At 74.3% G+C, this 56,356-nt stretch carries 52 protein-coding genes and 3 tRNA genes (2 of these 55 only partly in view); 36 read left to right on the top strand and 19 right to left on the bottom strand.

What is annotated here, in order from left to right; translation table 11 throughout:
• On the bottom strand, positions 1 to 430 hold the 5' portion of the coding sequence (locus BJP25_RS25485) for a PaaI family thioesterase (RefSeq protein WP_075977491.1). The gene continues 155 nt to the left of window position 1, outside the view; the window shows 430 of its 585 coding nt (coding positions 1–430); it begins with the start codon at positions 428 to 430; its stop codon lies off the left edge, out of view.
• A gap of 114 nt (positions 431 to 544) precedes the next feature.
• On the opposite strand from BJP25_RS25485, the gene BJP25_RS34365 reads away from it, so the two are divergent.
• From BJP25_RS34365 to BJP25_RS25455, 6 genes are all read left to right on the top strand, one after another.
• Positions 545 to 709: a hypothetical protein gene (locus BJP25_RS34365; RefSeq protein WP_158075717.1), complete on the top strand. Its 165-nt coding sequence runs from the start codon at positions 545 to 547 to the stop codon at positions 707 to 709.
• Between the two features lie 187 nt (positions 710 to 896).
• A complete protein-coding gene (locus BJP25_RS25475; protein WP_075977489.1) occupies positions 897 to 1,379 on the top strand; it encodes a hypothetical protein in 483 nt (160 codons plus the stop codon).
• Entirely contained in the window at positions 1,379 to 2,665 is a 1,287-nt protein-coding gene (locus BJP25_RS25470) for a PPE domain-containing protein (RefSeq protein ID WP_075977488.1), read from the top strand. Before BJP25_RS25475 ends, BJP25_RS25470 begins: the two co-directional genes overlap by 1 nt.
• Positions 2,662 to 2,949 (top strand): hypothetical protein, encoded by a 288-nt coding sequence (locus BJP25_RS25465; protein ID WP_075977487.1) that lies wholly within the window; start codon positions 2,662 to 2,664, stop codon positions 2,947 to 2,949. Before BJP25_RS25470 ends, BJP25_RS25465 begins: the two co-directional genes overlap by 4 nt.
• A gap of 67 nt (positions 2,950 to 3,016) precedes the next feature.
• Entirely contained in the window at positions 3,017 to 3,784 is a 768-nt protein-coding gene (locus BJP25_RS25460; protein ID WP_075977486.1) for a hypothetical protein, read from the top strand.
• Positions 3,781 to 4,311 carry a hypothetical protein gene (locus BJP25_RS25455; RefSeq protein WP_075977485.1) on the top strand — a complete coding sequence of 177 codons (531 nt, stop codon included), beginning with the start codon at positions 3,781 to 3,783 and terminating at the stop codon, positions 4,309 to 4,311. The genes BJP25_RS25460 and BJP25_RS25455 overlap by 4 nt, the downstream gene beginning before the upstream one ends.
• A 10-nt stretch (positions 4,312 to 4,321) precedes the next feature.
• Here BJP25_RS25455 and BJP25_RS25450 read toward each other — a convergent pair whose 3' ends face one another.
• A complete protein-coding gene (locus tag BJP25_RS25450; protein WP_233158249.1) occupies positions 4,322 to 5,173 on the bottom strand; it encodes a helix-turn-helix transcriptional regulator in 852 nt (283 codons plus the stop codon).
• Positions 5,174 to 5,555: 382 nt separating this feature from the next.
• Positions 5,556 to 6,749: a L,D-transpeptidase gene (locus BJP25_RS25445; protein WP_075977484.1), complete on the bottom strand. Its 1,194-nt coding sequence runs from the start codon at positions 6,747 to 6,749 to the stop codon at positions 5,556 to 5,558.
• Between the two features lie 430 nt (positions 6,750 to 7,179).
• Between BJP25_RS25445 and BJP25_RS25440 the strand changes: the two genes are divergently transcribed.
• Positions 7,180 to 7,386: a cold-shock protein gene (locus BJP25_RS25440; RefSeq protein ID WP_075977483.1), complete on the top strand. Its 207-nt coding sequence runs from the start codon at positions 7,180 to 7,182 to the stop codon at positions 7,384 to 7,386.
• Between the two features lie 85 nt (positions 7,387 to 7,471).
• Here BJP25_RS25440 and BJP25_RS25435 read toward each other — a convergent pair whose 3' ends face one another.
• The 4 genes from BJP25_RS25435 to BJP25_RS25420 all read right to left on the bottom strand — a co-directional run bounded on the left by BJP25_RS25435 (position 7,472) and on the right by BJP25_RS25420 (position 10,955).
• A complete protein-coding gene (locus BJP25_RS25435) occupies positions 7,472 to 7,816 on the bottom strand; it encodes a hypothetical protein (RefSeq protein WP_075977482.1) in 345 nt (114 codons plus the stop codon).
• Between the two features lie 262 nt (positions 7,817 to 8,078).
• Positions 8,079 to 10,301 carry a heavy metal translocating P-type ATPase gene (locus BJP25_RS25430; RefSeq protein WP_269844584.1) on the bottom strand — a complete coding sequence of 741 codons (2,223 nt, stop codon included), beginning with the start codon at positions 10,299 to 10,301 and terminating at the stop codon, positions 8,079 to 8,081.
• Between the two features lie 82 nt (positions 10,302 to 10,383).
• Positions 10,384 to 10,593 (bottom strand): heavy-metal-associated domain-containing protein, encoded by a 210-nt coding sequence (locus BJP25_RS25425; protein WP_075977481.1) that lies wholly within the window; start codon positions 10,591 to 10,593, stop codon positions 10,384 to 10,386.
• 65 nt (positions 10,594 to 10,658) lie between these two features.
• Complete coding sequence (locus BJP25_RS25420; RefSeq protein WP_075977480.1) at positions 10,659 to 10,955, bottom strand: metal-sensitive transcriptional regulator; 297 nt, start codon at positions 10,953 to 10,955, stop codon at positions 10,659 to 10,661.
• A 218-nt stretch (positions 10,956 to 11,173) separates the two neighbouring features.
• Between BJP25_RS25420 and BJP25_RS25415 the strand changes: the two genes are divergently transcribed.
• The 16 genes from BJP25_RS25415 to BJP25_RS25340 all read left to right on the top strand — a co-directional run bounded on the left by BJP25_RS25415 (position 11,174) and on the right by BJP25_RS25340 (position 29,580).
• Complete coding sequence (locus BJP25_RS25415) at positions 11,174 to 11,416, top strand: hypothetical protein (RefSeq protein WP_075977479.1); 243 nt, start codon at positions 11,174 to 11,176, stop codon at positions 11,414 to 11,416.
• 218 nt (positions 11,417 to 11,634) lie between these two features.
• Positions 11,635 to 12,363, top strand: coding sequence for a helix-turn-helix domain-containing protein (locus BJP25_RS25410; protein ID WP_075977478.1), 729 nt, complete (start codon positions 11,635 to 11,637; stop codon positions 12,361 to 12,363).
• Positions 12,364 to 12,471: 108 nt separating this feature from the next.
• Positions 12,472 to 12,544: transfer RNA gene (locus BJP25_RS25405), tRNA-Glu, on the top strand.
• A 52-nt stretch (positions 12,545 to 12,596) separates the two neighbouring features.
• A tRNA-Asp gene (locus BJP25_RS25400) sits at positions 12,597 to 12,670 on the top strand.
• Between the two features lie 168 nt (positions 12,671 to 12,838).
• Positions 12,839 to 12,912, top strand: a tRNA-Phe gene (locus BJP25_RS25395).
• Between the two features lie 896 nt (positions 12,913 to 13,808).
• Positions 13,809 to 15,329 carry a sugar transferase gene (locus BJP25_RS25390; RefSeq protein WP_084794494.1) on the top strand — a complete coding sequence of 507 codons (1,521 nt, stop codon included), beginning with the start codon at positions 13,809 to 13,811 and terminating at the stop codon, positions 15,327 to 15,329.
• A 13-nt stretch (positions 15,330 to 15,342) separates the two neighbouring features.
• Entirely contained in the window at positions 15,343 to 16,449 is a 1,107-nt protein-coding gene (locus tag BJP25_RS25385) for a Gfo/Idh/MocA family protein (protein WP_075977477.1), read from the top strand.
• The gene (locus BJP25_RS25380) at positions 16,446 to 17,591 is read left to right on the top strand and encodes an acyltransferase family protein (RefSeq protein WP_084794492.1); all 1,146 of its coding nucleotides are present in this window, start codon (positions 16,446 to 16,448) and stop codon (positions 17,589 to 17,591) included. Before BJP25_RS25385 ends, BJP25_RS25380 begins: the two co-directional genes overlap by 4 nt.
• A 33-nt stretch (positions 17,592 to 17,624) precedes the next feature.
• Positions 17,625 to 18,623 (top strand): SDR family NAD(P)-dependent oxidoreductase, encoded by a 999-nt coding sequence (locus BJP25_RS25375; protein WP_075977476.1) that lies wholly within the window; start codon positions 17,625 to 17,627, stop codon positions 18,621 to 18,623.
• Between the two features lie 204 nt (positions 18,624 to 18,827).
• Complete coding sequence (locus tag BJP25_RS25370; protein WP_233158248.1) at positions 18,828 to 22,856, top strand: DUF4082 domain-containing protein; 4,029 nt, start codon at positions 18,828 to 18,830, stop codon at positions 22,854 to 22,856.
• Between the two features lie 19 nt (positions 22,857 to 22,875).
• Positions 22,876 to 24,042, top strand: a complete 1,167-nt coding sequence (locus BJP25_RS25365) for a glycosyltransferase (protein ID WP_075977475.1) — start codon at positions 22,876 to 22,878, stop codon at positions 24,040 to 24,042.
• An 820-nt stretch (positions 24,043 to 24,862) separates the two neighbouring features.
• Positions 24,863 to 25,969 carry a DegT/DnrJ/EryC1/StrS family aminotransferase gene (locus BJP25_RS25360; RefSeq protein WP_075977474.1) on the top strand — a complete coding sequence of 369 codons (1,107 nt, stop codon included), beginning with the start codon at positions 24,863 to 24,865 and terminating at the stop codon, positions 25,967 to 25,969.
• Positions 25,966 to 26,601, top strand: coding sequence for a NeuD/PglB/VioB family sugar acetyltransferase (locus tag BJP25_RS25355; RefSeq protein ID WP_075977473.1), 636 nt, complete (start codon positions 25,966 to 25,968; stop codon positions 26,599 to 26,601). Before BJP25_RS25360 ends, BJP25_RS25355 begins: the two co-directional genes overlap by 4 nt.
• Positions 26,598 to 27,851 carry a glycosyltransferase family 4 protein gene (locus BJP25_RS25350; protein WP_075977472.1) on the top strand — a complete coding sequence of 418 codons (1,254 nt, stop codon included), beginning with the start codon at positions 26,598 to 26,600 and terminating at the stop codon, positions 27,849 to 27,851. Before BJP25_RS25355 ends, BJP25_RS25350 begins: the two co-directional genes overlap by 4 nt.
• 83 nt (positions 27,852 to 27,934) lie before the next feature.
• A complete protein-coding gene (locus tag BJP25_RS25345; RefSeq protein WP_332888643.1) occupies positions 27,935 to 29,026 on the top strand; it encodes a DegT/DnrJ/EryC1/StrS family aminotransferase in 1,092 nt (363 codons plus the stop codon).
• Positions 29,023 to 29,580 carry an acyltransferase gene (locus BJP25_RS25340; protein ID WP_075977471.1) on the top strand — a complete coding sequence of 186 codons (558 nt, stop codon included), beginning with the start codon at positions 29,023 to 29,025 and terminating at the stop codon, positions 29,578 to 29,580. Before BJP25_RS25345 ends, BJP25_RS25340 begins: the two co-directional genes overlap by 4 nt.
• A gap of 3 nt (positions 29,581 to 29,583) precedes the next feature.
• On the opposite strand, the gene BJP25_RS25335 is transcribed toward BJP25_RS25340, so the two are convergent.
• Positions 29,584 to 31,032 carry an oligosaccharide flippase family protein gene (locus tag BJP25_RS25335; RefSeq protein WP_075977470.1) on the bottom strand — a complete coding sequence of 483 codons (1,449 nt, stop codon included), beginning with the start codon at positions 31,030 to 31,032 and terminating at the stop codon, positions 29,584 to 29,586.
• A gap of 137 nt (positions 31,033 to 31,169) precedes the next feature.
• On the opposite strand from BJP25_RS25335, the gene BJP25_RS25330 reads away from it, so the two are divergent.
• Positions 31,170 to 32,189: a right-handed parallel beta-helix repeat-containing protein gene (locus BJP25_RS25330; RefSeq protein WP_084794488.1), complete on the top strand. Its 1,020-nt coding sequence runs from the start codon at positions 31,170 to 31,172 to the stop codon at positions 32,187 to 32,189.
• 8 nt (positions 32,190 to 32,197) lie between these two features.
• Here the strand turns inward: BJP25_RS25330 and BJP25_RS25325 are convergent, their stop codons facing one another.
• Together BJP25_RS25325 and BJP25_RS25320 are read right to left on the bottom strand one after the other, a co-directional pair.
• Positions 32,198 to 33,619: an O-antigen ligase family protein gene (locus BJP25_RS25325; RefSeq protein WP_075977468.1), complete on the bottom strand. Its 1,422-nt coding sequence runs from the start codon at positions 33,617 to 33,619 to the stop codon at positions 32,198 to 32,200.
• A gap of 14 nt (positions 33,620 to 33,633) precedes the next feature.
• On the bottom strand, positions 33,634 to 34,707 hold the full coding sequence (locus tag BJP25_RS25320) for a hypothetical protein (protein WP_075977467.1): 1,074 nt from the start codon (positions 34,705 to 34,707) through the stop codon (positions 33,634 to 33,636).
• 142 nt (positions 34,708 to 34,849) lie between these two features.
• On the opposite strand from BJP25_RS25320, the gene BJP25_RS25315 reads away from it, so the two are divergent.
• The 3 genes from BJP25_RS25315 to BJP25_RS25305 are packed head-to-tail and all read left to right on the top strand — an operon-like array spanning position 34,850 to position 38,269.
• On the top strand, positions 34,850 to 35,986 hold the full coding sequence (locus BJP25_RS25315; protein WP_075977466.1) for a glycosyltransferase family 4 protein: 1,137 nt from the start codon (positions 34,850 to 34,852) through the stop codon (positions 35,984 to 35,986).
• A 37-nt stretch (positions 35,987 to 36,023) separates the two neighbouring features.
• Positions 36,024 to 37,295 carry an MFS transporter gene (locus tag BJP25_RS25310; RefSeq protein ID WP_075977465.1) on the top strand — a complete coding sequence of 424 codons (1,272 nt, stop codon included), beginning with the start codon at positions 36,024 to 36,026 and terminating at the stop codon, positions 37,293 to 37,295.
• Positions 37,292 to 38,269, top strand: coding sequence for a TolB family protein (locus tag BJP25_RS25305; RefSeq protein ID WP_075977464.1), 978 nt, complete (start codon positions 37,292 to 37,294; stop codon positions 38,267 to 38,269). Before BJP25_RS25310 ends, BJP25_RS25305 begins: the two co-directional genes overlap by 4 nt.
• Positions 38,270 to 38,277: 8 nt before the next feature.
• On the opposite strand, the gene BJP25_RS25300 is transcribed toward BJP25_RS25305, so the two are convergent.
• A complete protein-coding gene (locus tag BJP25_RS25300) occupies positions 38,278 to 38,994 on the bottom strand; it encodes a polysaccharide deacetylase family protein (RefSeq protein WP_075977463.1) in 717 nt (238 codons plus the stop codon).
• Positions 38,995 to 39,116: 122 nt separating this feature from the next.
• On the opposite strand from BJP25_RS25300, the gene BJP25_RS25295 reads away from it, so the two are divergent.
• The 4 genes from BJP25_RS25295 (at position 39,117) to BJP25_RS25280 (ending at position 43,803) form a co-directional block, all read left to right on the top strand.
• A complete protein-coding gene (locus tag BJP25_RS25295; RefSeq protein WP_143219293.1) occupies positions 39,117 to 40,097 on the top strand; it encodes a glycosyltransferase family 2 protein in 981 nt (326 codons plus the stop codon).
• On the top strand, positions 40,094 to 40,951 hold the full coding sequence (locus tag BJP25_RS25290; RefSeq protein WP_075977462.1) for a glycosyltransferase: 858 nt from the start codon (positions 40,094 to 40,096) through the stop codon (positions 40,949 to 40,951). Before BJP25_RS25295 ends, BJP25_RS25290 begins: the two co-directional genes overlap by 4 nt.
• 112 nt (positions 40,952 to 41,063) lie before the next feature.
• Positions 41,064 to 42,458, top strand: coding sequence for a glycosyltransferase family 4 protein (locus tag BJP25_RS25285; protein WP_233158247.1), 1,395 nt, complete (start codon positions 41,064 to 41,066; stop codon positions 42,456 to 42,458).
• 19 nt (positions 42,459 to 42,477) lie between these two features.
• Entirely contained in the window at positions 42,478 to 43,803 is a 1,326-nt protein-coding gene (locus BJP25_RS25280) for a UDP-glucose dehydrogenase family protein (protein ID WP_075977460.1), read from the top strand.
• Between the two features lie 51 nt (positions 43,804 to 43,854).
• On the opposite strand, the gene BJP25_RS25275 is transcribed toward BJP25_RS25280, so the two are convergent.
• On the bottom strand, positions 43,855 to 44,616 hold the full coding sequence (locus BJP25_RS25275; protein WP_075977459.1) for a protein phosphatase 2C domain-containing protein: 762 nt from the start codon (positions 44,614 to 44,616) through the stop codon (positions 43,855 to 43,857).
• Positions 44,617 to 44,690: 74 nt separating this feature from the next.
• Here BJP25_RS25275 and BJP25_RS25270 point away from each other — a divergent pair, with 74 nt between their 5' ends.
• Positions 44,691 to 44,900, top strand: coding sequence for an RNA polymerase sigma factor sigma-70 region 4 domain-containing protein (locus BJP25_RS25270; protein ID WP_075977458.1), 210 nt, complete (start codon positions 44,691 to 44,693; stop codon positions 44,898 to 44,900).
• Between the two features lies 1 nt (position 44,901).
• Positions 44,902 to 45,426: a Clp protease N-terminal domain-containing protein gene (locus BJP25_RS25265; RefSeq protein WP_075977457.1), complete on the top strand. Its 525-nt coding sequence runs from the start codon at positions 44,902 to 44,904 to the stop codon at positions 45,424 to 45,426.
• On the opposite strand, the gene BJP25_RS25260 is transcribed toward BJP25_RS25265, so the two are convergent.
• Together BJP25_RS25260 and yczE are read right to left on the bottom strand one after the other, a co-directional pair.
• Positions 45,416 to 46,441, bottom strand: a complete 1,026-nt coding sequence (locus BJP25_RS25260; RefSeq protein ID WP_233158246.1) for a calcium:proton antiporter — start codon at positions 46,439 to 46,441, stop codon at positions 45,416 to 45,418. The genes BJP25_RS25265 and BJP25_RS25260 overlap by 11 nt on opposite strands.
• A gap of 163 nt (positions 46,442 to 46,604) precedes the next feature.
• Positions 46,605 to 47,246 carry a membrane protein YczE gene (gene yczE, locus BJP25_RS33715; RefSeq protein ID WP_075977455.1) on the bottom strand — a complete coding sequence of 214 codons (642 nt, stop codon included), beginning with the start codon at positions 47,244 to 47,246 and terminating at the stop codon, positions 46,605 to 46,607.
• 61 nt (positions 47,247 to 47,307) lie between these two features.
• On the opposite strand from yczE, the gene BJP25_RS25250 reads away from it, so the two are divergent.
• The gene (locus BJP25_RS25250; RefSeq protein WP_075977454.1) at positions 47,308 to 48,312 is read left to right on the top strand and encodes an aminotransferase-like domain-containing protein; all 1,005 of its coding nucleotides are present in this window, start codon (positions 47,308 to 47,310) and stop codon (positions 48,310 to 48,312) included.
• A 481-nt stretch (positions 48,313 to 48,793) separates the two neighbouring features.
• On the opposite strand, the gene BJP25_RS25245 is transcribed toward BJP25_RS25250, so the two are convergent.
• Complete coding sequence (locus tag BJP25_RS25245) at positions 48,794 to 49,675, bottom strand: hypothetical protein (RefSeq protein WP_143219292.1); 882 nt, start codon at positions 49,673 to 49,675, stop codon at positions 48,794 to 48,796.
• 183 nt (positions 49,676 to 49,858) lie between these two features.
• Between BJP25_RS25245 and BJP25_RS36350 the strand changes: the two genes are divergently transcribed.
• A complete protein-coding gene (locus BJP25_RS36350; protein WP_143219291.1) occupies positions 49,859 to 50,935 on the top strand; it encodes a S8 family peptidase in 1,077 nt (358 codons plus the stop codon).
• A 571-nt stretch (positions 50,936 to 51,506) separates the two neighbouring features.
• Here BJP25_RS36350 and BJP25_RS36345 read toward each other — a convergent pair.
• The 4 genes from BJP25_RS36345 to BJP25_RS25220 all read right to left on the bottom strand — a co-directional run bounded on the left by BJP25_RS36345 (position 51,507) and on the right by BJP25_RS25220 (position 55,655).
• Positions 51,507 to 52,982, bottom strand: coding sequence for a tetratricopeptide repeat protein (locus BJP25_RS36345; protein ID WP_075977451.1), 1,476 nt, complete (start codon positions 52,980 to 52,982; stop codon positions 51,507 to 51,509).
• Complete coding sequence (locus BJP25_RS25230; protein ID WP_075977450.1) at positions 52,973 to 53,368, bottom strand: hypothetical protein; 396 nt, start codon at positions 53,366 to 53,368, stop codon at positions 52,973 to 52,975. Before BJP25_RS25230 ends, BJP25_RS36345 begins: the two co-directional genes overlap by 10 nt.
• Before the next feature lie 97 nt (positions 53,369 to 53,465).
• Positions 53,466 to 54,026, bottom strand: coding sequence for an RNA polymerase sigma factor (locus BJP25_RS25225; RefSeq protein WP_075977449.1), 561 nt, complete (start codon positions 54,024 to 54,026; stop codon positions 53,466 to 53,468).
• A gap of 426 nt (positions 54,027 to 54,452) precedes the next feature.
• The gene (locus tag BJP25_RS25220) at positions 54,453 to 55,655 is read right to left on the bottom strand and encodes a DUF445 domain-containing protein (RefSeq protein ID WP_084794578.1); all 1,203 of its coding nucleotides are present in this window, start codon (positions 55,653 to 55,655) and stop codon (positions 54,453 to 54,455) included.
• A gap of 86 nt (positions 55,656 to 55,741) precedes the next feature.
• On the opposite strand from BJP25_RS25220, the gene BJP25_RS25215 reads away from it, so the two are divergent.
• Positions 55,742 to 56,356: the 5' portion of a pyridoxal phosphate-dependent aminotransferase gene (locus tag BJP25_RS25215; protein ID WP_269844580.1), read on the top strand. It continues 552 nt past the right edge of the window; 615 of the gene's 1,167 nt are visible here — the first part of the coding sequence; it begins with the start codon at positions 55,742 to 55,744; its stop codon lies off the right edge, out of view.

Raw genomic sequence — 56,356 nt, 5'->3', positions numbered from 1 at the left:
CGAGCCTGCCCTCGGCCGAGACGTAGACCTTGCGGCCCGCGACGCCGTCGAGGTGGGCGTCGATGTGCAGGGTCGTGCCGACCGGCACCGGGCGGACGAACTCGGTCTCCAGCTTGGCCGTCACCGCGGGCCTGCGCAGCAGGTTGGCCACCGCCGCGCCCAGCGCCTCGTCGAACGCGCAGGCCAGCAGCCCGCCGTGGGCGAGGCCGGGCGCGCCCTGGTGGGCGGCGGTGACGGTGAAGGTGGAGCGGATCGCGACGCCCTCGCAGGCCGTGGTGCGCAGGTGCAGGCCCTGCTCGATGCGCTCGCCGCAGCCGAAGCAGTGCGCGTAGTGCGAGGGCAGGTCGGTGCCCGCGGCGGGCGCGTCGGCGTGGCGCTCGGGTGCCTCGGTGGGCAGCGGCGGCCAGGGCTGCTCGGTCGTCCGGGTCATTACTGGAGGGTAACTTAGTCCGGGCGGTCGGCGGACCCCCACGGCGTGCACCGGCCTTGCGCGTGCGTGCACCAGGGCTCGCGCGCCCACCCCCGCACCCCGCACCGTCGGGGTGTGGACGAAGACGCGGTCGCCGCGCTGGAGCGCTGCTCGGAGCTGGCCGAGCGGCTGGCCGGGCTGGTGCTCGGCCACCCGGGGCAGGTCCCGGGGCCGGGGGTCCGGGGCGGGCGGGCCGACCCGCCGTCCCCGCAGGCGGGCGGACCGGCGCCGCCGTGGTGAGGGCCGCTGCCACCAGGGAGAACGCGGCACGAGCTGGGTGGGCGCGGTTGTTGCCGGTTTGTGCGTGGTACGTGCTCACCTGTGCACTACCGGCGGGTGGGGGTGGAACCACGCGGCGGGGCAGGCCAGTCTGTTACCGGGCAGGAGTGGGGCCGGACAACTCCCCACCGGCGGCGTTGGAGGGCTGATGACGCGGGTCCGCACGGAGCAGGGCTTGGAGCGGCTGGCGCGCGAGCGCGGCGGCGACGGCAACTGGGTGGCGGCCGTGCCCGAGCGGGTGCGCGAGACCGCCAGGGGCGACCACTCCGTCCAGGGCGAGAACATGGACGGGGTCCAGCTCAGCCCCGCCGAGCTCCAGGCCACCGAGGCCGAGCTGGGCGCGTTGCAGTCCCAGCTGGAGGCGCAGCTCGCGCTGGCCCGCTCGCTCACCGAGCCGCTGCACGACGGCACCGGCCCGGTCGCCGCGCCGATGCGCCGCGAGTTCCTGCACCGCGCCGACGCCGAGGGCGGCGTGGAGGCCGCGCTGCACGAGTACATCGCGGAGGTCGCGCAGGTGCGCACCTGGATCGGGGAGGCGCTGGCCGCCTACACCGCCACCGACGCCGAGCGCGCGCAGGCCTTCACCCAGATCGCCGACGGCATGACCACCGTGCACAGGGGGACCCTCTGATGGCCGAGGAACGCAGGCACCCGATCCGCGGCGGCTACTACTCCGAGCTGCACGGGCGCAGCGACAAGCAGGAGCGCCAGGACGCGCGGCGCGCCAAGGTGAAGAAGCGCAACCGGTCCGTCGAGGACTTCGCCAGCATCCGGTGGGACGCCTACACCCACCCCGAGCTGTACAACATGGTCATGAAGGCCCGCCCGGACAACGTGGGGGCGCAGGCGCAGAGCTGGGCGGAGCTGTCGTCGTCCATCAACGACACCACCGCGGGCGTGCACCGGGTGATGGGCAGGCTGCTGGAGACCTGGCGCGGCCCGGCGGCGGTGCGCGCGGCCGAGTCGAACACCCAGCTCACCCAGTGGGCCGACACCGCGGGGCACACCGCCTCGCAGATCGGCGCTGGCCTGTCGGAGTACGGGCGGGCGATCGCGCGGGCGCAGACGGCCATGCCCGAGCCGGTGTACTACTACGCCGAGACCAACTTCATGAACGGCTACGACGTCAAGGTCGGCAACGACCCGGCCAGCGCCGCGATGCTCGCCCAGATGACCGACGACCAGCGGCCCAAGCTGGAGGAGCGCAACGCGGCCAAGGCCGAGGCGGTCCGGGTCATGGAGGCCTACGCGGGCCGCAGCCAGGACGTGCACGACCGGCTGCCGGTGTTCGAGCCCAAGCAGGACGCGCCGCTGTCCCCGGTGGACGTCAAGGAGCACCCGGTCACCCCGCTGCCCCAGCCCCCGCGCGGCCCCGGTGGGCCGGGCGACCAGGGCGGCCCCGGTGACCAGGGCGGCACCGACCCGAGCGGCCCGCCGCTCGACGGCGGCACCAGCCCCAGCTGGGCGGGGACCTCGCCCGGCGGCACCTCCCCCGGCGGTCCGGGCGGGGCGGGCGGCGGCTACGGCCCGGGGTACGCGGGCGGCTTCGGCCCCGGTGGCGCGGGCGGTTCGGACTACACCCGCGGCACCGGCGGGGTCGGCGTGGGCGCCTTCGGGCCCGGCGGCTACGGGGCAGGCGGGTACGGCGCTGGAGGCGGCGCGGCCGCGGAGGCCGGTGCCGGGGCTGGTGGCCGCGGCGCGGGTGCCGGGGCGGGCGCAGGCCTGCCGCGGGGTGCCGCCGTGGCCGCCGAAGCCGCGACCGGTGGCCGCGGGGGCTCCGGGATGATGCCCGGCATGGCCCCCGGTGGCGCGGGCGCGCAGGGCGAAGAGGACGGCGAGCACAAGAACAAGTACGAGGAGGGCATGGACTTCTTCGACGACCTGCCCCCGGCCTACCCGCCCGTCTTCGGCGCGTGAGCGGCTACCGGGCGGACCCCGCCGAGCTGGCCGTCGCGGAGCGCCACCTGCGCCACACCGCCGACGCTCTCGCCGAGGCGGCGCTGGACCGGGCGCTGCCCGCCCACGCGGGGCCGCCCCGGCTGGCTGCGGCCCTGACCGCGTTCACCGAGGACGCGGCGGCGGCCCTGGACGGGACGCGCTCGGCGCTGTCCGCCGCCGCCGCGGCGCTGGCGGGCACCGGCTCCGCCTACGTCGAGGCCGAAGAGGACGCGGCGGACACCCTGCGCGGGCTGCGCCCCTGACGGCCGTGCGGGTGATCGACCGGGCACGGGCGGGCCGTGCCGGGGCAGCGCGTGGGAGGGTGGGCCGGTGAGCCATCCAGGGCTGGGGTTCGACCCGGCGCCGGGCGACCCGGGGGCGGTCGCCGCCGCGGCCGCCGAGCAGGTCGCCGCCGCCGACGCGCTGCGCCAGGTGCCGCCCGCCGTCCAGCGCGCGACGGCCGCGGCCGAGGGCTGGGGCGGTGCCGCCGCCGACGCCTTCGCCGCCCGCGCCGCCGCCGTCCCGACCGACGTCGACGCCGTGGCCACCCGGCTGCGCGCGGCCGCCCGCCTGCTCGACGAGTGGGCCCAGGTGCTCGCTGACAACCGCCGGGTCGCCTCGGACCTCGACGCCCGCGCCCGGCGGCTGCGCGCCGGGATCACCGACGCCGAGGACGACGCCCACACCGCCCGCAACGCGCTCGACCTGGCCGCCACGCCCACCGCGGCCGCCGCCGCGGGCGTGCACCACGCCGCGGCGGAGGCGGCCGTCACCGACCTGCGCGCCCAGCTGGACGAGGTGCTGCGCACGGCCCGCACGCTGGCGGCCGGGCACGACGAGGCCGCGGCCCGCACCGCCGACGCCCTCGACGCGCTGCGCGGCGCCCCCGGCGAGCAGCCCCGGCCGCACCCGGTCGGCCCCGTCCTCGCAGGCGCCTCCGCGACCGCCGCCGCCCTGGCCCGGCTGGTCTCCACCCCCGGCAGCCCGGTGCGACCGCCGCGCGGGGCCGGTGCCGCGCTCGCCGCCGCGCTCATCCCGGCGCAGACCAGCCGGGAACCGATCGTCGTCGTCGAACCGCGCGGACCGGGACGCCGGTGAGGCTCGCGTCCGTCGCTGGGGTGACCCCGGTGTCGCTGGCCTCCCCCGAGCGCACCGCCGACGAGCTGGCCGCGCTGATGGTGCGCGCCCGCGGCCCCGAGGCCGCCCACGACCCGGGGGTCCGCCAGTCCGCCGAGGAGGCCGCCGAGCTGGCCCACGCCCACGGCGCCGGGCTCGTGGCCGTCGTCGAGCACGCCGCGGCCGACCCGGCGGTGCTGGTGGCGCTGGTGGTGGTGTCCGACGCCCCGCACGGGCCGGACGCGGCGGCGGAGCTGCGCCGGTACCTGGAGGGCGCGGCCGGGCCGGACATCCAGGACGTCACCGAGTCGTGCACCGAGCAGGGCTACCCGGTGGTCATCGCGGACCGCATCCCGGCGGTCGAGGCGGGCTGCCAGCTGCAAGCGGTGGTGGTGGAACCGGGCGGGCGGCGGATGGCGGTGTTCACCCTGCACTCCACCACCGGCCGGGGCTGGCTGGAGCTGGCGGGCGTGCTGGGGCGGCTGGTGTCCTCGGTGGCCTTCGGCTGACCGCCCGCGGCTACGGACCTCCGAGCACCTGGTCCCGGTAGTCGCGCGGGGTCTGGCCCACGGCTTTGCGGAACGTGCGGGAGAAGTGCGCGGCGTTGGCGAACCCGCACTGGCGGCTGATCTCCCCGATCGCCCGGACGCCCAGGGCCGGGTCGGCCAGCAGCTCCTTGGCCCGCTCGACGCGCAGCGCGCGGATGCGGCCGGACACGCCCTCGCCGTCGTCGAACAGCTGGTAGAGGCGGCGGCGGGAGATGAAGAGGGCGTCGGCGATCCGCTCCGCGGTGAGGGCGGGGTCGGAGAGGTGGTCGCGGATGTACTCCGTCGCCGCGCGCCTGCGGGTGGCCAGGGCGTCCGCCCGGTCCAGCTCCGAGCGCAGCGCCGTGCGCAGGACCAGGTCGGCCAGGCCCAGCAGGTAGGACTTCGCGCCGTGCGGGTCGAGGGTCTCCGCCACCGAGAGCAGGTGGGCCGCGGACGTGGTGAACAGCGCCTGCAGCCCGCGGTCGATCGGCACCTGGCGGAACAGCAGCGGGCGCAGCTCGCTGAAGTCGATGGAGAGCTTGTGGGTGGCCGCGGTCAGCAGGAGCATCCCCTGGCGCTCCCCCGGCTGGGCGTGCAGCGCGCAGTCGCCGAAGGTGGTCGTGGTGCCCTGCGGCGGCAGGTGGCGGGGCAGGGTGGCGCGCATCAGCAGCTGCACCCGCTCCGGGTCGGCCTTCGACCGAGCGCCGCGGGCGGCGTCGAGGGCCTGGCGGGCGGCGCTGGCCCCGGAGGCGCGCACGACCAGCGTCCCGGTCGCCACCTCGTCGTCCTCGGGGGCGCTCGGTGGCTGGCCCAGCACCTGGCCCAGGGCGGCGAAGCGGCTCACGGGGGCAACCGTAGCCGGGGTGGTGGGGGTGTGGGCGCTCGTCGGGTTTTCGTTGTGGGTCGGTTGGGTGGGCGCTTGGCGTCGCGGGAGGTTCGGGGGCTGGGGTGGTGGGCCCGGTTGGGTGGATGCGCTTGGCCGGGGCCCCTACGGCGATCATGTGCTGTCGGGCGGGAAAAGGCGGGCTGAAAAGACGCCCGCCCGTCCCGTTGGGTAGCACATGATCGCCTCCCCCAGCCAAGCGGATCCACCCAACCGGGCAGGGCCGGCTGTCCGGGCTCAGCTCGTGCGGGTGGTTGCGTTCTCCGGGAAGCCCCATGGGGACGGGCCGCTTGCGCGGGCCGTCCCCATGGGGCTGTGCTGCCGTCTCGTCGGTGGCGGCCGTCTAGTTGTTGGTGGCGGCCATGGTGGTCCACTGGGACCAGGGGATGGCCCAGTCGTAGTAGTCGCCGTCGGCGGGGCCGAGCTGTTGGGTGCTGCCGGTGATCTCGACGGGGTCGCCGGGCAGGGCGGTGTCGTAGTAGGCCTTGGCGTTGGTGGGGCTGAGGTTGATGCAGCCGTGGCTGACGTTGCGCTTGCCCTGCTGGGGGATGGAGGGGGCGTAGCCGTGGACGAACTCGCCGTTGTTGGAGATGCGGACGGCCCAGGGGACGACGACGTTCTCGTAGTCGTACTTGGGGTTGGTCATGCCGTAGGTGGCGTGCTTGCTCATCACGACGTGGGTGCCGCTGCGGGTGACGCGGCCCGGGTCGGAGTCCAGGCCCATGGAGGCCGGGAAGTCCATCACCGGCACCCCGTCGCGGAGGACGACCATGCGGTGGGTCTGGGTGTTGGCCTGGACCACCTGGGACCGGCCGATGGTGAACGCGGAGGTGAGGTCGGCCCGGCCGTAGGTGCCGCCGCCGAGGTCGCGGCCGTAGATGTCGACGGTGACGGTGACCTGGGTGCCCGGCTTCCAGTACTCCTTGGGCCGCCAGTGCGCCCGGCGGTCGTCCAGCCACGCCCACGCGCCCTCGGTGGGCACCGAGGTCTCCACCTCCAGCGCCTGCTCGGCGGCGACCTTGTCCTTGACCGCCGCGTCGAAGGTGACCGCGATCGGCATGGCGACCCCGTAGGTCTGGCCGTCGCCGGTGTTGATGCTGGCGCCCACCTGCCGCTTGGGCTTGGCGGTGGTGAACGCGCCCGCCAGCGGCACCGCGGCGCCGTCGGCGCCGGTCGCGGTGCCCGACCACGTGTAGGTCTTGCCGTAGCCCAGGTCCTCGGTGGTCACCCAGGACTTCTTGTCCGCGGCCAGGTTCCCCGCCACCCGCTTGCCGTCCGGGTTGGTCAGCGCCACCTCGACCAGCGACCCGCCCGCCACGGTCACGCTCGCGGGCACCCCGGGCGCGACGTCGACGGCCCCCGCCGCCGGGGTCGTGGTGACCGCCGCCGACGTGGCGACCGCCTGCTGCTCGGCGCGCTCCACGCCCGCGCCGCCCGCCGCGGTGACCGGTCCGTCCGCGCTGCACCCGCCCAGCGCCAGCGCCGCCGCGACCCCCGCGCCCAGCAGCGCCGGGACCCAGCGCTTCGGCCTCTGCATGTCCTGCTCCTGTTCCCCCACGGCCTCTTCCCCCACGGAAAAGCACTCGCCGACCCGCCTCGCGGGTACACCCGTATCGACGCTCCGGCGCCGCCGGTCGTTGGCCGTTCCGGCCTGTGACGCGAGACACATCGCGGCGTGGGGGTCGGCGTGCGGCGGTCGCATCCGGACAGCGATGTGGCCGTCGCGCTGAGTGCCGAAGAGCATCACCCGCTCGGCCTAGCAGGATGCCCGTCAGGCAGTAGTGCGCCGGAGATTCACCCCGTACTCTTCTGGTCGCTGGCCGTAGTTTCTGTGTTCGTGCTTACACGCTCGCGGAACGACGACGCGGGCGCGCTGCTCTTCCGTCGCACAGGGGCGGGGGTACCGCCCGGGGCGGCCTGGGGGCTGCACGGTGCAGCCCCTGAGCTCCTGCGTTGGAGGCAGGTTTATGGCACAGGGCACCGTCAAGTGGTTCAACTCGGAGAAGGGCTACGGGTTCATCGCCCAGGACAACGGCGAGGCCGATGTCTTCGTCCACTACTCCGAGATCCAGTCGAAGGGCTTCCGGACGCTGGAGGAGAACCAGCGGGTCGAGTTCGAGGTCGGCCAGGGCACCAAGGGCCCGCAGGCCACGAACGTCGTCCCGCTCCAGTAGTCACCCGCCGCGCGGGAGCGGCACCGGCTGACCACGTGCGACAGCCCCGGTCCAGCAGCGGGCCGGGGCTGTCGCACGCGAACCGCTAGGACTCCCGGATCTGCTGGATCTCCCACTCCAGGCGCTGCATGACCCACTCCTGGGCCAGCGCCATCGGGGAGGTGTTGCGGTAGGCGGCGACCTCGCGCAGCTGCTCGTTGGCGGCGAGCGGGAGCCTCAGCTGGTGCACCTCGGCGCTGCCGAAGCGGCGGCCCGCGCCGGTCGACTCCGGGTCGCTGTCGGGTGCGAGCGCGGCGAGGTAGTCCTCCAGGTCGTTGTCCGGGACCTCCTCCTGCTCCTGGTCCCGCAGTGGCGTGCGGTGGCGCCCGGGGTTGGTGCCGTCGGACTGCTTGGCGTCCGACTTGTTGCGTCCGAAAGAGGGAAAAGGCACCGGGACACGATAGCCGGCCGGGTGCGCGCCTGCGAGCCGTGTGCGGTGCGCCACTGGGCGCCCGGGTGCTGACCTGCGCGGACGTGGAGAGGCCCCCGCGCCAGGGGGAGGAACGCGGGGGCCGGGGGGATCTCCACAGATGCTGACCGGGGGAGGGCCAGCACCACGATTGTTGCACGCGCACGCGTCTGGCGGGAGGGGGAAATCCCCGTGTCGTTCACCCGGTTGTCGCCTCGTCGACACGCCCCGGGTGCGCCCCCGCTCAGCTCGCGCTGGCCCGGAACCCCCGCAGGCGCAAGCTGTTGGACACCACGAACACGCTGGACAGGGCCATCGCCGCCCCCGCGAGCATCGGGTTGAGCAGGCCGAACGCGGCGAGCGGGATGCCCGCGGCGTTGTAGGCGAAGGCCCAGAACAGGTTGCCCTTGATCGTGGCCAGGGTGCGCCGGGACAGCCGGATCGCGTCGGCCGCCAACCGCAGGTCGCCGCGGACCAGGGTGAGGTCGCCCGCCTCGATCGCCGCGTCGGCGCCGGTGCCCATGGCCAGGCCCAGGTCGGCCGCGGCCAGCGCGGGCGCGTCGTTGACCCCGTCGCCCACCATGGCCACGACCTCGCCCCGGGATTGCAGGTGGCGCACCGCGTCGACCTTCTCCCCGGGCAGCACCTCCGCGATGACGTCGGTGATGCCGACCCGCGCCGCGACCGCCTCGGCCACCCGGGTGTTGTCGCCGGTGAGCAGCACCGGCCGCAGCCCCAGGTCGCGCAGCGCGGTGATCGCCGCCGCGCTGGTGGCCTTCACCGCGTCGGCCACCGCGACCAGGCCGAGCGCCCGGCCGCCCGCGGCGACCGCGACGACCGTGCTGCCGCGCGCCTCGGCCTCGGCCCTGGCCCGCTCCAGCTCGTTGACGCCCGCGACGCCGTGCTGGGCCAGCAGCCGGGGGCGGCCCACCACCACGTCCTCCCCCGCCACCACGCCGGTGACGCCCAGGCCCTCGGTGCTGTGGAAGTGCTCGACCGGCGGCAGCGGCGCGTCCTCGGCGGCGCGGGCGGCGATGGCCCGGGCGATCGGGTGCTCGGAGCCGGACTCCACCGCCCCGGCCACCCGCAGCAGCCGCTCGGCGGTGACGCCCTCGGCGGGCAGCAGCTCCGCGACCGACATCCGGCCGGTGGTGACCGTGCCGGTCTTGTCCAGCACGACCGTGGTGACCCGGCGGGTGGACTCCAGCACCTCCGGGCCCTTGACCAGGATGCCCAGCTGCGCGCCCCGGCCGGTGCCGACCAGCAGCGCCGTCGGCGTGGCCAGGCCCAGCGCGCACGGGCAGGCGATCACCAGCACGGCCACCGCGGCGGTGACGGCGGCGTCGGCGGCCGCGCCGCTGAGCAGCCAGCCCGCCAGGGTGGCGGCGGCGATGACCAGCACCACCGGGACGAACACCGCCGAGACCCGGTCCGCCAGCCGCTGCACCTGCGCCTTGCCGGTCTGGGCCTGCTCCACCAGCCGCGCCATCTGCGCCAGCTGGGTGTCCGCGCCGACCCGGGTGGCCCGCACGACGAGCCTGCCGCTGGTGTTGAGCGTGCCGCCGACGACCGCGGCGCCGGGGCCGACCTCCTCGGGCACCGACTCGCCGGTGACCAGCGAGCGGTCGACCGCGGAGCCGCCCTCGACGACCTCGCCGTCGGTGGCCACCTTCTCCCCGGGCCGCACCACGAACAGCTCCCCCGCGCGCAGCCCGCCGATCGGAACCCGCACCTCGGTGCCGCCGCGCAGCACCGCGACGTCCTTGGCGCCCAGGGCCAGCAGCGCCCGCAGCGCCGAGCCCGCCCGCCGCTTCGAGCGCGCCTCCAGCCAGCGGCCGAGCAGCAGGAACGTGGTCACGGCGACGCCGACCTCGAAGTAGACGTCCGCGGTGTGCCCGCCGCCGGGCAGCAGGCTGAACTCGTGGCGCAGGCCCACCTCGCCCGCGCCGCCGAACAGCAGCGCGTAGGCCGACCACAGGTAGGCCACCACGACGCCCATGGACACCAGGGTGTCCATGGTGGTCGCGCCGTGCCGCAGGTTCACCGCGGCGGCCCGGTGGAACGGCCACGCGCAGACGACCACGACCACCGACGCGAGCGCGAACACCACCCACTGCCAGGTGGGGAACTGCCACGCCGGGACCATCGACACGGCCACCACCGGGGCGCTGAGCAGCGCCGAGAGCAGGAACCGCTCGCGCAGCTCACCCGCCTCGTCGTCGAACGCGGCGTCGTCGGCGGCCTCGTCCGCGGGCTCCTCGGCCACCGGTGCCGCGGTGTAGCCCGCGGCCTCCACGGCGCCGACCAGCCGCTCCAGCGGCAGCCCGGTGGGCGTGGTGACGGTGGCGCGCTCGGTGGCGAAGTTGACCGTGGCCCGCACGCCGTCGAGCTTGTTGAGCTTGCGCTCGACCCGGTTGGCGCAGGACGCGCAGGTCATGCCGCCGATGTCCAGCTCGACGGTGCCCAGCTCGGTGCCCTGCTCGGCGGTGCCCGGTCCGGCGCCGCGCTCGGTGGTGGTCACGTGCGCTCCCCTCGCGGTGGGGCCGGTCTCAGCCGGCCAGCTGGTAGCCCGCCTCGGTCACCGCGGCGGCGACGGAGGCGCGGTCGAGTTCGGCGTCGCTGGTCACGGTGACCGCGCCGGTGGGCACGTCCACGGCGACGTCGGTGACCCCGGACAGCTCGGAGATCTCCTCGGTGACCGAGGCGGCGCAGTGGCCGCAGGTCATGCCGGTGACGGTGTAGGTGTTCTGCACGGACACGGTGGTCCCCTCCTGCGTGGGTGTGCTCTGCGCTGTCGCGCTGGGTGTGGCTGTGCCGGGTGTGCTCAGGAGCGGACGAGGCGGGCGATGGCGTCGGCGGCCTCGCGCACCTTCACGGCCGCGGCCTCGTCGCCCTCGCGGGCGGCGTCGACGACGCAGCTGGCCAGGTGCTCCTCCAGCAGTTCGAGGGCGAAGGCCTGCAGCGCCTTGGTGGCCGCGGACACCTGCGTCAGCACGTCGATGCAGTAGGCGTCCTCGTCGACCATCCGCTGCAAGCCGCGGACCTGGCCCTCGACCCGCCGCAGCCGCCGCTGGTGCGCGTCCTTCGCGCCGCTGTACCCGGGCCGGTGCTGGTGCTCCATGCCGTCGACGATACCCCTAGGGGGTAGGGGTGTGGCAACCGGACGCCGTCCGGTGCGGGCGCGGGACCGGTGCCGCCCGTGGGCGGCCGGCCAACCACCGCGAATACCGGTCACTTTCCGCAACCTGCGGCCCCGCCGGGGTTCACTCGCCGGGGGGCTGCCGGGGTCCGGAGTTGTCTCATAGCCTCACGCCCAAACAAAAAGCCGGGGAGGAAATGATGAGTGGATCCCTTGAAGTGCGGAGTTTCCTCCTGCGCGAGGACACCCTGTCGAGCGCCCCGTACACCGGCGGCGTGCCCGCGCCCCGCTCCGGCGACTCCGCCAGGGTCTCCGACGAGCAGGTCCGCCGCGCCAGGGTCGCCGTCGCCCGCGGGGCCACCGACGCCGGTGACTGCCGCGAACTGCTGGAGATGCTGGGCCTGGTCGACGGCGAGGACGGCGTCCCGCCGGTGCGCCGCTGACCCCGTGACCGCGGCGCCGATCCGGTCAGCGCCGACCCGGTCGGCGCTGATTCAGTCAGCGCTGATTCGAGCCGTGCCGATTCGAGCCTTGTCGATCCGGTCAGCGCCGATTCACGCGGCGCGATTTCCGACGGCCCCATTCCCGACAACCCGTTCCCACGGCCGCCGGGGACCCGCGCCATTGCGGTTCCCGGCGATTCCGTGACACCGTTGCGGCCGTGACCGCCGTCTCCACCGCCGCCGACACCCGCGACGTCGTGCACGGGCTCGGGGGCGCGTTCCTCACCTCGCCGGAGCTGGCGGAGCAGGAGGCGGCGGCGGGCCAGCCCGCGGGCGTGCTGCGCCTGGTGGGCCGGGCCAGCGCGCTGGGCGCCCCGACCCCGGCCGTGGCCACCGAGGCCCTGGGCGTGCACCCCGCCCAGGTCGTCGAGCAGGCGCACGCCGACTGCACGCTCCTGGCCGAGGACGCCCTCGCCGCCTACCTGGAGGGCCTGCGCCAGTGGTCGGCCACCGCCCTGGCCGGGGCCACCACCCCCGACCGCACCGCCGACCTCATCTTCGAGGTGGTCGACCACGCGGGCGCGGGCGGGCTGCTGCTGTTCGCGGGCCTGCGCGCCGCCGACCGCCCGCACGGCGGCCCGCAGCGCCTCGGCCACGCCCTGATGCTGCTGCGCGAGCTGCGCGGCGGCCTGCACTTCGCCGCCCTGCGCGCCTGCGGCATCCCCGTCCCCGTCGCCCTGCTCGCCGACCCGCGCGCCGAACCCCTCGCGGACCTCGGCTGGACCCCCGCCGAGGTCGACGCCCTCACCGCCGCCGCGGCCGCCCTGCCCCACCTGCACGCCCGCTGGGAGGCCGCCGAGGAGGCCACCAACCTCCGCACCGACGAGCTGCTGGCCGTCCTCGGCCCCGCCCGCACCGAGCTGCACATGGCCCTGCTCGCCATCTGACCCCCGGGTTTGCCCAGCTCGGACCCGGTTCGCACCCCCCGTTTTGGCGGTCGGACGGGCATGTCATAAGCTATGCGTGCTCCCAGCGACACGAGCTAGCAAGACCAGGCTCCCATCGTCTAGCGGCCTAGGACTCCGCCCTTTCAAGGCGGCAGCGCGGGTTCGAATCCCGTTGGGAGCACGCAGGAGCGGTACGGTAGTGTGCAGGACAGCAAGATCGAGCAGTACAGCATGGCCCTGTGGCGCAGTTGGTTAGCGCGTCGCCCTGTCACGGCGAAGGTCGCGGGTTCGAGTCCCGTCAGGGTCGCAAGCGATGGGTGGTCCCTGCCTGCGGAGAGCGCAGGCGGGATCGCTTGCCGCGGTTTCTGGGGGGCGACCCCCCAGACCCCCACGGTGCGGTTGGTGCCGGGACCAGCGTGGTCTAGCTGGTACGGGTGCTGGCGCACCGGTTTGGTTTTCGGGGGGGTAGTGGTTTGGCCAGGTAGCTCAGTTGGTACGAGCGACCGCCTGAAAAGCGGTAGGTCGGCGGTTCGACCCCGCCCCTGGCCACTGAAGGCGCCCGTCCGGGATTTCCCGGGCGGGCGTTTTTTGTTGGCGTGGGACTTGGGAAGTGGCTTTGGTGCGGTGGGGAGCGGGGAGCGGGGAGCGGGGAGTGGGGCCGTGGGGGCGCGAGGGGACGTTGTGGAGAGTGATGTGGGACACGGGGCGCGGGGAGGGGTGGGGGTGTGGGGTGATCTTGGGGGCGGACTGGGTGGTCGCTATGTGGGTGCGGGGGGTGGTGGGGTGGTGGCGGTGGGTTGTGCGGGGTGGGGTGCGTGTGGGCGGGGGGTGGTTCGGGTGTGATGGGAGTTACTTTTGTTACGGAAAGTGGGCGTACGGTGTGTGGTGGGAAGGTGGTGGGGTGGGGGCGTGGGGGGTTGATTGCTTGCCGGTGGGAATGTGGTGGGGGTGGTTGTGCTGGTGGTGGCGGGTTTCGGTGGGGATGGGAAATGGGTTCGCGGGGGATGTGAGTCCGGTTTGGATATTTCGGGCGCTGCGCGGACAGTGAGATCGGGGGCGGGGGGTGTCGTGGGTGCGGTGCGGGGGTTGGCAGGGGTGGTCGAATTCGCTGCGGGCGTTTTCACGGTCGGTGACAAGTTCGCGGGGCCGGGCAGGGCGTGCCACCTGCGGCGGAGGGTGGGTCGGGGGCGGCTGAGCTGGTGGCGGACGCGTCTCGGACATTGCTACGCAGAGTGTCGCTCTTGCGCCCATCAACTGTTCAGGGTCCCCCACAGGCGCGTTCTTGCCTCACGGTGCGTGTAACGGGTGCGTGGAAGCGAACGAAAGACGAATCGCGGCCAGGGTCTTCTCGGACACCGGCCCGCTCCACCACCGCCAGCGGCGGGCGGTCTCGCCACCGTTCGCCCGGTGGTCCCTGCCCGAGTGCCCGACCCAGGGGATGCACGATGCGTGACGAGGTCGCTTACCCGCACCGCGGGGTGCAGTCTGCCGCGGGCAGACCGGCACCGCGCCGGTCGGCCGCCGTGCGCTCGCTGCCCGCCGGGGAGCCGTCGCTGCCCCCGGTGTCGGGGTGGGAGCCGCGGTACCGCGCGGCCGTCATCCTCTGGGACCTGGTGTCCGTGCTCGTCGGCGTCGTGGGCGGCGGCGGGTTCGTGCAGTACCGCATCCACCCCGACGACCCGGTGATCGGGGAGGTCGGGGTCACCGTCTTCGCCGTGCTGGTGCTCTCGCTGCTGGTCAACCGCGCGTGGAACACCGCGGCGCTGGGGCAGGGCGCGGAGGAGTTCCGCAGGCTCGGCCGGGCGTTCCTCACCGGCGCGGTGGTGCTGTCCATGGGCGGGCTGCTGTTCGACATCGCCCGGCTGCGGCTGTGGGTCTTCCTCGTCATCCCGGTCACCGCCGTGCTCGTGTTCACCTCCCGCTACACCCAGCGCCGCGTCCTGCACCGCAAGCGCCGCGAGGGCCGCTGCCTGCTGCCGGTGCTGGCCGCGGGCAGCACGCACACCATGCGCGACCTCATCGCCCGCACCCGCGGCTCGGCCCACCTGGGCTGGCGCGTGGACGCGGTGTGCACCACCGACGGCCGCGGGCCGGGGCACTCCGACCACCTCGACGGGGTGCCGGTGGTGGGGCGCATCAGCGACCTGGCCACGCACGCCCGCCGCGGCGGCTACCGCATCGTCGCCGTCACCCCCGACCAGCACTGGACCCCCAAGCGGTTGCAGCAGCTGGCGTGGCGGCTGGAGGGCAGCGGCGCGGACATGGTCGTCGCCCCCGTGCTGATGGAGGTCGCGGGCCCGCGCCTGCACGTCGACGGCGTGCTCGGCATGCCGCTGCTGCGGGTGAGCGCGCCGCAGTTCACCGGCGCCCGGCGCGTGGTCAAGGACGTGTTCGACCGGCTCGGCGCGCTGCTGCTGCTGGCCGTGGCGTCCCCGGTGATGCTGGCGATCGCGCTGGCCATCGCCGTCGACAGCCGCGGCGGGGTGTTCTACCGGCAGCGCCGGGTCGGCAAGGACGGCCGCGAGTTCACCATCGTCAAGTTCCGCACCATGGTCACCGGCGCGCACCGGATGGTCACCGGGCTCGCCGAGCGCAACGAGGGCCACGGCCTGCTGTTCAAGATGCGCAAGGACCCCCGGATCACCCGGGTGGGCGGGGTGCTGCGCCGCTACTCCCTCGACGAGCTGCCGCAGCTGTTCAACGTGCTCACCGGGTCGATGTCGCTGGTCGGGCCGCGCCCGCCGCTGCCGGAGGAGACCGCCCGCTACGCCCCCGACGTGCGGCGGCGGCTGCTGGTCAAGCCGGGCCTGACCGGGCTGTGGCAGGTCAGCGGGCGCTCGGACCTGCCGTGGGAGGAAGCGGTCCGGCTGGACCTGCGCTACGTCGAGGACTGGTCGCTCGCGCTGGACGCGGTGATCCTCTGGAAGACCGTCCGGGCCGTGCTCAGCGGCCACGGCGCTTACTGAAGAAGGCAAGGGAATGGACAGCAGCACGCGGCCGGTCGGCCTCGCCGTGATCGGCGCCGGGTACTGGGGCCCCAACCTGGTGCGCAACGCCCAGGCCACCGAGGGCGTGCGCCTGCGGTACCTGTGCGACCTCGACGCCGAGCGGGCCCGCCGGGTGCTCGGCGGGTACTCCACCGTCGCCGTCTCCGACTCCCTCGACGCGGTGCTGGCCGACCCGGAGGTGGACGCGGTCGCCATCGCCACCCCGGCGGCGACGCACCTGCCGGTCGCGCTGGCCGCGCTGGAGGCGGGCAAGCACGTGCTGGTGGAGAAGCCGCTGGCGGCCACCTACGCCGAGGGGGCCGCGCTGGTGCGCGCCGCCGAGGAGCGCGGGCTCACCCTGATGCTCGACCACACCTACTGCTACACCCCGGCGGTGGCGCACCTGCGCGAGCTGGTGCGCTCCGGGGGTGTCGGCGACGTGCAGTACCTGGACTCGGTGCGGATCAACCTGGGCCTGGTGCAGCCGGACGTCGACGTGCTGTGGGACCTGGCCCCGCACGACCTGTCGATCTTCCTGTCGATCCTGCCCGATGGCGTGCGGCCGCTGGCGGTGGCCGCGCACGGGTCGGACCCGATCGGCGCGGGCCGCGCCTGCGTGGCGCACCTGACCATCCAGCTCACCGGCGGCGCGATGGCGCACGTGCACGTGAACTGGCTGTCCCCCACCAAGATCCGCACCATGGTCATCGGCGGCTCGGCCCGCACGGTGGTCTGGGACGACCTCAACCCCACCCAGCGGCTCTCGGTCTACGACCGCGGCGTCGACCGGGCCGCGGCCGACGAGCTGGCCGAGGGCGAGCGGCGGCAGGCGATCATCTCCTACCGCACCGGCGACATGGTGGCCCCGGCGCTGCCCGAGCGCGAGGCGCTGCGGGCGGTGATGGCCGAGTTCCGCGACGCCATCACCGAGCGCCGCGCGCCGCTGACCGACGGCCGCTCCGGGCTGCGCGTGCTGGCGATCCTGGAGGCCGCGTCGGCGAGCCTGGCCCAGGGCGGGGTGTTCCTGCCGGTGCTGGGCGACGAGTCGGGCGAGGCCGACCTGGCCGCGGGCGACCACGCCGAGGGCGCGCTGCTGTGACCGCGGGCGAGGCGGTCGCCGCCGGTGGGGCGGTCGACCGCGCCACCGCCACCCCGCTCCGGCTGTCCTTCGTGGACGGTGTGCGGGCGCTGGCGGCCGTCTTCGTCGTGGTGCACCACATCTGGTTGACCACCTACCCGGACTACCCGCGCGACACCGGCCCGGCCTGGGCGTCGTGGATGGTCTACGGCCACCTCGCGGTGTCGGTGTTCATCGTGGTGAGCGGCTTCTCGCTGGCCATCGCCCCGGCACGCCGCGACTACCGGCTGGGCGGGGTGGGCCGGTTCCTGCGCAGGCGGGCGTGGCGCATCCTGCCGCCGTACTGGGCCGCGCTCGCGCTGTCCGCGCTGGTCTTCGGCGTGGTGACCCCCGCGTTCACCGGGCACCTGGTGTCGCTCAAGGGGATCGTCGTGCACGCGCTGCTGCTGCAGGACGTCGTCGACGCGCCGCGGCCCAACGGGGCGTTCTGGTCGATCGCGATCGAGTGGCAGATCTACTTCCTGTTCCCGCTGGTGCTGCTGGCCCGCAGGCGGCTGCCCGGGTGGGCGGTCGGCGCGCTGGGCCTGGGCCTGGTGGTGGCCGCGCAGGTGGCGTCGGCGCAGGTCGAGGCGCTGGACGGGATCCGCAACCTCACCCCGCAGTTCTTCGCGCTGTTCGTCTTCGGCGTGGTCGCCGCGGAGGTCGTGCGCTCCGGGCTGCGGGTGCCGGTGCTGGTGGGCGGCCTGAGCGCCGCGTGCTTCGCCGGGTTCGCCGCGCTGGCCTTCGTCCGCGGGCCCGTGTGGGTGGACGCGCACTACTTCGAGATCGACCTGCTGGTGGGCCTCGGCGTGGCGCTCGCGCTCGCGCTGATGACCGCGGGTGGGTGGTCCCCGCTGTCGGCGGTGTTCGCCAGCAAGCCCTTCCGGGTGGTCGGCCACTTCTCCTACAGCGTCTACCTCATCCACCTGCCGGTGCTGTGGCTGGTGTACCACTTCTTCGTCACCCGGGTCGTGGACGACACCACCCGCCGGTTCGCCGTGCTGCTCGTCGTGGGCGTGCCGCTGGTGCTGGCCGTGTCGTACGCGTTCCACCGGGCGTTCGAGCGCCCGTTCATCGACAACCGCTCGTTCGCCGAGCTGCGGGCCGCGCGAGCGCGCCGCTAACCCAGGACTCGTAGTGCAGAAAGGGAACACCTGATGTCGGACACCCCCGGTTCGTCGGCGAAGGCCCAACCGATCACCGGACAGCGCGCGCTGGTCACCGGCGGCGCAGGCACCATCGGCTCGGCCGTCGTCGACCAGCTCCTCGACGCCGGTGCCGCCGAGGTCGTCGTGCTGGACAACCTGGTGCGCGGCCGGATGGCCAACCTCGCCCAGGCCCAGCGGCACGGCGACCGGCTGCGCGTCGTCCAGGGCGACATCGGTGACCGCGCGCTGGTGGCGGAGCTGACCGACGGCGTCGACCTGGTGTTCCACCTGGCCGCCATCCGCATCACCCAGTGCGCCGAGGAGCCCCGGCTGGCGCTGGAGGTTCTGGTGGACGGCACCTTCACCGTGCTGGAGGCGGCCGCGGCCGCCGGGGTGAAGAAGGTCGTGGCGTCCTCGTCGGCCTCGGTGTACGGGCTGGCCGAGGAGTTCCCCACCACCGAGCGCCACCACCCGTACAACAACGACACCTTCTACGGCGCCGCCAAGGCGTTCAACGAGGGCGTGCTGCGCAGCTTCAAGGCGATGTACGACCTGGACTACGTCGCCCTGCGCTACTTCAACGTCTACGGACCGCGGATGGACGTGCACGGCCTCTACACCGAGGTGCTGATCCGCTGGATGGAGCGCATCGCCGACGGCAAGGCGCCGCTCATCTTCGGCGACGGCGCGCAGACGATGGACTTCGTGCACGTCCACGACATCGCCCGCGCGAACCTGCTGGCCGCCCGCGCCGACGTCACCGACCGGGTGTACAACATCGCCAGCAACCAGGAGACCAGCCTGCTCGGCCTGGCCCAGGCACTGCTCGCGGCGATGGACTCCGACCTCGGCGTCGAGCACGGCCCGGAGCGCAAGGTCAACGGCGTCACCCGCAGGCTGGCCGACATCTCCGCCGCCGCGGCCGACCTGGGCTGGAAGCCGGAGCTGGGGATGGCCGACGGGCTGCGCGACCTGGTCGCGTGGTGGCGCGCGGAATCCGGGCGTTGAGCCCTTTCCCGGCCTGTTCCTCGCACTCCGGGTAATCGTCCCGCCGCGCTGGCGTGACGTCAGGAAGTGACGAGAACAACGCTTTCCACAATACCTTTTCCACGGTGTAACAAACGGTTTCAGCAGGTCGATGCGGTCCATACGGGACCGTGTGCGGTCCCGGGCCGCGTGCGGGCGGTTCGGTTTTCCCGGGAGGAGTCGCTGATGCGCGGCATCGGCATGTGGTTCGGCAGGCCCGGACCAGCGGTGCGGAGGGCGGTCTCCCGGGTTGCGGCGGCCGCGGTGGCCGCGGGTGCGGTGGCGGTGCCGGTCGTGGCGTTCGCCCCGGCGGCGGCCGCCGCCGCCTGCGACGCGCCGGTGACCAACAAGGTCGCCTGCGAGAACACCAAGGCGGGTACGGCCAACTGGCAGGTCGCGGGCATCGACGACTCCATCGCCGGGTACACCACCGACATCAGCACCAACGTCGGCGGCACCGTGGACTTCAAGGTGAAGACCGACGCGAGCAGCTACTCGGTCACCATCTACCGGCTCGGCTGGTACGGCGGCCTCGGCGCCCGGCAGGTGGGCCAGGCCCTGCACGTCGGCGTGCAGAACCAGCCCGCGTGCCTGGTCGACGGGCCGACCCAGATGGTCGACTGCGGAAACTGGGGCGTCTCGGCCAGTTGGCAGGTGCCCGCCGACGCCGTGTCCGGGTTGTACTACGCCGTGCTGCACCGCAACGACACCGGCGGTGAGAACGAGGTCCCGTTCGTGGTGCGCGACGACAGCAGCACCGCGAAGGTCCTGTTCCAGACCGCCGACGCCACCTGGCACGCCTACAACCGCTACGGCGGCAACAGCCTCTACACCGGCACCGGCCCGGGTGACGGCGGCTCCTCCTACGGCGTGAGCTACAACCGCCCGATCACCGGCGGCGGCGAGGAGAACTACATCTTCAACGCCGAGTACCCGATGCTGAAGTTCATGGAGGCCAACGGGTACGACATGACGTACTCGACCAACGTCGACAGCGCCCGCCGCGGCCAGCTCATCAAGAACCACCGGGTGTTCCTGGCCGTGGGCCACGACGAGTACTGGTCGGCCGAGCAGCGCGACAACGTCGAGGCCGCCCGCGACGCCGGGGTCAACCTCGCCTTCTTCACCGGCAACGAGGTGTTCTGGAAGCACCGCTGGACCAACTCCCTGGACGCCTCGGGCACCGCGTGGCGGAACATGACGATCTACAAGGAGACCAAGGCCAACGCCAAGATCGACCCGTCGGCGCAGTGGACGGGCACCTGGCGCGACCCGCGGTTCAGCCCGCCGTCGGACGGCGGCCGCCCGGAGAACTCCCTGCTGGGCAACCTGTTCACCGTCAACGGCCGCCGCGACGACTCGCTGAGCGTGCCCGCCGCCTACGGCAAGATGCGGCTCTGGCGCGGGACCCCGCTGGCCACGATGACCTCCGGCAGCTACACCTTCCAGCCCGGCACGCTGGGCTACGAGTGGAACTCCGTGGAGGAGAACGGCGCGCAGCCCGCGGGCGTGGCGCAGCTGTCGCGGACCACGGTGACCATGGACGGCTCCTACGTCCTGCAGAACTACGGCGACGTCTACAAGTCCGGCACCAAGACGCACGCGCTGACCCTGTACCGGGCGCCCTCGGGCGCGCTGGTGTTCGGCGCGGGCACCGTGCAGTGGGCGTGGGGGCTCGACGACGAGCACGCCTTCCGCACCGACATGCCGACCTCGGACATCCGCATCCAGCAGGCCACGGTGAACCTGATGGCGGACATGGGCGTGCAGGCGGGCACCCTGCGCACCGGCACCGGCCTGGTCGCGGCCTCCGCGAGCACCGACACCGCGCCGCCGACCGTCGCGATCAACTCGACGACCAACGGCACGGTGGCCCAGTCCTACACCTTCGGCGGTTCGGTGAGCGACGCCGCGGGCAAGGTCGCGGGCGTCGAGGTCTCCGTCGACGGCAGCACCTGGCACGCGGCGAACTGGACCGCGGGCACGACCACCTGGAACTACACCTACACCCCGCCCGCCTCCGGCACCGCCACGCTGCGGGTGCGCGCGGTGGACGACTCGGCGAACCTGTCGGCCGTCGTCAGCCGCGCCGTCACCGTCAACACCCGCACCTGCCCGTGCTCGATCTGGGCGAGCACCGACGTCCCCACCACCCCGGCGGCCAACGACGTGAGCGCGGTGGAGCTGGGCGTGAAGTTCACCGCCGCGACCGACGGCTACATCCGCGGCGTGAAGTTCTACAAGGGCACCGGCAACTCCGGCACGCACACCGGGTCGCTGTGGAGCGCCACGGGCCAGCTGCTCGCGACCGGCACCTTCGGCGCCGAGACCGCGACGGGGTGGCAGACGCTGGCCTTCCCGACCGCGGTGGCGATCACCGGCGGCACCACCTACGTCGCCTCGTACCACACCGACACCGGCCGCTACGCCGCTGACCAGGACTACTTCTCCAAGGCCCCGATCAGCGTCGAGCCGCTGACGGCGAAGCAGAGCGTGGCCGGGGACGCCAACGGCGTCTACCGCGTGGGCGCCTCGGGTTTCCCGTCCGACAGCTACCGCGCCACCAACTACTGGGTCGACGTCGTCTACGCGCTCGACCCCGGCCCGGACACCCGCCCGCCCGCGGTGGCGAGCACCTCGCCCGGCAACAACCAGGGCAGCGTCACCCTCACCGCCCCCATCTCGGTCACCTGGGACGAGCCGGTCACGCTGTCGTCGGCGGTCGTGGCGGTCAACGGGCCCAACGGCGGTGTCTCCGGGTCGCTGAGCCTGTCCAGCGACCAGAAGACGGTGACGTTCACCCCCGCGCAGAACTGGGCGGGCGGCACCAGCTACTCGGTGTCCACCCGGGCCTACGACCTGGCGGGCAACGCGCCGCAGAACTACACCTTCTCGTTCAAGACCGGCACCCCGCGGGCGAGCTCCTGCCCGTGCTCGGTGTGGGACGACTTCGCCGTGCCCGCCACGGCGTCGGTCAACGACGTGTCCGCGATCGAGGTGGGCACCAAGGTCCGCTTCGACGTGCGCGGCCAGGTCACCGGCGTGAAGTTCTACAAGGGTGACGCCAACACCGGCACGCACACCGGCTCGCTGTGGGACGCCTCCGGCAACCGGCTCGCCACGGGCACCTTCGCCAACGAGACGGCCAACGGCTGGCAGACCCTGCTGTTCTCCTCCCCGGTGAACGTGCAGGCCAACACCACCTACGTCGTGTCGTACTACGCCCCCAACGGCCGCTACGCCGCCACCGGCGGGTACTTCTCCAAGAGCGCGGACTACCAGTCCCTGCACGCGGTGAAGGACGGCACCTACGGCGGCAACGGCCTGTACCGGTACGGCGCGGGCGGCGGGTTCCCCACCGGCACCTACAACGCCACCAACTACTGGGTCGACGTGCTGTGGACCGCGGGCGCCAACGGCGACACCACCCCGCCCACGATCGTCTCCCGCACCCCGGCCGAGAGCGCGACCAACGTCCCGCTGAACTCCCCGGTCACGATGACCTTCTCCGAGCCGGTGGACCTCAGCTCGGCGCAGTTCTCGATGACCGACCCGGGCTGGGCGAAGCTGGGCGGCGCGCTGACCATCTCCGCCGACCAGAAGACGGTGACGTTCACCCCGAGCGCGCCGATGGTGGGCGGGTCGTACTACCTGATCAGCATGCGCATCGCCGACGCGAACGGCGTGCTCATGACCGGGGCGTCGCTGTGGAACATCTGGCCCACGACGACGGCGACCTGCCCGTGCTCGCTGTTCAGCGCGGCCACCACGCCCACCGTGGAGTCGGCCAACGACACCAGCCCGTACGAGCTGGGGGTCCGGTTCACCGCGGCCACCGGCGGCTACGTCAAGGGCGTGCGCTTCTACAAGGGGTCGCTGAACACCGGCACGCACACCGGGTCGCTCTGGGACGCCGCGGGCAACCAGCTGGCCACGGGCACCTTCGCGGGCGAGACGGCGACGGGCTGGCAGACCCTGCTGTTCGCCACCCCGGTGCCGATCACCGCGGGCCAGACCTACGTGGCTTCGTACACCACGACCGTGGGCCGCTACGCCGCCGACTCCGGCTACTTCAACCGGACCAGCGTCAACAGCCCCCCGCTGGCCGCGGGCTCGAACCCCAACGGCGTCTACCGCGTGGGCTCGGGCTTCCCGAACAGCTCCTACGGCGGCGCCAACTACTGGGTCGACGTGCTGTTCGACCAGAACCAGTAATCCCGACCAGACACCGGAGATGACCACCATGGCGACGCAGGAACGACGGCTCGCGGTGGTCGTCTCCGGTGTCACGTTCGACGGCGTGCGCGGCACCGAGCGCCACCTGGCCCACCAGCTCACCACCCACGCCGACGTCCTGTGGGTGGACCCGCCCGTCTCCCCGGCCACCCCCGCCCGCTACCGCGGCGTCGCCCCCGGCGCCCGCCCGTGGAAGCCGGCCCTGCGCGACATCGGGCCGGGCCTGCACCGGCTGACCCCGGTCGCCCTCCCCGGCCTGACCCGCCCCGGCATCCGCGGCACCACCTGGCCCCTGGTCCGCGCCCAGGTCCGCGCCGCCCTGCGCACCCTCGGCCGCACCCCCGACGCCGTCATCGCCTGCTCCTTCGACGACGTGCTCGGCCACTGGGGCCCCGACACCCGCAACGTCCTCTACGGCACCGACGACTGGGTGGCGGGCGCGCGCCTGATGAACCAGGACACCGCCCGCCTGCTGGCCGAGGAGCGCCGCGCCCTGACCGCCGCCGACGTGGTCTTCGCCGTGGGCCCCGAACTCGCCCGCCGCTGGTCCGACCTCGGCGCCACCGCCCACGAACTCCCCAACGGCTGCGACCCGGACGCCTACGCGGGCGCCACCCCCCGCGACCTGCCCCCGGGCTTCCCCACCGTGGTCGCCGGACTGGTCGGCCAGCTGTCGGCCCGCATCGAGATCTCCCTCCTGGAAGCCGTCGCCGACTCCGGCGTCGGCCTCGTCCTGGTCGGCCCCCGCGACCCCGCCTGGGAACCCCAGCGCCTGCGCGTCCTGCTGGCCCGCGCGAACGTGCACGCCGTGGGACCGGTCCCGTTCGAGGAGCTCCCGGGCTGGCTCGCCGCCTTCGACGTCGGCCTGTGCCCCTACGCGGACACGGAGTTCAACCGCGCGTCCTTCCCCCTGAAGACGCTGGAGTACCTGGCCGCCGAACTGCCGGTGGTGGGCACGGACCTGCCCGCGCACCAGCGGTTGGTGGCGGAGGGCGCGGACGTGCTGCTGGCGCGCACGCCCGCGGAGTTCGCCGCGCGGGTGGAGGAAGCGGCTCGGTCCACACGGGAGCGCGGGTTGCGGCGGGAGGTCGCTCGACGGCATTCCTGGGCGGAGCGGGCGCGGGAGTTCGCTGGGCGGTTGGGGTGGGTTCCGGTCCACTCGTGATCGGTGGTTGCCTCGCCTGCGGCTTCGGCTCGTGAAAGCCCGGTCGTTTTGTGGCGGGCTCGATGCGGTGGACCTGTTTGGGTGGGGCCCCTACGGCGATCATGAGCTGAGAGAGCGGGAAAAGCTGGGGCGAAAAGAGCCCCGCTCAACCCGTGACAGGGTAGCTCATGATCGCCTTCCCCACCCAAACAAGTCCGCCGCATCGAGCATGTCCGAAGCCGGGCTTCCCGCTGCGTAAGTGGTTGCGCCGTGGGCAAAGAAGGAGAAGCGGGAAGGCGCGTGTCTGGCGGCGTGAGCCGGCCAGCCCGAGTTGTCCACAGCCCGTCCGCGGGGATCGAGTTTTGTCGGTCCCCGCCGGTAACGTTGAAAACAGGGGTCCCCTTGCCCGGGTTACCCCCGCGCCAGCGTGCATGACGAGGGCACCAAGGCGACCACCCCGAGAAGCCGAGCCTGGGCGGCAGGTCCTGCCCGGTTGGGTGGATTCGCTTGGTCGGGGGTGACGATCATGTGCTACCCAAACGGGACGGGCGGGCATCTTTTCAGCCCGCCTTTTCCCGCCCGACAGCACATGATCGTCATAGGGGCCCCGACCAAGCGGATCCACCCAACCGGGCCCACCACCCAAGCCCCCGCTTGTCCAGAGCCTCGCGCAGCGAAGAACCGGCGCAGCCGGCCAAGCCCCGCGCAGCGGAAGGCAGAGCGCAGCGGGAGGAAGGGGGGCAGCGTGCAACGTTCGACGGGCCAAATCCGATGACCCGGGTGAGTCGCCGGTCTGCGCGGCGGTCTCGCACCAGTCTAGGAGGACCCTGTGATCCCAGTCATGCGCCCGTTGCTCGGGGAGGAGGAGGCCGCCGCCGTCGCCGAGGTGGTGCGGTCGGGGTGGGTGGCCCAGGGGCCGCGGGTGGCGGAGTTCGAGGGGCGGTTCGCCGAGCGGGTGCAGGCGGCGGACGCGGTGGCGGTGTCCTCGTGCACCACCGGGTTGCACCTCGCGCTGCACGTGCTGGGGGTCGGGCCGGGGGACGAGGTGGTGGTGCCGTCGTTCTCCTTCATCGCGACCGCCAACGCCGTGCGGTACTGCGGGGCGACACCGGTGTTCGCGGATGTGGACCCCACGACCGGCAACGTCACGGGGGCGACGGTCAAGGCCGTGCTCACGCCCGCCACCAAGGCGGTCATCGTGGTGCACCAGGGCGGGGTGCCCGCTGACGTCGCGGAGGTGCGGGCGTCCATCGGGGACGTGCCGGTCGTGGAGGACGCGGCGTGCGCCGCCGGGTCCACTCTGCACGGTGCGCCGGTGGGGGCCGGGGTGCACCTGGCGGCGTGGTCGTTCCACCCGCGCAAGCTGATCACGACCGGTGAGGGCGGGATGGTCACCACCGACGACCCCGAGCTGGGGGCGCGGCTGCGGCGGTTGCGCGAGCACGGCATGTCGATGTCGGCGGCGCAGCGGCACGCGGCGAAGGGGCCGGTGCTGGAGGACTACCTGGAGACCGGGTTCAACTACCGGATGACCGACATCCAGGCCGCGATGGGGCTGGTGCAGCTGGGCAGGTTGGACGGGATCGTCGAGCGCAGGCGGGAGCTGGCGGCGCGCTACCACGAGCTGCTGGCGGAGGTGCCCGGGGTGCGGGCGGTCACCGACCCGGCGCACGGCACGACCAACTACCAGTCGTTCTGGGTGCTGCTGGGCGACGGGATGCCCGAGCGCAACGCGGTGCTGGCCGGGTTGGCGGAGGCGGGGGTGTCGGCGCGGCGCGGGATCATGGCCGCGCACCTGGAGCCCGCGTACGCCGGGGACGGCGCGCCGGAGCTGCCGGTGACCGAGCACCTGACCGCGCGGTCGCTGATCCTGCCGGTGCACCACGACCTCACCGAGGACGAGCAGCAGCACGTCGTCAGGTCGCTCGCGGTCGCGGTGCGGGCGTGAGCACGCGGCCCCTGCTGCTGCTCGGCGCCGGGGGGCTGGCGCGCGAGGTGATCGCCGCCGCCCGCTCGGTCGACGACGTCAAGGTCGTCGGCGTGCTCGACGACAACCCCGAGCGGCACGGGCACGACCTCGACGGGGTGCCGGTGCTCGGCGGTACCGAGCTGGTGCACGAGCACCCGGACGCCGGGGTGCTGGCGTGCATCGCCTCGGTGGCCCGGCTCGGCGCCCGGCAGGCGGTCGTGGAGCGGCTGGGGTTGGCCGACGAGCGCTGGGCGCGGCTGGTGCACCCCGCGGCCACCGTGGCTCCCGGCACCGAGATCGGGCGCGGCACCGTCCTGCTGGCGGGCGTGGTCGTCACCGCGCCGGTCGCGATCGGCGCGCACGTCATCGCCATGCCGCACGGGCTGGTCACCCACGACTGCGAGGTCGGTGACCACGTGACCCTCGCCGGTCGGGTCGCGCTGGGCGGCGGGGTGCGGTTGCTGCGCGGCGCCTACCTGGGGCAGGGCGCCCTGGTGCGCGAGTACCGGACCGTCGGGGAGGGCGCCGTCGTGGGGATGGGGTCGGTCCTGCTGCACGACGTCCCCGCCGGGGAGACCTGGGTGGGCAACCCCGCGCGGAGGCTGCGGTGAAGGTCATCGTCTACCCGCACGCCATGGAGCTGGGCGGGTCGCAGATCAACGCGGTGCAGATCGCGGGGGCGGTGCGCGACGCCGGGCACGAGGTGCTGGTGGTGTCCGAGCCGGGGCCGCTGGTGGCGCGGGTGCGGGCGCTGGGGCTGCCGCACTTCGAGCTGCCGCTGGAGCGCGGGCGGCCGTCGAAGCGGGTGGTGCGGGCGCTGCACGCGCTGGCCACCAGCGGCGGGGTCGACGTCGTGCACGGGTTCGAGTGGCCGCCCGCCGTCGAGGCGCTGACCGCCGCCACCGCCGGGTACGCCACCGTCGCCACCGTCATGTCGATGTCGGTGGTGCCCTTCTTCCCCAAGTCCGTCCCGCTGATGGTGGGCACCGAGCAGATCGCGGCGGCCGCGCGGGCCGCCGGGCACGCCAGGGTCACCCTGCTGGAACCGCCCGTCGACACCGAGCAGGACCACCCCGGGGCCGTCGACACCGCGGGCTTCCGCGCCGAGCACGGGCTCGACCCGCACCTGCCGCTGGTGGCCGTGGTGAGCAGGCTCGTCCCGGACCTCAAGCTGGAGAGCCTGCTGGCCTCCTGCGCCGCCGTCGGCGCCCTCAACGCCACCGGCACCCCCGTGCAGCTCGTCATCGCCGGGGACGGCCCGGCCCGCGACCAGGTCGCCGCCGCCGCGGCCGCGGCGGACGCGCGCGCGGGCAGGCGGGTCGTCGTCCTCGCGGGCGAGCTGGCCGACCCGCGCCCGGCCTACGCCGCCGCCGACGTCGTGGTGGGCATGGGCAGCTCGGCGCTGCGCGGCATGGCCTTCGGCAAGCCGCTGGTGGTCGTCGGGGAGGACGGGTTCAGCGAGCTGCTCGACGAGTCCAGCGCGGACCTGTTCCTGCGCGACGGGTTCTTCGGCCTGGGCCCCGGCAGCCGGGGCGCGGGCGTGCCCGCGCTGGCCGAGGCGCTGCGGGTGCTCGTCGGCTCCGCCGAGGCCCGGGTGCGGCTCGGGGAGTGGGGGCACAAGCTCGTCGACTCCCGGTTCAGCCTGCACCGCGCCGCCGGGATCGTCCTCGACGAGTACGCCCACGCCCTGTCCCACCGCCCGTCGCGGCAGGTCCGGGCCCTCGACGCGGCCAGGACGGCGCGCGGGGTGCTGGAGTACAAGGTCACCCGCAAGCTCGCCAGGTGGCGCGGCAGCCACGCCACCGACGACGCCAACTCCAAGCAGCAGTTGGCCAAGCTCCACGAGAGGAAGCCGTCATGACGGTGCCGAATTCTCCCACCCACCCGGCCCCCCCGAATTCGCCCGCCCACCCGGCCCCGCCGAATCCCCCCACCCACCAACCGGTGCCGCTGGTGGACCTGGCCGCCCAGCACGCCGCGGTCGCCGACGAGGTGGCCGCGGGTTGGGCCGAGGTGCTGGCCAAGACCGCGTTCATCGGCGGCCCGGCGGTGGGCGCGTTCGAGGCCGAGTTCGCCGCGTTCAGCGGGGTCCGGCACTGCGTGGGCGTCGGCAACGGCACCGACGCCATCGAGCTGGCCCTGCGCGCGCTGGGCGTGGGCCCCGGCGACGAGTGCGTGCTGCCCGCCAACACCTTCATCGCCACCGCCGAGGCCGTGGCCCGCGCGGGCGCCACCCCGGTGCTGGTGGACTGCGCCGAGGACACCCTGCTGATGGACGTCGACCAGCTCGACGCCGTCGTCGGCCCGCGCACCAGGGCGGTGCTGCCGGTGCACCTCTACGGCCAGACCGCGCCGGTGGAGCTGGTGCGCCCCATCGCCGAGCGGGTGGGCGCGGCCGTGGTGGAGGACTCCGCCCAGTCCCAGGGCGCCAAGCGGCACGGCCGGGTCGCCGGGTCGCTCGGCGACATCGCCGCGACCAGCTTCTACCCGGGCAAGAACCTGGGCGCCTACGGCGACGCGGGCGGCATCATGACCGACGACGACGACCTCGCCGCCCGGGTGCGGCTGCTGCGCGAGCACGGGTCGCCGCGCAAGTACGAGCACCCCGTGCTCGGCTTCAACAGCCGCATGGACACCCTGCAGGCCGTGGTGCTGCGCGCCAAGCTCGCCCGGCTCGCGGGGTGGAACGCGGCTCGCCGTGAGGCCGCCGCCCGCTACGACGCGCTGCTGGCGGAGCTGCCCGCAGTGGTCCGCCCGGTGGTGCTCGACGGCAACGAGCCGGTGTGGCACCTCTACGTCGTGCGCGTGCCCGACCGCGACCGGGTGCTCGCGGGCCTGCACGCCGAGGGCATCGGCGCGGGCATCCACTACCCCGTGCCCGTGCACCGCACCGGCGCCTTCCCCGACCTGGCCACCGGGTCGTTCCCGGTGGCGGAGAAGACCGCGGGCGAGCTGCTGTCGCTGCCGCTGTTCGCCGAGATCACCCCGGCGCAGCAGGAGCGCGTGGTCGACGTCCTCGCCCGGGTGGTCCGGTGAGCCCGTTCGTGCACCCGCGGGGCCTGTGCGAGAGCGAGGACGTGGGCGAGGGGACCCGGGTCTGGGCCTTCGCGCACGTGCTGCCCGGGGCCAAGGTGGGCGCGGACTGCAACATCTGCGACGGCGCGTTCGTCGAGGGCGGCGCGGTGCTCGGCGACCGGGTCACGGTGAAGAACGGGGTGCTCGTCTTCGACGGGGTGACCTGCGAGGACGAGGTGTTCCTCGGGCCCGGCGTGGTGTTCACCAACGACCTGCGGCCGCGCGCGCACGTGAAGAAGGGCCCCGAGGCGCTGTTGGGCACCCTGGTGCGCCGGGGCGCGACCCTGGGCGCCGGCGCGGTCGTGGTCTGCGGCACCGTCATCGGGGAGCACGCGTTCGCCGCGGCGGGGTCCGTGGTCACCAGGGACGTGCCCGCGCACGCGTTCGTCGCGGGCAACCCGGCGGTGCGCAAGGCGTGGGTGTGCGCGTGCGGTGAGCGCCTGCCCGACGACCTGCGCTGCACCGCCTGCGGGACCGGGCACGTCGAGGACGGGCCCGGCCTGCGCGCCGGGTGAGCCCTACCTGAGGTCCTTGAGCAGCTTGAGCATCGGGAACACCACCGCGAGGTAGACCAGGCCGCCCGCTGCCCCGGCCAGCACCAGCTCCAGCAGTGACTGGCCGAGCAGCAGGCGGACCCCCGCCACCACCGCGCACAGCGCCGCGCACCCGAGCACCGGGCGGCGCACCCCCGCGAGGACCCCGCGCAGCGACACCCCCGTGCCGCGCACGGCCAACCCGTAGGCCGGCAGCACCACCAGCACCGCCACCAGGGCGTGCGCGGCGGCCACCCCCCGGATCCCGTCCAGCAGGGCGCCGATCGGCAGCGCCACCACCAGGGCACCGGTCCACAGGCCCTGGATCCACAGCGTCCGGCCGGACAGGCCCAGCGCCACCAGGTAGTCGTAGGCCAGCTCCCCGGCGACCCTGGCCATGCCCAGCACGGCGAGGAACTGCAACGCCACCGCCGCCCCCACCCACTGCTCGCCGTAGAGGGTGCGGATGATCGGCAGCGCCAGCAGCCCCAGCACCGCCGACACCGGCAGCGCGGTGAGCGCGAGGAGCTGGGCGAAGCGGCGCAGCGCCAGCTCCCGCTCAGCCGGGTCGTCCTGCACCCGGGAGAACGCGGCCAGCGACACCCGGCGCACCACGGTGGAGAACATGTTCACCGGCCAGCTGGCCAGGTTGAACGCCTGGAGGTAGAGCCCGAGGGCGACCGCGCCGAGCAGGTTGCCCACCACGATGTAGTCCACGTTGAGCATCGCGAACACCAGCAGCGACGCCCCGGCCAGCGGCAGCCCGAACCGCAGCAGCGGCCCCGCCTGCGCCCGGTCCCACCCCGGCCGCGGCCACAGCGACACCAGCCGGAACAGCAGCAGCGCCGAGAGCGCGTTGCCCGCCAGCCGCCCCCACGCCAGGCTCGACGGCCCGAAGTCCGCCAGCGCCAGGCCCACGGTGATGCCGGTGGACAGGGCCAGGTTCGACAGGTCCACCACCAGCCGCACGCCCTGGCGGAACTCCCGGTTGACGAACTGCGCCGAGGCCGCGGTGGCGCCGTCGATCAGCACCGACAGGCACAGCAGCCGCACCACCCCGGTCGCCTCCGGCGCGCCGAGGGCGGCGCTGAACGCCGGGGCGCCGAAGAAGCACGCCGCGTAGAGCAGTCCGCTGCTGACCAGGGAGATCGTGGTGACGGTGGGGGCGATGTCGCGCGGGTCGCCCGGCCACCGCACCAGCGCCAGGCTCACGCCCAGCTCGTTGATGGCCAGCACCGCGCTGAGTGCGACCAAGGCCACAGCGAACGCGCCGAAGTCCTGCGGGGCGAGGATGCGGGCGAGCAGGATGCCGGTGAGCAGCGTGCCCAGCTTGCCCGTGACGGTGTTGAGGAAGCTCAGGACCAGGGCCTTGCGCACCTTGCCGCCGGGCGGGGCGGCGGTGGTGCTGGGCGGGGCCTGTTCGGAAGCGGTCACCGGTGCTCCGGGCTGGGGTCGGGTGCCGCCGGGGTTTTCCGGGCGGCGCGGTTCGGGTAAGAAGGCGGCTGGTGATCGGCGGGGCGCACCCCGCCGGAATGCGATCCACGCCGCTGTCGGGATGAGGGGTTATCAGGATGAGATACGTCCGAGATAGGCGCGGACGGGGTCGGGGGCCGCTGGTCGCCGCTGTCGCCGGGACCGCGCTGCTCCTGGGCGCGTGCGGTGCCGGGGACAGCGGGGACCCCGGTCCGAGCATCCTCCCGGCGCCCGCCACGCCCTCGGCGGGCGAGCCCACCGGGACGCTCATCCCGCCCACGTCCATCGACCCCACCAGCGCGCCACCCCTGGCGACCTCGGCGGCGACGGCCACCGTGGGCGGGCGCCCGCAGGCCGCGCCACCCGCCCAGCAGCCCGGGGCCGCGCCGCCGTCGGCGCAGCCGGGTCCGGGCAACACCGGCTACCGGCACACCGGGGTCAAGCTCCAGGACGTGCGGTGCGACAACGGCGAGTTCCTCGTCGACCGACCGGGCACCGTGATCGACGGGAAATCCATTCCGTGCTCGGTGCGGGTGGCCGCCGACAACGTGACGATCTCGCGATCGCTGATCAAGACGACGGCCGCGTGGGGTATTTACAAACTCGACAAGTACGCCGACCTCAAGGTCGTCGACGTCGAGGTCGACGGCGGCCGGGGGTGCGCCTACGGCATCGGCTTCAACCGCGTCCGCAGCACCCGCGTGGACGTCCACGGCTGCAACGACGGCGTGCACACCGAGCAGGGCAGCGTCCTGGAGAACTCCTGGATCCACGACCTGGAACACACCGGCGCGGACGGCGGGGAGCCGCACAACGACGGCGTGCAGTCCACCGGCAGCTCCGACATCACCATCCGCGGCAACACCATCTCCAACCCGCGCCACCAGACGTCCTGCATCCTCATCGGCGGCGAGGGCGGCGCGCCGTCGAACATCCTCATCGAGGGCAACTGGCTCGACGGCGGCAACTACACGATCTACCTCGACCCCAACGGCGGCAACCGGGTCATTCGCGGCAACGTCTTCGCCCGGTCGTTCGTCTACGGCCCCGCCAACGTGGCGGGCCAGGTGGAGTGGTCGGGCAACACCTTCGCGGGCGGGGGCGAGGTCAAGCGCTGACCGCCCGCTCACCGCGGGTGCCTGGCGTGCGCGCGGGCCGAGGCCATGCCCTGGCTCGCCCACGCGGCCAGCGCCTTCGCGCTGATGCGCATGGTGGGCGCGGAGAACGACCGGCGGTGCGCGCGCAGGATCCGCTGCAGCGCCCCGGCCGCGCCGATGAGGATGAACATCAGCCCGCTGGCGATCTTGAACGCGAAGGTGTCGTAGGTGACGCTGGAGACGCCGAGCATCGCGGTGCAGGCCAGCATGGTCTGCGCGAGGTCGCGCAGGTGCGGGTCGGTGGTGCTGCGCCGGGCCGCGCCCGCGGCCCACATGCCCGCCAGGAACAGCGCGATCAGGGCGGCGAGCCCGATCAGCCCGTTCTCCACGATGGTGCCGAGGTACTGGTTGTCCAGCGGCCCGTAGCGGGAGGGCAGGTAGGTGCCGAAGCCCTTGCCCAGCCACAGGTTCTCCGCGATCGTCTGCGAGGTGGTGGCGTAGTCGTCGGTGCGGCCCTGGATGCTGGGGTCGTTGGAGATGTTGCTGAACAGGCTGACCAGCGTGCCCACCAGCCCCGGCACGAAGAACCGGAGCACCACCAGGAACCCGGCGGCGGCGACCACGGTCTGCAGCGCCCGCTTGGCGGGCCAGGTGGGCAGCAGGAAGATCATCGCCACCAGCAGCCCGAGGATCGCCGAGCGCGACAGCGACACCGTGGCCCCGGTGGCCAGCACCAGCAGCATCACCCACCACTTGCGGGTCTTGACCCCCAGCGCCTGGGCGCGGAAGGCGTAGTGGGCGGCGAAGGGCACCGCGAACGCGCAGACCACGCCGAACTCGATGGGGTGGCCCGCGGTGCCCGAGGGGCGGCGGAAGATCGACCGCTCCAGCACCGCCTCGCCCGACCCGACCTCGCGCAGCCCCGGCACGACCATGTACTTGGTCAGGTCGAACCCGGTGAAGAACTGGAACAGCCCGATCGCGGCCATGACCGCGCAGGCCACCACGACGAACTGGAGCACCTTGTCCAACCGGTCGATGGTGCGGATGCCGTCGCACACCAGCAGGCCGACGACCAGCAGCCCGAGGATCGTCACGAAGCTCAGGTCGGCGGACTTGAGCTCGTCGGCGGGCAGGTACTTCCAGGTCGCGTACCCGTAGGTGGCCACCTGCGAGGCGGCGAAGCAGAAGATGGCCGTGCGGGCCGGGTTGCGCCCCTTGGCCATGCCCAGGTTGTCCACCATCTGCGCGCACAGCCAGCACAGGCCCAGCCCCAGGCCGAGCAGCAGCGAGGGGCGGATGTCCAGCGGCAGCCCGCCGATCACCAGCCGGGCGGGCACCAGCACCAGGAAGCAGAGGTAGGCGCAGACGAGGCTGGCCGCGTCGGTGCGCGTGCGGACCCGCTTGCCCTCGTCGGCGAGGTCGTGCAGGTCCGTGCGGGGGGTCGTCACCGGACGGCCGGGTCTCAGGCGCCGGGCCTGCGCGGCGCGCCCGGCTGCGGCTTGCCCGTGCCCTGCTGGCCGCCGCCCGGCTGAGCACTGCCCGGCTGACCACTGCCCGGCGGGGCCTGCGGGGGCTTGACCGGGGTCATCCGGCGGGTGGCGTTCGGGTCGCCCGGCTGCGGTTGGGGGTGCCCGCCGGTCGAGCCGGGGGTGCGGGCGCCGCCGTGCTGGGCGCCGTTGGAGTGCTGGGCCGGGTGCTGGCCGCCGCTGCTGCGCGCGGCGACGGGCTGCTTGCCGTTGACCGGCTTCGCGGGCACCGGCCCGCTGGAGAGCACCGCCCCGCTCGGCAGCGGCTTGGCGGTGGACAGCGGGGACGGCGCCGGTGCGGCGGGCTCCTCCTCGCGGGTGGGCTCCGGCTCGACGACGACCTCGGCCCGCTCGACCGCCCGGCCCGCCTTGCCGGTCCCGCGCCGCGCCCGCGACCGCGAGCGCGACTCCAGCATGTACACCGAGGTCAGCGACGCGGCGACGCCGAGGGCGAAGGCGGCGCCCGCGGCCCGCACCTTGCCGCCGATCTTGGGCTCGGCCGGGGTCGGCGCGACCACGTTCTCCATGTTGATGAACGTCGAGGTGGGCGCGCCCAGGCCGGTCTGGCGCTTGGTCAGCTCCTCGCGCACCCGGTCGAAGGCCAGCGACACCGTGCGCTGCGCCTCGTCCGGGGAGGTCCCGTCGGCGATGACCATGATGAACGGGCCGTCGAGCGAGCCGTCGCCCGCCTGGTAGTCGGCGGTGGCGCCCTGGCCAGCCAACTGCTCGACGATCTTCGGGTCGTTGAGCGTCTGCACCAGCAGCTGCGAGGTCACCTGGAGGCTGCCGTCGAAGGCGAGCAGCGGGTTGACCTGGCCCGCGGGCTTGGCCGGGTCGTTGGTGACGGTGGCGCCCGAGGTGGGCACGGTGAGGATCACCAGGCCCTTGGACTCGTACTCGGTGGGGACCGCCGCGAACGCCGCACCGGCGATGCCGAGGGTGATGCCGAACACCGCCAGCGCCACCGGCCACCGCTTGAGCAGTACGCCGACCGTCTTCCAGAAGTCCATCGCGTGTCCCCGATCCAAGAGGCCCATCCCGAGTGCCGCCCCTGCGGCGCGTAGCGCAGGTCGGCGTGCCCCTCCGGATCGTGTGTCGCTCGTCCGAGGGAATCGTTACTACCCGTGCGTCAAGCACCAGTATGGTGACGCCGTGCTGCTGGGCTTCACGTGCGCCTGGGACCCCCAGCCGGAGCAGACCTGGTCCTACACCCCCTGGAACCTCCGGCAGGCCCTGCGCGACCGATCCGACCTGCGCGTCGTCGACGCGGGCGTGTCCTTCCCCGACCCGGTCCGGGTGGGCCTCAAGGCCGTGCACGCGCGGCGGGTGGACGGCGCCTGGGTGTCGATGTGGAAGCACTCCCGGCTCGCCCGGCGCTACCTCGACACCGCGGTGCGCAGGGACGTGGCCGCCTCCGGCGCCGACGTCGTGCTCCAGGTGCAGGACCTGGCCGTTGTGGACAGACCGTTCCTGGTGCTCCAGGACCTCAGCTACGACGTCCTCTTCGAGCACCGCGACGCCGACGGCAAGCTCACCCACTTCCCGTCGCTGGGCGAGGCGGACCTGGTCCGGCTGCGCGACCGCCAGCGCGGGGTGTACGCCGAGGCCGCCGGGGTGCTCGCGATGAGCCGCTGGTTCGCCGACCACCTGGTGCGCGTGTCCGGTGTGGACGCGGACAAGGTCCACGTGGTGAACCCGGGCGCCTCCGCGGGGTGGGCGGGCGCGCCGGTGTCCGACGAGGTGCTGCGCCGCCGCCGGGAGGGCGCGCGCACCCGGTTGCTGCTCGTCGGCAAGGACTTCAACACCAAGTCCGGCCCGCAGGTCGTCGCGGCGCTGGCGCTGCTGCGGGCCGAGGTGGACCCCGCCTTCACCCTGACCGTCGTCGGCCCGAAGGAGTGGCCGATGGTGGGCGAGCCGCCACCCGGGGTGACGTTCCTGGGTCGGCTGCCGGTCGACCAGCTGGCCGCGGTGTACGACGAGCACGACCTGTTCGTCATGCCGTCGCGGTTCGAGGGGTTCGGGATCGCGCTGGTCGAGGCCCTGTCCCGGGGCCTGCCGTGCGTGGCGCGGCGGGCCTTCGCCATGCCCGAGATCGTCGTCACCGGTGGTAACGGCGACCTCGTCGACTCCGATGACCCGGCTGAGCTGGCCGCCGCCATCGCCCGGTTGCGCGCCGACGACGCGGCCTTCGACCGGGTGGCGGGCGGCATGGCCGGGGTGCGCGCCCACTACTCGTGGGCCCGCGCCGCCGAGCAGGTCGCGGGCATCGCCCGCGGGCTGGTGGGCTGACCGCGGGTCGGCCCGCCGCGACGGTGAGGAGCAGCGGTTGTACCTGGCGTCCGCGCGCGCCACCCCCGAGGGCGGCGGCGGCCCCACGGCGCCCGGCCGGGTGCCCGGGGTGGTGTTCGCCCTCGGGACCGTGAGCCTGCTGACCGACGTCTCCGCGGAGATGGTGTCGGCGTTCCTGCCGCTGTACCTGATCTACACGCTCCAGCTCGGCTACGTCCAGTTCGGACTGCTCGACGGGCTCTACACCGGCGCCACCACCGTGCTGCGGCTCGTCGGCGGCTACCTGGCCGACCGGCTCGGCAGGCACAAGGCGGTCGCCTTCGCCGGGTACGCGCTGTCGGCGGCCACCAAGCTCGTCTTCCCGCTGGCCGGGTCGTCGGGTGTGGCCATCGGCGGCGTGCTCGCGCTCGACCGGGCGGGCAAGGGCCTGCGCACGGCCCCGCGCGACGCGCTGATCTCGCTGGCCACCCCGCCGCACGCGCTCGGCCGGGCCTTCGGCGTGCACCGGGCGATGGACACCGTGGGCGCCCTGTTCGGGCCGCTGCTGACGTTCCTGCTGCTGGCGTCGCTGGGCACCGACTCCGGGCCGATCTTCGTGACCAGCTTCTGCTTCGGTCTCATCGCGCTGATCGTGCTGGCCGGGTTCGTGCCCAACGAGCCGCGCAGGCTGCCCGCGGGGCTGCCGAAGGTGCGGCTGCGGTCGGCGTTCGGGCTGCTGCGCGACACCCGGTTCCGGCGCGTCGCCCTCGCCGCGGCGCTGCTGGGGCTGGCCACGATCAGCGACGCGTTCGTCTTCGTCGTCGCCCAGAAGAGCCTCGGGGTGCCCACCCACGTGCTGCCGCTGCTGCCGCTGGGCACCGCACTGGTGTTCCTGCTCGCGGCCTACCCGGTGGGCAGGCTGGCCGACCGGGTGGGCCGGTGGCCGGTGTTCGTCGGCGGGCACGTGCTGCTGCTGGGCGTCTACGCCGCGCTGCTGCTGCCCTGGGGCGGTTACGGCGTGCTGGCCGCGGCCCTGGCCGCGCACGGGCTGTTCTACGCCGCCACCGACGGCGTGCTCATGGCGTACGCGGGCGCGGTGGTGCCCGAGCACCTGCGCGCGGGCGGGATGGCCGTGGTGCAGACCGGCCAGGCCCTGGCGCGGCTGCTGTCGTCGGTGCTGTTCGGCGTCCTGCTGTCGGTGGTGGCCATGCCCACCGCCACGGCGGTCGCCGCGGCGGCGCTGGGCGCCGCGCTGGTGGTGTCGGTGCTGCTCGTGGGCCGGTCCTCGGCCACCGGGCGGCGGGTCGAGCGGGAAGGGGACGCGGGATGACCGCGCGTCGGCGGGCACTGCTCGCGATCGCCGCCATCGTGCTCGTGGTGGTCGCCGGGGGGACGTACCTGGTGGTCAAGTTCGCGGGCACGTCCACGGCCGAGGCGGGCCCGTCCCCGCAGGCCACGGGCGGCCTGCTGTTCGTGGACATGTCCTCCGGCCTGCACCAGGTGGACCACCTGGCGAAGGTCGACGACCCGGCCTCGGGGCGCACCGCCACGGACATGCGCTGCGAGCGCGTCTACCGCTCCCGGGGCAACACCGTGTGCCTGCGCCTGGCGGGCATCGGCCCCAGCTACGAGGTGGCCGTCACGAACGCCTCCGGCGCGCTCACCCACACCGTGCCGCTCGCGGGCATCCCCAGCCGGGCCAGGGTCTCGCACTCGGGCAACGTGGTGAGCTGGACCACCTTCGTCACCGGCGACTCGTACTCGGTGCCCGGCGGCTTCTCCACCCGCACCGGCGTGCTCGACCTGCGCACCGGCGAGGTCGTCGACTCCCTGGAGACCTTCACCGTCCACCTGGAGGGGGCGGAGGTCACCGCCGCCGACCGCAACTACTGGGGCGTCACCGTCGCCGACGACGACCGCACCTTCTACGCCACCCTCGCCACCGCGGGCCGGACCTGGCTGGTGAAGGGCGACCTGCGCGCCCGCACCGCCGAGGACGTCATCCAGAACGCCGAGTGCCCGTCGCTGTCGCCGGACGGCACCCGGGTCGCGTTCAAGAAGCGCCAGGGCCGCCTCGGCGCCTGGGTGCTCAACGTCTACGACATCGCCACCGGCGCCGACCGCGAGGTCCCCGGCACGGTGGGCCTCGACGACCAGCCCGCCTGGCTCGACGACGCCCACCTGGCCTACGGCGCCGCGCTGCGCAACGCCAAGGTGCCCTCGATCTACACCGTGCCCGCCGACGGCAGCGCCCCGCCGTCGCTGCTCATCGCCGACGCCCAGTCCCCGTCGCCCACCTCCTGACCGCCGCGCTACTTGCGGAACCAGGCGCCCTTCACCGCACGCCCTTCGGCAACAGCCTGCCCGAGCGAAACCGGCTCCAACCCGCGCTGCACCAGGCCGTCGAGGACGCGGCGGGCCAGGTCCTCGCGCCGGAAGGCGGGCGGCGGGCCGTCGTCGACGCCGACGTCGGCGGAGGCGAAGCCGTCGTGCAGCAGGACCACGTCCCCGGCGGCCACGCCGTCGAGGGTGCGCCGGGCGACGTCCTCGACGGGCTCGTCCAGCCAGTCGTAGCCCGTGCGGTTCCACACCACCGGCTCCAGCCCGCAGCGGCGCACCGCCGCCCAGGTCGCCGGGGTCTGCGCGCCGTAGGGCGGGCGGAACCAGCGGACGGGGGCCTGGAGCAGCTGCTCCAGCCGCTGCTTGCCCTCGGCGGTGCGCCGCCGCACCTCCCCGGGCGCGAGCGCGGTGAGCCGCACGTGGTCGATGCCGTGCAGCGCGACCTCGTGGCCCGCGGCGACGACCTCGCGCAGCAGGCCCGGTTCCCGCTCGGCGCGCGCGACCAGCACGAAGAACGTGGCGCGCGCGCCGTGCTCGGCCAGCGCCGCCAGCACGCCGGGGGTGTCCACGGGCACCGGGCCGTCGTCGTAGGTCAGCACCACGCGCCGCCCCGGGGTCACCACGGTGCGCACCGACCCCACGGCGGAGGTCATCGGGAGCACGAGCCTGCGGACGGCGGGGGGCACCATGCGCGCCATCCTGCCAGTCACCCGATCGTGTAACGGCGGTCGGCGCGCGGCCGATCCCGTCGACGAAGCCCGGACACCCGCGTCCGGCCCCGAACCGGGACGAGGGCGTGCCAGATCCAGCCGTGCCCACCGCAGCAGCGACCACCCCGGGGACCACAGTGGACGTGTCCGTCGTGATGGTCTCCTACAACGCGGCCGACCACCTCCGGCGCACCCTCGCCGCGCTCACCGGGCCCGCCGCGCCCGCCGCCGCGCACGAGGTGCTCCTCACCGACAACGCCTCCGCCGACGGCGCCGCCGACGTCGCCGAGCACTTCCTCGGCCCGGCGGCGGTGCTGCGCCTGGACCGCAACACCGGCTTCGGGCACGCGGTCAACCGCGGCGTCGAGCGGGCCAGGGGCGAGTTCGTCCTGCTGCTCAACCCCGACGCCGAGCCCGAGCCCGGCGCCGTCGACACCCTGCTGGCGCACCTGCGCGCCCACCCCGACCACGGCGTCGTCGGCGGCCGCTACCGCACCCCGGACGGCGGCGCGGACCCGCGCAGCTGCTTCGGCCGGATCACCCTGTGGAGCCTGACCTGCGGGGCCCTGGGCCTGTCCGTGGTGGCGCGCGGGTCGCGGCTGTTCGACCCGGAGGCGCTGGGCGGCTGGGACCGCACCACGCCCCGGCACGTGGACGTGGTCAGCGGCGGCTTCCTGCTCGTGTCCCGCGCGCTGTGGGACCGGCTCGGCGGGTTCGACGAGCTGTTCCGCATCTACGGCGAGGACCAGGACCTGTGCTTGCGGGCCGCCCGCCTCGGGTACCGGCCCTCGATGACCCCGGACGCCGTGGTCGTGCACGACATCGGCGCGTCGTCGACCTCCCGCGCGGGCCGCGACGTGCTCGTCCTGTGTGGACGGGCGACCGTCGTGCAGCGCCACTACCGCGGCCCGGCCCGCCGGTACGGGCTGGGCGCGCTGGCCCTCGGCGTGCTGCTGCGCGCCACCGCCGAGCGGGCCCTGCGCAGGCCGGGCCGGTGGAGCGAGGTGTGGCGCAGGCGCGCGGAGTGGGCGTCGGGCTGGTCGCCGTCGCTTCCCCTGCCCGGGGAGCGGGTCGCGGCATGACCGTCCCCGCAGTCTCCGTGGTGGTGCCCGCGCACAACGAGGCCGGGGTGCTCGGCCGCACCCTGCGCGCCCTGCTCGACGGCGCCGCGCCCGGCGAGCTGGACGTGGTGGTCGTGGCCAACGCCTGCACCGACGGCACCGCCGACGTGGCGCGCGCGTTCGGGGTGCGGGTGGTCGAGACGGCTGAGCCGGGCAAGGCGAACGCGCTGGTGCTGGGCGACCGCGCCTGCACCGGCTTCCCCCGCCTCTACCTCGACGCGGACGTGGAGCTGGGCGTGGCGTCGGTGCGGCTGCTCGCCGCCAGCGCCGCCGCGGGCGCCCTGGCCGCGGCGCCGGTGCCGCGCTACGACATGGCGGGCGCCTCGCGGCTGGTCGCGGGCTTCCACCGGGTGTTCGAGCACCTGATGCGGGACCGCCGCGGCCTGTCGGGCACCGGGGCGTACCTGCTGTCCGAGGCCGGGCACGCCCGGGTGTTCCCGATGCCGCGGGTGATCGCCGACGACGGGTACGTGCACCGCTCGTTCACCGAGGGCGAGGCGGGCGCGGTGCCGGGGGCCCGCTCGCTGGTGCGCCCGCCGCGGACCGTGGTCGCCACCGTCCGCCGCCGGGCGCGGGTGCGCCGGGGCAACGCCGAGCTGGACCGGTTGGGGCACCGGGCGACCGCCCGCCCCATCGGGCTGTCCGAAGTGGTCACCGCTGTCCGCTCCGGCGCGGTCCGGGTGGGCGACGCGGGCTGCTACCTGGCCGTCCTGGTGGCCGAGCGCGCGTTGTTGCTGTGGCGCAAGGTTCGGGGCACGGATTCATCCTGGTCGGTGGATTCCACGAGCCGGAGTACACCCTCCGCAGCAATCTGACCGCCAGGCGGAGTGGGGCTCGGGATCACGTAACCCGATGGTGTCGATTTGCGATTACTGAGCGTCGGCCCTGTCGCGGCCCACCGCCCGTCCCCACAGAATGAGGTCCACCGTGAGGCGTCACCGCGCCCCGCACGTGCTGGTCATCGTGCAGAACCTGCCCGTCCCGCTCGACCGCCGGGTCTGGCTGGAGTGCCAGGCGCTGCGCGCCGCGGGCTACGAGGTGTCCGTCATCTGCCCGAAGGGCCCGGGTGACGCTGCTCACGAGGTGCTCGACGGGGTGCACCTGCACAAGTACGCCCCGCCCCGGCAGGCCGAGGGCGCGCTGGGCTTCGCCTGGGAGTTCGCCTACTGCTGGGTGCGCACCGCGCTGCTGAGCCTCAAGGTGCGCCGCCGGTCGCGGTTCCACGTGATCCAGGCGTGCAACCCGCCGGACACCTACTGGGCGCTGGCGCTGCTGTGGAAGCTCGTCGGCGTGCGGTTCGTCTTCGACCACCACGACCTCAACCCCGAGGTGTACCGCTCCCGCTTCGGCGAGCCCACCGGCCTCGTCGGCAAGGTGCAGCTCGGCCTGCTCAAGTGGTTGGAGCGCCGCACCTTCCGCACCGCGGACCGGGTGATCTCCACCAACACCTCCTACCAGGACATCGCCGTGCGCCGCGGCGGCGTGCGCCGCGAGCACACCACGGTCGTGCGGTCCGGTCCGGACACCTCCAGGATGCGCCCCGTCTACGCCGACGACGCCGTGCGGCGCGGCGGTGAACACCTGGTGGCGTACCTGGGGATCATGGGCCCGCAGGACGGCGTCGACGGCGTGCTGCGCGCCGCGCACCGCATCGTGCACACCCGCGGCCGCACCGACTTCCGCTTCGCGCTGCTGGGCTTCGGCGACTGCCTCGACGACCTCAAGCGGCAGAGCGGCGAGCTGGGCCTCGACGGGTACGTCGAGTTCACCGGCCGGGTCGGGCCCGAGCAGATCACCCGCTACCTCAGCGCCGCCACGATCGGCCTGTCGCCGGACCCGCTCAGCCCGCTCAACGACGTCTCGACCATGAACAAGACCATGGAGTACATGGCCTACGCGCTGCCCGTGGTCGCCTACCGGCTCACCGAGACGGTCGTCTCCGGCGGCGACAGCGCCGTCTACGTCGAGCCCGGCGACGCCGACGGCCTGGCCGACGCGGTGGTCGCGCTGGCCGACGACCCCGACCGGCGCGCCGAGCTGGGCTTCACCGGCCGCCGCCGCTGCGAGCAGGTGCTCGACTGGCGCCCGCAGGCCCAGGCCTACGTGCACGTGTTCGACGAGCTGCTGGGCTTCGCCTCCGCCGGGCCGTTCCCGGACGGCTGGCCCGCCACCGACCGCCGCGCCCGCCGCGGTGACGCGGGCCACCCGGTCGACCAGTGGGGCAACCGCCTGGTCGACCTGCGCGACGACCGGGCGTTGCGCGCCTTCGCCGCGGCTCGCATGATGGCGCCCGGGACCGAACCCGCGCCGAGCGCGAGCTGACACCCAGAGGAGACCTGACGTGTTCGTCCGACGGATCGCCGTGGTCGGCACCGGCTACGTTGGCCTGACCACCGGCGCCTGCCTGGCCTCGCTGGGCCACGACGTCGTCTGCGCCGACGTCGACGCGGCCAAGGTGGACCGGCTGCGCCGCGGTGAGATCGACATCCTGGAGCCGGGCCTGGCCGAGCTGGTGGCCGAGGGAATCGCCGCGGGCCGGTTGAGCTTCGTGCTCGGCGCCTCGGCGGCGGTGCGGCACACCGAGCAGGGCCCGGAGGTCGTGTTCCTCTGCGTGCCGACCCCGATGGGCGTGGGCGGGGTGGCCGACCTGAGCATCGTCGAGTCGGTGCTGGAGGAGGTCCGCACCGCGCTGCCCGCGGGCTGCGTGGTGGTCAACAAGTCGACCGTGCCGGTGGGCACCGCCGAGCGCACCTCCGAGCTGCTCGACCGCGCGGACGTCGCCGTGGTGTCCAACCCGGAGTTCCTGCGTGAGGGCAGCGCGGTGTCGGACTTCCTCAACCCGGACCGCATCGTCGTCGGCGGCTCGTCGCAGGACGCGGCCGAGCGGGTGGCGGCGCTGTACTCCCGCCTCGGCGCGCCCACCGTGCTCACCGACGCCCCCTCCGCCGAGCTGGTGAAGTACGCGGCGAACTGCTTCCTGGCGATGAAGCTGTCCTACGTCAACGCGGTGGCCGAGCTGTGCGACCGGCTCGGCGCGAACATCACCGACGTCACCGAGGGCATGGGCTACGACAAGCGCATCGGCCAGGCGTTCCTGCAGCCCGGCCCGGGCTGGGGCGGGTCCTGCCTGCCCAAGGACACCTCCGCGATGCTCCAGCTGGCCGACGCCGCCGACTTCGAGTTCCGGCTGATCCGCGCCACCATCGACACCAACACCCGCCAGCGGCAGCGGATGGTGGAGAAGGTCCGCCTGGCCGTCACCGGGCGGCGCGGCGGCTCGCTGTCGCGCAAGCGGATCGCCCTGTTCGGCCTGACGTTCAAGGCGGGCACCGACGACCTGCGCGACTCCCCGGCGCTGGCCGTGGCGGCCCTGCTGCGGCAGGCGGGCGCGGAGCTGGTCGGCTACGACCCGGCCCTGCGCCCGGACAACCCGCACCGCGACCTGGCCGCGATCACCCTGGTCGACGACCCGTACGTGGCGGCCAAGGACGCCGAGGCGGTGGTGATCCTCACCGAGTGGCCGGAGTTCCGGTCGCTGGACTGGGCGCACCTGGCCGAGGTCGCCGCGCGCCCCACCGTGATCGACACCCGCAACCTGCTCGACCCGGCCGTGGCCCGCCGCGGCGGCTTCGAGTGGATCGGCCTGGGCAAGAACCAGCCCGCCTGACCCCGCCCCCGGCGCCACCACCCGCGGACCACCGGGTCTGGTCCGCGGCGCTCAGCCGGTGAAGTCGAGGAAGACCGCGGCCTGGTCGTCGTGCACCTTCGGGCGCGGCCACCGGGTGCGGTCGGGGTCGCCGCGCTCGGCCTCGCGCACCGCGTCGAGCAGCGCCTGCGGCCCCTGGGCGCGCGCCAGCGCCAGGCACCCGGGCCAGTCGAGCAGGCCGTAGTCGTCCACCCCGCAGGACACCCCGTCGGTGGTGACGAGCACCGCCTCCACCTGCGAGCGGGGCCAGCTGCGGCACAGCGCCCGCTCGGCGGCGGCGGGCACCGCCTCGGCCACCCAGAACCCGCCGTCGCGGTTGCGGTGCCTGGCCACCTCCTCGTGGGTGGCGCGGGCGGCGGCGGGCAGGTCGGCCAGCCGGGTGTCGGCGAGCAGGTCGGGGCCGCCGGGGGTGAACACCACGACCGGGCTGTCGGCCAGGACCAGCGCCTCGACCTCGTCGTCGGTCCAGCGCAGCAGGGCCACCGTCGAGGACGGGCCGCTGCCGGGCTGGTAGCCGTTGCCCCTGGCCACGGCCCGGATGGCCTGCCCGAGGTGGCGGGTGAGCGGCAGCTCGGGGGCGGCGGTGAGCCGGGCGACGAGCTGGGCGCCCAGCTCGATGGCGTAGGCGCCCCCGGTCGGCATGTCCTGGCGCGGCGAGGTGGCGCCGTCGAGGACGACGACCGCGTCCTCCAGCACCATCACCACGTCCTCGGTGGGCCGGTCCCGGCCGTCGAGGCCCACCCCGGGTGCTTCGGCGACTGCGATGCGCGGCATGGCGGCATCCTGCCGGCCCCGAGCCTGTCAACGTGAGTTGACACAGCCGAGTGTGTCAACGTAAGTTGACGCCCATGACCGGAGCAACCCACCTCGCCACCGCGGCGGGGAGCGAGGACCCCAGGGTCGGGCTGCGGGCCGTGGCCGCGCTGCGCAAGCTGCTTGAGCAGCTGGAGGCCGTGCAGGTGCGCAGCGCGCGGGCCGACGGCTGGTCCTGGCAGGAGATCGCGGTCGAGCTGGGCGTCACCCGGCAGGCCGTCCACAAGAAGCACGGGAGGAGCTGACATGTTCGAGCGGTTCAGCCGGTCGGCGCGCGCGGCCGTCCGCGGCGGGGTGCTGGCGGCCACCGAGGAGGGTGCCGACCGGCTCACCCCCGAGCACCTGCTGCTCGGGGTGCTGGGCAACGCGGGCACGGCCGCCTTCCTCGCCGCCCGCGGCATCACCCCGGAGTCGGCCAGGGAGCGCGTCGAGCTGGCCCGCCGCCGCGGTGGTCTGTCCACCTCGGACGCCGAGGCGCTGGGCGACCTGGGCATCGACGTCGACGCGGTCGTCGCCGCCGTCGAGCGCGCGCACGGCGAGGGCGCGCTCGCCGTGCCGCGCCCGCGGCGGCGGTCCGGCCGGGTGCCGGTGGCGCCGGAGACCAAGCTGGTCCTCCAGCGCAGCCTGCTGGAGGTGCGCGAGCTCGGCGGCGGCGCCATCGAGGACGCGCACCTGCTGCTGGCCGTGCTGCGCACCGGCGGCCCGGCCGCCGACGTGCTGTCCTCGGCCGGGGTCACCCGCCCGGTGCTGGCGGCCCTGGCTAGGGCGTGATCGCCAGGAACACGAACGAGCTGAACAGCACCAGGTGCACGGTGGCCTGGAGCAGCGTGGCCCGGCCGGTGACCATCGTCAGCGTGCTGACCGCCGCGGTGAGCACCAGCAGCACCATCTCCTTGGGGTCCAGGCCCAGCACCAGCGGCCCGGACAGGAAGATCGACGCGATCGCGATGGCCGGGATCGTCAGCCCAATGCTGGCCATCCCCGAGCCCAGCGCCAGGTTGAGGCTGACCTGCAACCGGTCGCGCAGCGAGGCCCGCACGGCGGCCACCGTCTCCGGCAGCAGCACCAGCAGCGCGATCACCACGCCGACGAACGACAGCGGCGCCCCGATGGACTCCACCGCCGACTCCAGCGTCGGCGAGACGGTCTTGGCCAGGCCGACCACCGCCACCAGGCACAGCAGCAGCAGGCCCAGGCTGACCCAGGTGGTGCGGTTGCTCGGCGCGGCGGCGTGGTCGTCCTCGGACGTGCTGTTCTTCGGCAGGAAGTAGTCGCGGTGGCGGACCGTCTGCACGAAGACGAACACGCCGTAGAGCACCAGCGACACCACCCCCGCGAAGGCGAGCTGCGCGCCGGAGAAGGTCTGGCCCGCGGTGGTGGTGGTGAAGGTCGGCAGCACCAGGCTCAGCGTCGCCAGCGCCAGGATCACCGCGAGCGCGCCACCGGAGGCGTGCGCGCGGAACTCCTGGACCTTGTGCCGCAGCGAGCCGACCAGCAGCGACACGCCGACGATGCCGTTCGTCGTGATCATCACCGCGGCGAACACGGTGTCCCTGGCCAGGGTGCTCGCCTTCTCGCCGCCGGAGGCCATCAGCGTCACGATCAGCGCGACCTCGATGACGGTGACCGCGACGGCGAGGATCAGCGTGCCGAACGGCTCCCCGACGCGGTGCGCCACGACCTCGGCGTGGTGCACCGCGGCGGTGACCGCGCCGCCGAGGCCGAGGCAGACCAGGACGAGCAGGATCGTGCCGAGGTCACGCCCCCAGGACGCGGCCAGCACCACGGCGGCGGCGGGTGGGACGGCCAGGCTCCATCTCGGGAGGGTGGGTGTGGTCGTCTTCTGGTTCACACCCCAACACTAGGTGCTTTCGCGGCAGGGGGCGGGTCGTCCTCGCCCCGGGGCCGCACCACCTCCGGTCCGGCGCCCGGGGCGGCGGGAGTGCGCCCTAGTGCCCGTCCTCCCTCGGGGCTGGGGGCTGCCAGGAGACCAGAGGCAGGAAGGCTTGCGCGAGCGGGCCGATCCCCAAGGCGTACAAGGCGGTCCCGAGACCCGCGGTCCCGCCGAGCACCCAGCCCGTGGCGAGCACCACCAGTTCGATGCCGGTGCGCACCCACCGCAGCGGCCACCCGGTGCGCGCGCTGAGCCCGGTCATCAGCCCGTCGCGCGGGCCGGGGCCGAGCCGGGCGCCGATGTAGGCGGCGGTGGCGAATCCATTGAGGACGATCCCGCCGACGAGCAGCGCGAGCCTGCCGACCACCGACCCCGGGGTGCTGATCAGCCACAGCGCCGCGTCCACCGACACCGAGATGAGCACCACGTTGGCCACCGTGCCCACGCCGAGCCGCTGGCGCAGCGGCAGCCAGCACAGCAGCACCCCCACGCTGGTGATCGCGGTGATGGTGCCGAAGCTCAGCCCGGTGCGCTTGTTCAGCGCCTCGTGCAGCACGTCCCAGGGCGCCAGGCCCAGCGCCGCGCGGATCTGCATCGCCATGCTGGCCCCGTAGAGCACCAACCCGCCCACGAGCTGCGGGAGCCGCCGGGCGGGGCTGACCCGCACCGGCACCGACCGGACGTCCACTGCTGTCATGGCCCCATCGTGACCGCCGGTTGGCCTGGACTTCGACGGCCAATCCCGCACAATTGGCCTCATGACCGCGCAGATTGGCCGCGTCACCGCCCGCAGGCTCGTGTCCCTGCTGGGCCGCTGGCGCGACGACGGCACCCGGCTGGGCTCGGCGGGCCTGGCCGCCGGGGTGCGCAGGCTGGTGCTCGACGGCAGGCTGCCCCCGGGCACCACGCTGCCCGCCGAGCGGGAGCTGGCGGCGGCCCTGGGCGTCAGCCGCACCCTGGTGGGCGCGGCCTGGGAGCTGCTGCGCCAGGAGGGCTTCGCCGCGAGCAGGCGCGGGTCGGGCACCTGGACCGAGCTGCCCGCCGCGGCCCTGCGGGGGCAGACCCCCGGCGCGCAGCCGCTCGACCTCGCCCGCGCCGCGGGGGCCGCCGTGCCGGAACTCCTGGCCGCCTTCGACCGCGTCCGCGCCGCCCTGCCCGCCGAGCTGGCCGGGCACGGCTACCACGAGCGCGGCCACGACCTGCTGCGCGAGCGCCTGGCCGACCGGTTCACCCAGCGGGGCCTGCCCACCGACCCCGACCAGGTGATCGTCACCAACGGCGCCCACCACGCGCTCGCCCTGGTCCTGCACGCGCTCACCGGTCCGGGTGACCGCGTGCTCGTCGAGCAGCCCACCTACCCCAACGCCATCGACGCCGTCCGGGCCGCGCACGCCACCCCCGTCCCGGTGCCGCTGGGCGAGCGCGGGTGGGACCTGGAGGGCACCGCCGCGGCGCTGCGCCAGGCCGCCCCCCGGTTGGCCTACTTCGTGCTGGACTTCCACAACCCCACCGGTCGCAGGCTGCCCGCCGCCGACCGCGAGCGGCTGGGCGCCCTGCTGCGCCGCACCCGGCTCCCGCTTCAGCGTCCACGGCGGCCTGGAGAACTGGCTCCGCCTGCCCTACACCCTCCCGCCGGAGCGCCTGGCCGAAGCGGTCCGCCGGTTGGCCCTCGCCACCGCTCGGCTGCGCGGCGAGCGCCCCGCCCCCACCCAACCCGGCCTCATCCCCGTGGCCTGACCCCGCCCGCGCGGGTCATCCCCTGAAGGTCGTCGCGGCGGGCTCGGCGCGGGCCGGGGTCGGCGCCCCGGCGGCAACGGGGCTGGTCAACAGCCGTGCCCGCCCGCCCGGGCGCGGTCGGGGCGAGGCGGGGGACTGGCGGGTGCCGGACCCAACCCGGTGGTGTGACTGGCCTCAGCGGGGGTCCAACCGCTACAAAGTAGTGCGCTGGATGGCGTAGTCGTCTGGACCTTTCGGTGCCGACCACGCCACCCAGCGCACTCCGGACCCTGGTCGCGCGCCCGAGGTCAACCGGCACAGCCCCTCGTTGTGCCGAATCGGGAGCGCGTCCGAGGGCGGGAGCCCCGGGCGCCGCGGGGGCATCGCGGCGCCCGGGGCCGGTCCCCGAACCGGCCGGGCGCGGTCGGCCGTTCGGGAAACCTGGTGGGGAGGACTGCTGGACTGCGGGGGTGCGGGGGACGGCCCGGGCGCGGTGCGCCGGGCAAGGCTGTCCCGTGGGACCCGGTGTCAGTCGGGTGAGCAGGCGGGCAGGCCCGCGGCGGTGCCGCTGGGGGCCTGGAACCGCTCCGCCGCCGGGCTGCCCGCGGCGGTCGGCGCGGCCGGGGCGCGCGCGCCCAGGACGCCCTGCAGGGCGCCGCGGACCTGGTTGCCGGTGTCGTGCCCGGCCTGCGCGGCCGAGGACGGCGCGGCGGGCGCGGTCGGCGCCTGCGGCCAGTGCGGCGCGTCCGGCGGCTCGGGTGCCGCGACGGCACCGGGCTGCGGCTCCGCGACGGGCGCGGCGACGGGTGCCGGGGCGGGCGCGGTCTCGGCCTGCTGCTGCGCCACCCTGTGCCGCGCGGGCTGCGGCGCAACCCGCACCGGTGCGGCGGGTGCGGGCTCCTCGACCCGCACCGGGGCGGGGGGAGCGACGACCGGCGCGGGGGCGGTCGGCGGGACGGGCGTGGGCAACGGGACGGGGTCCACCGCGGGCGGGGTGAGGTCCGGCAGGGTGAACACCGGCGGTTCGTCGGGCGGTGCCGCCCCGCCCGGGTTGAGCACGCTGCCCGCGGTGTCCGCGATGCCGTTCACCACACCGCTGACGACGCCGACGGTGGTGTCCAGCACGGGGACGACGATGCCCTGGGTGACCCCGCCGAGGACGTCGCCGACGACGCCGAGCAGGCCACCGCCGGACTGCTCCTGGGTGCCGGTCTGCGCGTCGGCGGCGGCGGTGCCCGCCAGCGCGAACCAGCCGAGCAGGGCGAGCGTGCCGGTGACGAGCAGGCGCAGCACGGCGCGGGACCGCCGCCGAGACCTGTCCGCCATCGCCACCACCCGCGCCATCTCGTCCCGCCGGTCGCCCGAGGCCGCCCGGCCCACCGTCGCGGCAGGCGGGGGCGACCGGTCCACTATCGGGCACCCGATCTCCCATTCGCACCTTAGTGGCGCGCCTTCCACCCGGAAAGACGGAGAACGGCACCGCGGCGGTGGGCCGAATGGAGACGATGATCACCGTGGGTGCAATTCACCGGTCCGGGTGACCCCGCCCGCCTGTGCGCGCGCCGCCCCGACCGCGGCGGCAGGGTGTCCGGTGTGCACACACAGCACCCCGGCGCCCTCGGTGAACTGGCCGAACGCCTCCCGGGCCTGACCGCGCACGACCCCGGCGGGCGCGCGGAGAGCCTGGTGCGCCGCGGCCAGCTGCTCGTCGCCCGCCGCCACCTCGGGGCCGCCCTGGCCATTCTGGAAAGGTGGGTCGACACCGTCGAAACCGACGATCCGGTGGTGCTGAGATTGCGCCCGTCGGTGGCGGCGGACTGCGTGCGGATAGCGGGCGACACCCGCCCCCGCGTCCCGGTGGCGGCCAACCACGTCCACCTCGTCGGCACCCCGGTCCTGCACGGCACCGGCGCCGTCCCCCGCCCCGCGCCGATGCCCCCCGCCCCGCCCCCGGGCACCTGGTCACCACCGGTGGTGATCACCCTGTTCGACACCGGCCTCGACCCCCACCCCTGGTTCGCCGACCGCCCCTGGTTCGACCCCACCACCCCCGAACTGCTCGACACCGACCACGACGGCCGAGCCGACCGCCAAGCCGCCCACGGCACCTTCGTCGCAGGCGTCGTCCTGCGCACCGCCCCCGGCGCCACCCTCCGCGTCCACCGCACCCTCACCCCCCACGGCCTCACCGACGACCGCGCCCTCGCCGCCGCCCTCCTCCGCGAGTCCCGCCGCCCCCACCCCCACGTCATCGTCCTCACCGCGGGCTGCCCCACCCCCGACGACCGCTGCCCCCCGGTCCTCGAAGCAGCCCTCTCCCGCTTCCCCCGCACCGAGGTCGTCGCCGCAGCGGGCAACGCGGGCACCACCCGCCCCTTCTGGCCCGCGGCCCTCCCCACCGTCACCGCCGTCGGAGCCGCCAACCCCGACGGCACCCGCGCCCCCTTCTCCAACCACGGCCCCTGGCTCGACCGCCTCGCCCCCGGCGTCGACGTCCTCAGCAGCCACGTCCACCTCCACAACGGCCACCACCACTACGGCGCGGCCTTGTGGACCGGCACCTCCTTCGCCGCCCCCCACGCCGCCGCCGAGATAGCCACCACGATCGCCAGCACCACCCCCCACATCCCCCGAGCCCGCCCAGCCCCGTCCCCCACCCACCACCCCTGACCGCCCCCACCTGAGCCGCGCACCCCCCCACGCCCCGGCCCACCCTCCACTCACGCTTCACGCGACCCACCGCGGTCTCACCCGCGTTGCACCCCTCCGCGCCCCTGCGCGCAGGCCCCCAGCACCACCGGCGAACTCCCTCCCGCCACCCCGCAGCTCGCCCGTCGGCTCGCGGTCCCGCCGGCCTCGCCCTCGGCGCACCTACCCGGTTCCCCAGAGCTGGTGCATGACGCCGCAGTCCGCGAGGCGGCTAACCACCTACCGGTCACCGCTCGCCCCAACCTCTGCGGCAGCCCACCTACCGGCGGCTGCCCTTCCGCTGAGCGGCTGCCCGCCAGCTCGGCCGCTGTCCGCCCTGCGCCGCCACCGCACGTCACCCGTCCTGCACCGCCCTGCCCCACGCCGCCTTGCTCCGCCCGCGCTGCCTTGCCCTCGCTGCCCGCCCGCCCGCGCGGCGGCGGCCCACCCACCGCCCTCCACCCTGCCCCGCCCGCGCAACGCCGCCATCCCCGTCCACCCGAGTCGCGACGTCGGCCGGCCACCGGTCCCGAGCCGCCGCAGCACCGTCCCGTCATGCGCCGACCACCGCGAACCCCGCGTACCCCGGGCGGGCGCCGCGCAGGAGCCGGTCCGGCACCGGCAGCGGGCTCCCGACCACCCGCCGCGCCCCCGCGCGCAGGAACGCGCGGGGGAACCCGTGCGGCTTGCCCACCTCGCAGACCGCCAGCACGACCTCCGACGGCCCCCGCCCGGTCACGTGGTGCGGCCGCAGCGTCCCGCCCGCCAGTTCGATCCCCGTCGCCCCCGGGCGGGCGAAGCCGTGGGCGGCGATGTGCAGCCGACCCGCGAAGCCGATCGCCTCCACCGCCTCCGCCACGGTCGGCTCCACCAGCGCCACGCCCCCGTGCGCCTCCGCCAGGGCCCGGACCTCCTCCGCCGCCCCCGGCAACCCCGGCCCCGCGATCCCCACCCAAGGCCCGGGCCGATCCGCCACCTCCCGCGCGGCCAGGTGCTCGCCCAGCGACGGCGCCACCACCACGTCCCCCAGCAGCCCCCAGGGCAGGTCGGCCAACCCCGGCGTCGGCACGACCACCCCGCCCTCCACCCCCACGATCCCCCGGAAGCGAGTGCCAATCGGCCCGATGTCCCACCCCGAGTGCACCGCCACCACGCCCAACCGCCGGAACCCCTCACCTGCCTCGGTGACCTCCGCCGCCACCCCCACGACCCGCTCGCCCGCCGCGGTGCACGCGTACAGCGACTCGCCCCGCTCGACCAGCACGGTGACCCCCTCGCCCGCGGCGGCCAGCAGGTGCCGCTCATCGGGCGTCTCAACACGCGGAACGTGCTCGTCGCGGGCCCGGCGGGCGTCGGCCAGCGCCGTCTGCCGACCAGCCGCGCCCAGCAGCACCTCGGCCCTCACCAGCGCCCGCTCGGCGTCCTCCGCGAGTCCGACCGCGACGAGGGAACGGGCCCGGTCGACCAGCACCTCAGGCCACTTCCGCTCGTCGACGCCCGACCGCTCGTAGTGCCGCAGGGCGGCGGCGTGATCACCCGCCTCCGCCTCCAGGAACCCGAGGTTGTGCAAGCACGTCGCGGCGCGCTCGACCTCGCCCAGACCGGCGTAGATGTCCACGGCCTCGCGCATCGCCGCCACGCCCTCGCTGTGCTTCCCCAGCTTCCCCGCCGCGACGCCGAGTCCCACCAACGCATTGGCCAGCCACTTGCCCTCGACCCCACCCCGGGCCAGGACCAGAGCGCCATAGGCCTCCGCGTACCGCCCCGCTCCACAGTGGATCAGACCGACGACGCACTCCCGCTGCGCCACAAGGTCTTCCTCGACAACCCCGGCGGCGAGGTCCAACGCCGTGGCGTCCTCGCCCAACCGGTGCAGCACCCACGCGAGCACCAGCTCCGACCGCGCTCGCTCCCGGCGCGTTTCAGCCGCTGAAACAGCCCGCTCGGCCCACCGCCGCGCGACGAGCGGCTCCCCGCTCTCCTGGTGCCGCAACGCGTCCGCGTGCAGACCCGCCCACGTCACACCCACGACGACACCATCGCCCCACCGTCGCCCCGCCACAGCACGAACCGCGCCCGCCCCGGCAGGGCAGCCCCCTCGAAGCTCCCCCACCGATCAACCGCGAACACCGAACTCCCGGCGGGCGTCTGCATCTCCACCCGTTCCACGCCAAGCCCCGCCCCGACGATCCCCGTCACCCGCTCGCCCACGAACACCGCGAACTCCGTCCCCAGGGCCCACCCCCGCGAACGGCCTCGCAGCACGGGAACCTCCACCTCGCTCAACTCGAAGCCTGACCACTCCACCCCGAGCAAGCCCCCCGCCGTGACAGCGGCGTCGACGACGCCAGCAGGCACCGGATCCACGGCCGCCAATACCCGTCGCAATTCCCCGAGCAGTTCGACGTCCCTCATTCCGTCGCCCCCGTCAGCGAATTCGTCGCTGTGAAACAGGATCGGGTCAGTTCGATGTCCTTCATTCCGCCATCTCCCTCGGCGGCGGTTGTCCCGCTCATCCGGCCGCTTCTTCCGGCAGTCCCATCACCGCGAGCCGCCGCCGCAGCACGTCCAAGCACCGCGTCTTGGTCTTGCTCAGCCCGCTGCCCGCCAACCCCAAAGCCCCCGCCAACTCCGCCCGGCTCAATTCAGGCGCGAAAGCGTGCAACCCCAACAACCGCCTGCACCGCTCCCCCAGGGAACCGAACGCCCGCCACAACACGTCATCCCGGTCCGTCCTCAACACCACCTCTTCCGGCCGCCACCGCTCATCGACGTCCGGCACCGAATGCCACTCCGCCGTCAACGCCTCCCGCCGCCCCTCCCGGATCACGCGCAAGCACTCCCGCCGAGCCGTGGTCGCCAACCACGCCCCCACCCGCTCCGGCGCCCGCAACCCCCCGATCCCCTCGGCCAACGCCACCCACGTCGCCTGGCTGACATCAGCGGCATCGGCACTGCCCAACCGGTGCGCACGGGCCACCGCCCACACCATCCCGGAGTACCGCCCCACCAACTCCCGCCACGCCCCTTGATCACCCCCGGCCGCACGGATCACCACGCCACCCACGTCCACCGCTCTCCCCTTCCTGTCGTTTCGCCCCCTGAGACCCCCGCCCCCACCGCTCCGATCCCCCCGTCACGCAAACGTGTGATCACCACCCCCGCCACCCCCACCCGCCTCAACCTGGACGCCCACCACCCACGAACCCCACTCCCGCAAGGCAGCCGCCACACCCGCACTCCAGCAGCACCACCAACGCCGCATCTCCCCAACCAACCAATGCCCCAGTGCCAACCCCTCGGCCTGGAATCCTCCACAACAGCAATAACCCTCAAGCCCAAGCAGGGGTCCCCTCCCAGGGGACCCCTGCTTTCACGCTACGCAAACGGGCCGACGAAGCCCATCGGTCCACACCAGCCTGTGCACAACCGACGGCCCCTGTGCACAACTGATCCACAGCCCGCCAACCCATCCACAGCCGGAACCGCCCGGTGGACCTCAGCTGATCAGCTGGGCCACGCTGTAGATCACCAGCCCGGCGAGCGCACCCACCACCGTTCCGTTGATGCGGATGAACTGGAGGTCCCGACCCACCTGCAACTCGATCTTCTTCGACGTCTCCTCCGCGTCCCAGCGGCGGACCGTGTCGGTGATCAGCGTGGTGATCTCGGCGCGGTAGTTGAGGACCACGTACGCGGCGGCGCCCTCCACCCAGCCGTCGGCCTTGCGGCGCAGGTCGGTGTCGCCGGAGAGCTTGCCGCCGAGGGAGACCAAGGCGGTGCGCACCCGGGTGCGCAGCTCGCTGGAGGGGTCCTCGGCGGCGTCGAGCAGCAGGCGCTTGGCCGTGGTCCAGGCCGAGCCGATGACCTTGCGCACCTCGGGGTGGTCGAGCACCTGGTGCTTGACCTGCTCGGCGCGGGCCATCACCTTCGGGTCGGACTGGAGCTGGCCCGCGAACTCGTGCAGGAACTTGTCCACCGCGAGCCGCATCGGGTGGTTGAGGTCGGTCTTGACGTTCCAGGCGAAGGTCAGGACCTCCTCGTACACCCGGTCGGCCACCAGGTTGTCGACGAACTTCGGCGACCAGGAAGGAGCCCGCTTCGACACCACGCCCTCGACCAGGTCCTGGTTGCGGCTGACCCACTCGTAGGCCTGGTCGCAGATCAGGTCGACGAGCCGGTGGTGGGTGCCGTCGGCCATGACCCGCTGCAGGAGCTTGCCCAGCGGCGGCCCCCAAGGGACGTCGACGACCTTGCGGACCACCGCCTGCTCCATCACCGCCTGCACGTCCTCGTCGCGCAGCACCGCGACGGCGCCGCGCAGCACGGTGGACAGCTCCGAGGTGACCCGCTCGGCGTTGTCCGGCTGGGCCAGCCACCCGCCGAGCCTGCCCGCCACGCCGACCCGGCGCAGGCGGTCGCGGACGACGTCCTCGGCCAGGAAGTTGGTGCCGACGAAGTCGCCCAGGCTCTCGCCCAGCGCGTCCTTCTTGGTGGGGATGATCGCCGTGTGCGGGATGGGCAGGCCCAGCGGCCTGCGGAACAGCGCGGTCACGGCGAACCAGTCGGCCAGGGCGCCGACCATGCCCGCCTCGGCGGCGGCGCGCACGTAGCCGACCCACGCCGGGGGGTCCGGCCACAGCACCGCGCCCAGGAAGATGAGGGTCGCCGCGCCGAAGAAGGCCAGGGCGACGCCCTTCATCCGGCGCAGCGCGCGGCGCTTCTCGGCCTCACCGGGGACCGGGCTCAGTTGCTCCACGGGCCCATTCTCCGTGAGGATGCGCTCTTGTGCCCCCGACACCGCTGGTACCCCGACTGCAGCCGTTCACCTCGACGATCTTCGCGGAGATGACCGCACTGGCCGTGCGGCACGGCGCGGTCAACCTGGGCCAGGGCTTCCCGGACACCGACGGCCCGGCCGCGATGCTGGCCGCGGCCCAGGAAGCCATCGCCTCGGGGGTCAACCAGTACCCGCCGGGGCCGGGCAGGCCGGAGCTGCTGGCGGCCATCTCCGAGAGCCGAGCGCGCTACGGGACGGCCTACGACCCGGCCGGGGAGATCCTGGTCACGGTGGGCGCGACCGAGGCCATCGCGGCGTCGCTGCTGGCGCTGGTGCAGGCGGGCGACGAGGTGGTGCTGTTCGAGCCGTACTACGACTCCTACGCGGCGTCGGTGGCCCTGGCCGGTGCGACCAGGGTGGTCGTGCCGCTGGTGGAGGAGGAGTCGGGTCGGTTCGGGCTGTCCGCCGAGGCGCTGCGGGCTGCGGTGACGCCCAGGACGAAGGTCGTGCTGGTCAACACCCCGCACAACCCCACCGGCTCTGTGTTCACCGAGGCCGAGCTGGCGGCGGTGGCCGAGGTGTGCGTCGAGCACGACCTGCTGGCCATCACCGACGAGGTCTAC

Origin of the sequence: Actinokineospora bangkokensis, from assembly GCF_001940455.1 — a bacterium.
In the GTDB taxonomy this organism is placed as follows: domain Bacteria; phylum Actinomycetota; class Actinomycetes; order Mycobacteriales; family Pseudonocardiaceae; genus Actinokineospora; species Actinokineospora bangkokensis.
This window is presented reverse-complemented; position numbering and strand designations above follow the sequence as displayed.

What these genes read in the sequence shown, in the direction of transcription:
- BJP25_RS25475 (WP_075977489.1), top strand. Translation starts at nt 897, where the DNA reads ATGACGCGGGTCCGCACGGAGCAGGGCTTGGAGCGGCTGGCGCGCGAG.
- BJP25_RS25470 (WP_075977488.1), top strand. Translation starts at nt 1,379, where the DNA reads ATGGCCGAGGAACGCAGGCACCCGATCCGCGGCGGCTACTACTCCGAG.
- BJP25_RS25445 (WP_075977484.1), bottom strand. Translation starts at nt 6,749, where the DNA reads ATGCAGAGGCCGAAGCGCTGGGTCCCGGCGCTGCTGGGCGCGGGGGTC.
- BJP25_RS25440 (WP_075977483.1), top strand. Translation starts at nt 7,180, where the DNA reads ATGGCACAGGGCACCGTCAAGTGGTTCAACTCGGAGAAGGGCTACGGG.
- BJP25_RS25420 (WP_075977480.1), bottom strand. Translation starts at nt 10,955, where the DNA reads ATGGAGCACCAGCACCGGCCCGGGTACAGCGGCGCGAAGGACGCGCAC.
- BJP25_RS25415 (WP_075977479.1), top strand. Translation starts at nt 11,174, where the DNA reads ATGAGTGGATCCCTTGAAGTGCGGAGTTTCCTCCTGCGCGAGGACACC.
- BJP25_RS25390 (WP_084794494.1), top strand. Translation starts at nt 13,809, where the DNA reads ATGCGTGACGAGGTCGCTTACCCGCACCGCGGGGTGCAGTCTGCCGCG.
- BJP25_RS25385 (WP_075977477.1), top strand. Translation starts at nt 15,343, where the DNA reads ATGGACAGCAGCACGCGGCCGGTCGGCCTCGCCGTGATCGGCGCCGGG.
- BJP25_RS25375 (WP_075977476.1), top strand. Translation starts at nt 17,625, where the DNA reads ATGTCGGACACCCCCGGTTCGTCGGCGAAGGCCCAACCGATCACCGGA.
- BJP25_RS25370 (WP_233158248.1), top strand. Translation starts at nt 18,828, where the DNA reads ATGCGCGGCATCGGCATGTGGTTCGGCAGGCCCGGACCAGCGGTGCGG.
- BJP25_RS25365 (WP_075977475.1), top strand. Translation starts at nt 22,876, where the DNA reads ATGACCACCATGGCGACGCAGGAACGACGGCTCGCGGTGGTCGTCTCC.
- BJP25_RS25360 (WP_075977474.1), top strand. Translation starts at nt 24,863, where the DNA reads ATGCGCCCGTTGCTCGGGGAGGAGGAGGCCGCCGCCGTCGCCGAGGTG.
- BJP25_RS25330 (WP_084794488.1), top strand. Translation starts at nt 31,170, where the DNA reads ATGAGATACGTCCGAGATAGGCGCGGACGGGGTCGGGGGCCGCTGGTC.
- BJP25_RS25320 (WP_075977467.1), bottom strand. Translation starts at nt 34,707, where the DNA reads ATGGACTTCTGGAAGACGGTCGGCGTACTGCTCAAGCGGTGGCCGGTG.
- BJP25_RS25305 (WP_075977464.1), top strand. Translation starts at nt 37,292, where the DNA reads ATGACCGCGCGTCGGCGGGCACTGCTCGCGATCGCCGCCATCGTGCTC.
- BJP25_RS25300 (WP_075977463.1), bottom strand. Translation starts at nt 38,994, where the DNA reads ATGGTGCCCCCCGCCGTCCGCAGGCTCGTGCTCCCGATGACCTCCGCC.
- BJP25_RS25290 (WP_075977462.1), top strand. Translation starts at nt 40,094, where the DNA reads ATGACCGTCCCCGCAGTCTCCGTGGTGGTGCCCGCGCACAACGAGGCC.
- BJP25_RS25275 (WP_075977459.1), bottom strand. Translation starts at nt 44,616, where the DNA reads ATGCCGCGCATCGCAGTCGCCGAAGCACCCGGGGTGGGCCTCGACGGC.
- BJP25_RS25270 (WP_075977458.1), top strand. Translation starts at nt 44,691, where the DNA reads ATGACCGGAGCAACCCACCTCGCCACCGCGGCGGGGAGCGAGGACCCC.
- BJP25_RS25265 (WP_075977457.1), top strand. Translation starts at nt 44,902, where the DNA reads ATGTTCGAGCGGTTCAGCCGGTCGGCGCGCGCGGCCGTCCGCGGCGGG.
- yczE (WP_075977455.1), bottom strand. Translation starts at nt 47,246, where the DNA reads ATGACAGCAGTGGACGTCCGGTCGGTGCCGGTGCGGGTCAGCCCCGCC.
- BJP25_RS25250 (WP_075977454.1), top strand. Translation starts at nt 47,308, where the DNA reads ATGACCGCGCAGATTGGCCGCGTCACCGCCCGCAGGCTCGTGTCCCTG.
- BJP25_RS25230 (WP_075977450.1), bottom strand. Translation starts at nt 53,368, where the DNA reads ATGAGGGACGTCGAACTGCTCGGGGAATTGCGACGGGTATTGGCGGCC.
- BJP25_RS25220 (WP_084794578.1), bottom strand. Translation starts at nt 55,655, where the DNA reads ATGAAGGGCGTCGCCCTGGCCTTCTTCGGCGCGGCGACCCTCATCTTC.